General features: G+C 69.0%; 40 protein-coding genes, 4 tRNA genes and 1 pseudogene. 26 read left to right on the forward strand and 19 right to left on the reverse strand.

From position 1 onward, the window contains the following. Positions 1-275: 275 nt before the first annotated feature. Positions 276-926, reverse strand: coding sequence for a hypothetical protein (locus ACTIEF_RS04390; protein WP_439470984.1), 651 nt, complete (start codon positions 924-926; stop codon positions 276-278). A 355-nt stretch (positions 927-1,281) separates the two neighbouring features. Here ACTIEF_RS04390 and rplM point away from each other — a divergent pair, with 355 nt between their 5' ends. The 3 genes from rplM to argC all read left to right on the forward strand — a co-directional run bounded on the left by rplM (position 1,282) and on the right by argC (position 3,421). Beyond that, positions 1,282-1,755 carry a 50S ribosomal protein L13 gene (gene rplM, locus ACTIEF_RS04395; protein ID WP_331047482.1) on the forward strand — a complete coding sequence of 158 codons (474 nt, stop codon included), beginning with the start codon at positions 1,282-1,284 and terminating at the stop codon, positions 1,753-1,755. Between the two features lie 2 nt (positions 1,756-1,757). Next, on the forward strand, positions 1,758-2,246 hold the full coding sequence (rpsI, locus tag ACTIEF_RS04400) for a 30S ribosomal protein S9 (protein ID WP_439470985.1): 489 nt from the start codon (positions 1,758-1,760) through the stop codon (positions 2,244-2,246). 242 nt (positions 2,247-2,488) lie between these two features. Next, on the forward strand, positions 2,489-3,421 hold the full coding sequence (argC, locus tag ACTIEF_RS04405; RefSeq protein ID WP_439470986.1) for an N-acetyl-gamma-glutamyl-phosphate reductase: 933 nt from the start codon (positions 2,489-2,491) through the stop codon (positions 3,419-3,421). A gap of 202 nt (positions 3,422-3,623) precedes the next feature. On the opposite strand, the gene ACTIEF_RS04410 is transcribed toward argC, so the two are convergent. Together ACTIEF_RS04410 and phaC are read right to left on the reverse strand one after the other, a co-directional pair. Continuing rightward, on the reverse strand, positions 3,624-3,998 hold the full coding sequence (locus ACTIEF_RS04410) for a hypothetical protein (protein WP_439470987.1): 375 nt from the start codon (positions 3,996-3,998) through the stop codon (positions 3,624-3,626). Then, positions 3,995-5,986: a class I poly(R)-hydroxyalkanoic acid synthase gene (gene phaC / locus ACTIEF_RS04415; RefSeq protein WP_439470988.1), complete on the reverse strand. Its 1,992-nt coding sequence runs from the start codon at positions 5,984-5,986 to the stop codon at positions 3,995-3,997. Before phaC ends, ACTIEF_RS04410 begins: the two co-directional genes overlap by 4 nt. 89 nt (positions 5,987-6,075) lie before the next feature. Here phaC and ACTIEF_RS04420 point away from each other — a divergent pair, with 89 nt between their 5' ends. From ACTIEF_RS04420 to ACTIEF_RS04455, 8 genes are all read left to right on the forward strand, one after another. Next, positions 6,076-6,516, forward strand: a complete 441-nt coding sequence (locus ACTIEF_RS04420; RefSeq protein WP_439470989.1) for a hypothetical protein — start codon at positions 6,076-6,078, stop codon at positions 6,514-6,516. 59 nt (positions 6,517-6,575) lie between these two features. Next, on the forward strand, positions 6,576-7,535 hold the full coding sequence (gene glpX / locus ACTIEF_RS04425) for a class II fructose-bisphosphatase (RefSeq protein WP_439470990.1): 960 nt from the start codon (positions 6,576-6,578) through the stop codon (positions 7,533-7,535). Further along, positions 7,535-9,337, forward strand: coding sequence for a single-stranded-DNA-specific exonuclease RecJ (gene recJ, locus ACTIEF_RS04430; protein WP_439470991.1), 1,803 nt, complete (start codon positions 7,535-7,537; stop codon positions 9,335-9,337). Before glpX ends, recJ begins: the two co-directional genes overlap by 1 nt. 109 nt (positions 9,338-9,446) lie before the next feature. Beyond that, positions 9,447-9,521 (forward strand) — tRNA-Glu (locus ACTIEF_RS04435). 182 nt (positions 9,522-9,703) lie between these two features. After that, positions 9,704-9,778, forward strand: a tRNA-Glu gene (locus ACTIEF_RS04440). 198 nt (positions 9,779-9,976) lie between these two features. Further along, positions 9,977-10,537: a cold-shock protein gene (locus tag ACTIEF_RS04445; protein WP_439470992.1), complete on the forward strand. Its 561-nt coding sequence runs from the start codon at positions 9,977-9,979 to the stop codon at positions 10,535-10,537. Between the two features lie 25 nt (positions 10,538-10,562). Continuing rightward, the gene (locus ACTIEF_RS04450; protein ID WP_439470993.1) at positions 10,563-11,054 is read left to right on the forward strand and encodes a DUF192 domain-containing protein; all 492 of its coding nucleotides are present in this window, start codon (positions 10,563-10,565) and stop codon (positions 11,052-11,054) included. Between the two features lie 60 nt (positions 11,055-11,114). Then, positions 11,115-11,191, forward strand: a tRNA-Pro gene (locus ACTIEF_RS04455). Positions 11,192-11,203: 12 nt separating this feature from the next. Here ACTIEF_RS04455 and ACTIEF_RS04460 read toward each other — a convergent pair. Next, positions 11,204-11,491 (reverse strand): hypothetical protein, encoded by a 288-nt coding sequence (locus ACTIEF_RS04460; protein ID WP_439470994.1) that lies wholly within the window; start codon positions 11,489-11,491, stop codon positions 11,204-11,206. Between the two features lie 185 nt (positions 11,492-11,676). On the opposite strand from ACTIEF_RS04460, the gene ACTIEF_RS04465 reads away from it, so the two are divergent. Continuing rightward, positions 11,677-11,985 (forward strand): ETC complex I subunit, encoded by a 309-nt coding sequence (locus ACTIEF_RS04465; protein WP_439470995.1) that lies wholly within the window; start codon positions 11,677-11,679, stop codon positions 11,983-11,985. Between the two features lie 171 nt (positions 11,986-12,156). Further along, a tRNA-Arg gene (locus tag ACTIEF_RS04470) sits at positions 12,157-12,233 on the forward strand. Between the two features lie 178 nt (positions 12,234-12,411). Here the strand turns inward: ACTIEF_RS04470 and ACTIEF_RS04475 are convergent. The 3 genes and pseudogenes from ACTIEF_RS04475 to ACTIEF_RS04485 all read right to left on the reverse strand — a co-directional run. Continuing rightward, positions 12,412-12,759, reverse strand: a pseudogene (locus tag ACTIEF_RS04475) (GNAT family N-acetyltransferase); the annotation flags it as partial. Positions 12,760-12,868: 109 nt separating this feature from the next. Then, positions 12,869-13,315 (reverse strand): hypothetical protein, encoded by a 447-nt coding sequence (locus tag ACTIEF_RS04480; RefSeq protein ID WP_439470996.1) that lies wholly within the window; start codon positions 13,313-13,315, stop codon positions 12,869-12,871. A gap of 73 nt (positions 13,316-13,388) precedes the next feature. Then, positions 13,389-14,501, reverse strand: a complete 1,113-nt coding sequence (locus ACTIEF_RS04485) for a serine hydrolase domain-containing protein (protein WP_439470997.1) — start codon at positions 14,499-14,501, stop codon at positions 13,389-13,391. Between the two features lie 201 nt (positions 14,502-14,702). On the opposite strand from ACTIEF_RS04485, the gene ACTIEF_RS04490 reads away from it, so the two are divergent. Together ACTIEF_RS04490 and ACTIEF_RS04495 are read left to right on the forward strand one after the other, a co-directional pair. Further along, complete coding sequence (locus ACTIEF_RS04490) at positions 14,703-15,158, forward strand: hypothetical protein (protein ID WP_439470998.1); 456 nt, start codon at positions 14,703-14,705, stop codon at positions 15,156-15,158. Positions 15,159-15,182: 24 nt separating this feature from the next. Then, positions 15,183-17,027, forward strand: a complete 1,845-nt coding sequence (locus ACTIEF_RS04495) for a hypothetical protein (protein ID WP_439470999.1) — start codon at positions 15,183-15,185, stop codon at positions 17,025-17,027. Positions 17,028-17,085: 58 nt separating this feature from the next. Here ACTIEF_RS04495 and ACTIEF_RS04500 read toward each other — a convergent pair whose 3' ends face one another. Further along, positions 17,086-17,265: a hypothetical protein gene (locus tag ACTIEF_RS04500; protein ID WP_439471000.1), complete on the reverse strand. Its 180-nt coding sequence runs from the start codon at positions 17,263-17,265 to the stop codon at positions 17,086-17,088. Between the two features lie 108 nt (positions 17,266-17,373). Between ACTIEF_RS04500 and ACTIEF_RS04505 the strand changes: the two genes are divergently transcribed. Then, positions 17,374-17,826: a hypothetical protein gene (locus ACTIEF_RS04505; protein WP_439471001.1), complete on the forward strand. Its 453-nt coding sequence runs from the start codon at positions 17,374-17,376 to the stop codon at positions 17,824-17,826. Here ACTIEF_RS04505 and metC read toward each other — a convergent pair. Continuing rightward, positions 17,823-19,004, reverse strand: a complete 1,182-nt coding sequence (gene metC, locus ACTIEF_RS04510) for a cystathionine beta-lyase (RefSeq protein WP_439471002.1) — start codon at positions 19,002-19,004, stop codon at positions 17,823-17,825. The two genes, ACTIEF_RS04505 and metC, sit on opposite strands and share 4 nt — an antisense overlap. Before the next feature lie 103 nt (positions 19,005-19,107). On the opposite strand from metC, the gene ACTIEF_RS04515 reads away from it, so the two are divergent. Together ACTIEF_RS04515 and ACTIEF_RS04520 are read left to right on the forward strand one after the other, a co-directional pair. Further along, positions 19,108-20,211 (forward strand): amino acid ABC transporter substrate-binding protein, encoded by a 1,104-nt coding sequence (locus ACTIEF_RS04515; protein ID WP_439471003.1) that lies wholly within the window; start codon positions 19,108-19,110, stop codon positions 20,209-20,211. Positions 20,212-20,241: 30 nt separating this feature from the next. Next, positions 20,242-21,555 (forward strand): dicarboxylate/amino acid:cation symporter, encoded by a 1,314-nt coding sequence (locus tag ACTIEF_RS04520; RefSeq protein WP_439471004.1) that lies wholly within the window; start codon positions 20,242-20,244, stop codon positions 21,553-21,555. Here the strand turns inward: ACTIEF_RS04520 and sseA are convergent. From sseA to ACTIEF_RS04535, 3 genes are all read right to left on the reverse strand, one after another. Beyond that, the gene (sseA, locus tag ACTIEF_RS04525) at positions 21,552-22,409 is read right to left on the reverse strand and encodes a 3-mercaptopyruvate sulfurtransferase (RefSeq protein ID WP_439471005.1); all 858 of its coding nucleotides are present in this window, start codon (positions 22,407-22,409) and stop codon (positions 21,552-21,554) included. The two genes, ACTIEF_RS04520 and sseA, sit on opposite strands and share 4 nt — an antisense overlap. A 21-nt stretch (positions 22,410-22,430) precedes the next feature. Next, entirely contained in the window at positions 22,431-23,651 is a 1,221-nt protein-coding gene (locus ACTIEF_RS04530) for a class I SAM-dependent methyltransferase (protein WP_439471006.1), read from the reverse strand. A 157-nt stretch (positions 23,652-23,808) separates the two neighbouring features. Continuing rightward, complete coding sequence (locus ACTIEF_RS04535; RefSeq protein WP_439471007.1) at positions 23,809-25,269, reverse strand: cryptochrome/photolyase family protein; 1,461 nt, start codon at positions 25,267-25,269, stop codon at positions 23,809-23,811. A gap of 111 nt (positions 25,270-25,380) precedes the next feature. Here ACTIEF_RS04535 and kdsA point away from each other — a divergent pair, with 111 nt between their 5' ends. Genes kdsA through ACTIEF_RS04555 form a run of 4 tightly spaced genes read left to right on the forward strand, consistent with a single transcriptional unit; the run spans position 25,381 to position 29,818 of the window. Then, positions 25,381-26,241: a 3-deoxy-8-phosphooctulonate synthase gene (gene kdsA, locus ACTIEF_RS04540; RefSeq protein WP_439471008.1), complete on the forward strand. Its 861-nt coding sequence runs from the start codon at positions 25,381-25,383 to the stop codon at positions 26,239-26,241. A gap of 18 nt (positions 26,242-26,259) precedes the next feature. Then, positions 26,260-27,714: a D-glycero-beta-D-manno-heptose 1-phosphate adenylyltransferase gene (gene rfaE2 / locus ACTIEF_RS04545; RefSeq protein WP_439471009.1), complete on the forward strand. Its 1,455-nt coding sequence runs from the start codon at positions 26,260-26,262 to the stop codon at positions 27,712-27,714. Beyond that, positions 27,714-28,715, forward strand: a complete 1,002-nt coding sequence (gene rfaD, locus ACTIEF_RS04550; RefSeq protein WP_439471010.1) for an ADP-glyceromanno-heptose 6-epimerase — start codon at positions 27,714-27,716, stop codon at positions 28,713-28,715. The genes rfaE2 and rfaD overlap by 1 nt, the downstream gene beginning before the upstream one ends. Further along, the gene (locus ACTIEF_RS04555) at positions 28,712-29,818 is read left to right on the forward strand and encodes a DUF3089 domain-containing protein (protein WP_439471011.1); all 1,107 of its coding nucleotides are present in this window, start codon (positions 28,712-28,714) and stop codon (positions 29,816-29,818) included. The genes rfaD and ACTIEF_RS04555 overlap by 4 nt, the downstream gene beginning before the upstream one ends. Here the strand turns inward: ACTIEF_RS04555 and recG are convergent. Both recG and ACTIEF_RS04565 read right to left on the reverse strand, forming a co-directional pair. Continuing rightward, positions 29,815-31,914 carry an ATP-dependent DNA helicase RecG gene (gene recG, locus ACTIEF_RS04560; protein ID WP_439471012.1) on the reverse strand — a complete coding sequence of 700 codons (2,100 nt, stop codon included), beginning with the start codon at positions 31,912-31,914 and terminating at the stop codon, positions 29,815-29,817. The two genes, ACTIEF_RS04555 and recG, sit on opposite strands and share 4 nt — an antisense overlap. A gap of 28 nt (positions 31,915-31,942) precedes the next feature. Continuing rightward, positions 31,943-32,800, reverse strand: coding sequence for a DUF6065 family protein (locus ACTIEF_RS04565; protein ID WP_439471013.1), 858 nt, complete (start codon positions 32,798-32,800; stop codon positions 31,943-31,945). A 150-nt stretch (positions 32,801-32,950) separates the two neighbouring features. On the opposite strand from ACTIEF_RS04565, the gene ACTIEF_RS04570 reads away from it, so the two are divergent. After that, positions 32,951-33,268 (forward strand): succinate dehydrogenase assembly factor 2, encoded by a 318-nt coding sequence (locus tag ACTIEF_RS04570; protein WP_439471014.1) that lies wholly within the window; start codon positions 32,951-32,953, stop codon positions 33,266-33,268. 8 nt (positions 33,269-33,276) lie between these two features. Next, positions 33,277-36,717, forward strand: coding sequence for a transcription-repair coupling factor (mfd, locus tag ACTIEF_RS04575; RefSeq protein WP_439471015.1), 3,441 nt, complete (start codon positions 33,277-33,279; stop codon positions 36,715-36,717). On the opposite strand, the gene ACTIEF_RS04580 is transcribed toward mfd, so the two are convergent. From ACTIEF_RS04580 to ACTIEF_RS04590, 3 genes are read right to left on the reverse strand one after another with little or no spacing between them, the layout of a single operon-like run. Beyond that, positions 36,714-37,472 (reverse strand): SRPBCC family protein, encoded by a 759-nt coding sequence (locus ACTIEF_RS04580; RefSeq protein WP_439471016.1) that lies wholly within the window; start codon positions 37,470-37,472, stop codon positions 36,714-36,716. The genes mfd and ACTIEF_RS04580 overlap by 4 nt on opposite strands. Before the next feature lie 5 nt (positions 37,473-37,477). Further along, positions 37,478-38,071, reverse strand: a complete 594-nt coding sequence (locus tag ACTIEF_RS04585) for an ArsR/SmtB family transcription factor (protein ID WP_439471017.1) — start codon at positions 38,069-38,071, stop codon at positions 37,478-37,480. Positions 38,072-38,107: 36 nt separating this feature from the next. Beyond that, on the reverse strand, positions 38,108-39,424 hold the full coding sequence (locus ACTIEF_RS04590) for a diguanylate cyclase domain-containing protein (RefSeq protein WP_439471021.1): 1,317 nt from the start codon (positions 39,422-39,424) through the stop codon (positions 38,108-38,110). 221 nt (positions 39,425-39,645) lie between these two features. On the opposite strand from ACTIEF_RS04590, the gene ACTIEF_RS04595 reads away from it, so the two are divergent. Beyond that, on the forward strand, positions 39,646-40,563 hold the full coding sequence (locus tag ACTIEF_RS04595; RefSeq protein WP_439471022.1) for a YihY/virulence factor BrkB family protein: 918 nt from the start codon (positions 39,646-39,648) through the stop codon (positions 40,561-40,563). On the opposite strand, the gene ACTIEF_RS04600 is transcribed toward ACTIEF_RS04595, so the two are convergent. Then, positions 40,526-40,759, reverse strand: coding sequence for a sulfurtransferase TusA family protein (locus ACTIEF_RS04600; RefSeq protein WP_439471018.1), 234 nt, complete (start codon positions 40,757-40,759; stop codon positions 40,526-40,528). The genes ACTIEF_RS04595 and ACTIEF_RS04600 overlap by 38 nt on opposite strands. After that, complete coding sequence (locus ACTIEF_RS04605) at positions 40,756-41,247, reverse strand: CinA family protein (RefSeq protein WP_439471019.1); 492 nt, start codon at positions 41,245-41,247, stop codon at positions 40,756-40,758. The genes ACTIEF_RS04600 and ACTIEF_RS04605 overlap by 4 nt, the downstream gene beginning before the upstream one ends. Before the next feature lie 75 nt (positions 41,248-41,322). On the opposite strand from ACTIEF_RS04605, the gene ACTIEF_RS04610 reads away from it, so the two are divergent. After that, positions 41,323-43,617 carry a fused MFS/spermidine synthase gene (locus ACTIEF_RS04610; RefSeq protein WP_439471020.1) on the forward strand — a complete coding sequence of 765 codons (2,295 nt, stop codon included), beginning with the start codon at positions 41,323-41,325 and terminating at the stop codon, positions 43,615-43,617. The last annotated feature ends 51 nt before the right edge of the window (positions 43,618-43,668 follow it).

Raw genomic sequence — 43,668 nt, forward strand, 5'->3', positions numbered from 1 at the left:
AGTAGGCAGTAGGCAGTAGGCAGTAGGCAGTAGGCAGTAGGCAGTAGGCAGTAGGGTGCCTCCTCGTTGCCGGCGTCATCCCGGGGGCGCTCGTAGAGCGAACCCCGGGACCTAGCGGCGCGCGACAGCGCGACCCTGTCGGGAGCGCCGGTGCGTGAGTATCGGGCGGCAGTGTTTCGCCGCAGTCGCGGCGCCGCTGGGTCCCGGATCGCGCGCCCGCTGCGCGAGCGCTTGTCCGGTATGACGATAGCGTTTGGAGTGGGTTTGGGAGCCCCTCACGGCGCCCCCGCGAGGGCCGCGCCGCCGGGGAGGCCGGGGAGAACCGGCGGTGAGGGCATCGCGCCGGGAGACGGTGCGAATACACCGTCTATGCCGTCTATCCCGTCTATCGGCTCGCCGCGTTTCCAGCGGGCGAGGGCGGCTTCGTAGTCTTCGCGGGCGGCCATGACGACGGCGTCGCCGAAGTCGCGGACCTCGCGGCGGGCGGCCTGGCTGCGCTCGCGTTCGGCCTGCTGCTGGCGGCGTCGGACCTCGGCGGCCTCGGACTCGATGGCCTTGTAGACCCGGCGCCAGCGCAGGGCCTCCATGGCCTTGCCGTGCAGGACCGCCCGCATCATCCGCTGGAAGGCGACCAGCGAGAGCTCGCCCAGCGGGATCTGGTCGAGGTCGCCGTCGAACTGCTCCTCCAGCGCCAGCCCCTCGTCGTCGAGGTCCAGCCCGTTGGGCCGGGACCAGGGCCGGTCCGTGCGCCGCCAGCCTTCCTCGGCCGCGCGCTTGCGCAGGGTGCTGAGCCCGACGCCGTGACGGCGGCAGCAGGCGGGGGCGGACCAGCCGGCGAGATAGTCGTCGCGGACCTGCGCCCAGACTTCGTCCGGGGCGGTGTGGAGGCCGGCGTCGGCGCGGTCCGTGGGGGCGGCGGTCGTCATCGAAGGGTCTCGCGCTGGGTGCGAGGTGCAGTATGGAACGCCGGTACGTCAAAATTGGTCGTATGGAGAGGGGGTGGGGTGTGGGGGATGGGGTGTGAAGACGTGGAGTGGATGTCAGTGGGCGGGTGGCTCGGGACACCCTACACCCTATCCCCCACACCCTCCTGCGCTGAAAACGGTGAGGTATTTTAATACCGTTTCATTTTTATCGTTATTTTACAGTGCTATAACCCGAAATGGCCGCGCAGATCGGCATTGACCGGCGATCCGCCTTCCTCTATCAGCGCGCCTTCCGTTCAGCCGGTTCGTTGGTTGAGCACCCGTTTCGCCCGTCTCCCAAGGACTCCTCGTTATGCTGAAGAGCACCACGGCTTCGCTGAAGCCGGCCGAGGTCGAGAAGAAGTGGATCCACATCGACGCCGAAGGCGTCGTGGTGGGCCGTCTCGCGACCTTCATCGCCAACCGTCTGCGCGGCAAACACCGCGGTGACTACACCCCGCACGTCGATTGCGGCGACTATGTCGTCGTGACCAACGTCGACAAGGTCGTTTTCACCGGCAAGAAGAACACCGACAAGGTCTACTACCGTCACACCGGTCACCCGGGCGGCGTCAAGGAAACCACCCCGGAGAAGGTTCTGGGCGGTCGTTTCCCCGAGCGCGTCCTGGAGAAGGCCGTTGAGCGCATGCTGCCGAAGGAGTCGCCGCTGGCTCGCAAGCAGATGACGCACCTGCGCCTGTTCTCGGGCTCGGAGCACTCGCACCAGGCCCAGTCGCCCGAAACCATCGACTTCGCCTCGAAGTCGGCCAAGAACACCCGGAGCGTCTGAGCATGACCGACGTCACCACCGAAAACACCGGCTTCGACGCCCTGAAGGGCCTCGGAACCGTCGCCGCTGAAGACGCGGCTCCGGCCGTCCAGAAGCTGGACGCGCAAGGCCGCGCCTACTCGACCGGCAAGCGCAAGAACGCCATCGCTCGCGTGTGGGTGAAGCCGGGCACCGGCAAGTTCACCATCAACGGCAAGGACCAGGAGCAGTATTTCGCTCGTCCGGTTCTGCGCATGATGATCGCCCAGCCTCTGGTCGTCACCGAGCGTGAAACCCAGTTCGACGTGATCTGCACCGTTGAAGGTTCGGGCCTGTCGGGCCAGGCCGGCGCGATCCGCCACGGCCTGTCGCACGCCCTGACGCACTACGAGCCGGAACTGCGCAAGGTTCTGAAGCCGCACGGCTTCCTGACCCGCGACAGCCGCGTCGTCGAGCGCAAGAAGTACGGCCGCGCCAAGGCTCGCCGTTCGTTCCAGTTCTCGAAGCGCTAAGCCGTTTCATTACGGGTTGGATCAGGGGCGCTTCGGGAAACCGGGCGCCCTTTTTCTTTGTCTGTCTTCCTTCTCCCCTTGCGGGAGAAGGTGGCGGCCGAAGGCCGACGGATGAGGGGTCGCTCCGGCCTGTCGGATGTCGTGTCTGAAAGTCGCCAGATTGTCGGGTCAGTGCGACCCCTCATCCGACCCGCTGCGCGGGCCACCTTCTCCCGCAAGGGGAGAAGGACCAGGAGATGCGAATGACCCACACCATCTTCATCGACGGCGAAGCCGGAACGACCGGGCTCGAGATCCGCGAGCGGCTGGAGGCGCGGTCCGATCTGGAGCTGCTGCTGCTGGGCGACCGGCGGCGCGACGTCGAGGCGCGGCGTGAGGCGCTGAACTCGGCTGATGCGGTGATCCTGTGCCTGCCGGACGACGCGGCCATCGAGGCCGTCGGCATGATCGAGAACCCCGCCGTGCGGGTGATCGACGCCTCGACCGCCTTCCGGGTCGATCCCGACTGGACCTATGGCTTTGCCGAGATGGCGCCGGGTCAGAGGCAAGCCATCGCGGGCTCGACGCGGGTATCGAACCCCGGCTGCTATCCGACCGGCTTCATCGGTCTGGTCCGACCGCTGGTCAGCGCGGGCATCGTCCCGGCGGGCTGGCCGGTGACGGTCAATGCGGTCAGCGGCTACTCGGGCGGCGGCAAGGCGATGATCGCCGAGTTCGAGAGCGGCGAGGCGGACGCCTATCGCGCCTATGGGCTGACGCTGAAGCACAAGCATGTGCCGGAGATGACCCTGCACACCGGGCTGGAGCGCAAGGTGCTGTTCGCGCCCGCCGTGGGGTCGTACCGGCAGGGGATGCTGGTCGAGGTTCCGCTGCACCTGTCGGCCCTGCCGGGCTCGCCGTCGGTCGAGGTGGTGCATGGCGCGCTGGTCGAGGCCTATGCGGGCCAGCGGTTCGTCGAGGTGGCGTCGCTGGAGGAGACCGAGGCGATGACCGGGATCGACCCGGAGGGCCTGAACGGCACCAACCGGCTGAAGCTGCATGTGTTCGGCGATCGCGGGGGCGAGCAGGTGCGTCTGGTCGCCCTGCTGGACAACCTCGGCAAGGGCGCGTCCGGGGCGGCGGTGCAGAACCTGAACCTGATGCTGGGTCTGGCGGAAGACAGCGGTCTTCAGTGATCCTTCTCCCGATGGGAGAAGACCATCCCGGGCGGAGCCCGGTCGGATGAGGGTCGATTGCGTCCGTCGGCTTTAGCCGCCGCTCCCGTCAGCGACGCGGCTCATCGCCGAATGCCGGGAGACGACCCTCACCCTTGAGTGCAAGGACGACGCCTGCGGCGCCGTGCGCTCAAGCCCTCTCCCATCGGGAGAGGGTGTCGCGTTATGCGCGCGCCTTGATCGCCGACTCGACCGTCACGCCGAACCAGACGGCGGCGATCAGGACCAGGAGTCCGTAGTCCTTGCCGGGCCAGAAGACCGGCAGGGCGGCGGCGACTATGACCAGCATGGGGAAGAGGCCGGCCCAGAGGGCCGTGCCGGGGCTGTCCGGATGGATCATCGGCGGGCGCGCGGGCGCCTTCATCATCCGCTGGGCGATCGGGTTGAGCAGGACGAAGCCTCCGGCGCAGATCACCGCCAGCAGGACATTGCGCAGGGTCGTGCCGGGCGCGCCGAACAGGCTGGCGGTCATGACGACGAGGGCGAGGGCGAAGGCGGTGGAGACGGCCAGCAGCAGATTGGGTTCGAAACGCTTCAAGACTTCACTTTCACATAGCTGCCGGGGGCCGGTTCGACGGGTTTGAGCGGGCCCCTGGAGGGATCACGGGCGGGGACCTGCGGGCCGGACCTGTCGTGCAGCCAGGCCGCCCAGTGGTTCCACCAGCTGCCGGGATGCTCCTCGGCATCCGCCTGCCACTCGCCGAGGGTGGCGGGCAGGGCGGGGTTGATCCAGTGCTGGTACTTGTTCGCTGAGGGCGGATTGACCACGCCGGCGATATGGCCCGAACCGGCGAGCGTCAGGGTCACGTCGGCGTTCGAGAAGGCGCGGGCCGAGCGGTAGACCGAGTTCATCGGCGCGATGTGGTCCTCGCGGCTGGCCTGGAAATAGAGCGGCATGGTCACCTTCGACAGGTCGACGGTCAGGCCGCCGATCTGGAAATCCCCGCCGGTCAGGGCGTTGCGGCCGTACATGGAGCGCAGATAGTCCATGTGCAGGGCCTTGGGCATGCGGGTCTGGTCGGCGTTCCAGAACAGCAGGTCGAAGGCGGGCGGCGCCTTGCCCATCAGATAGTTGGACACGAAGAACGACCAGATCAGGTCGTTGGCGCGGAGCGCATTGAAGGTCTCGGCCATGGCGGCGCCGGGCAGGACGCCCCCGGCGGCGTCCATCTGCTGCTCGATCTCGGCCAGCCAGTGATCGTCGGTGAACAGCAGCAGGTCGCCCGCTTCGGCGAAGTCATGCTGGGCGGCGAAAAAGGTGTTGGCCGAGACGCGGTCGTCGCCCTTCTCGGCCATATGGGCCAGGGCCGCGCCCATCAGGGTGCCGCCGATGCAGTAGCCGACCGTGTTGACGTGCTTCGAACCGGTCTGTTCCAGCACCTTTTCGACGGCGCGATAGACGCCCTTTTCGAGATAGTCGTCGAAGCCGTAGCCGGCTTTGTCGGTGTCCGGATTGACCCAGGAACAGACGAAGACGGTGAACCCCTGGGCCGAAAGCCAGCGGATCATCGAGTTCTCGGGCTGGAGGTCCAGGATGTAGAATTTGTTGATCCACGGCGGGAAGATCAGCAGCGGAACGGCGTGCTGGGTCTCGGTGGCGGCGTCATACTGGAGCAGTTCGAACAGCTCGTCGCGCCAGACCACCTGGCCGGGGGCGGTGGCGACGTTCACCCCGACCTCGAACCGGCCGTAGTCGGCCTGGCTGATCTTCAGCTTGCCGTGGCCGCGCTCCATGTCGGCGGCGAAATTCTGCATGCCGCGCACGAGAGACTCGCCGTTCGATTCGGCCAGGGCCTTCAGCGCGACCGGGTTGGAGGCGAGGAAGTTGGACGGCGAGAAGGCGTCGGTCAGCAGTTTGGTGAAGAACTCGGCCCGGCGCTTGGTGCGCGGATCGACGTCGTCAACCGATGAGACCAGCCCGTTCATCCAGTCGGCGGTGACCAGATAGGACTGGCGCATGATGTCGAACATGGGGTTCTCGGACCAGGCCGGGTCCTTGAATCGCTTGTCCTTGGACGGCGCGGCCGGGACGTCCTCGCCCGCCGCGCGGCGGGCGGTGGAGGCCCACAGGTCCATGTAGCGGTTGAACAGGTCGGCCTGGGCGCTGAACAGCCGATCAGGGCGCGAGGCCAGACTGGACATGACCGAGGTCATGGCCGGACCCACGTTGAAGGGATCCGGCGACAGGGCGGCGGGGCGGTCCGCCTGGCTGAGCGCGGCCTCGGCGATGGCCGTCTGGGCGGTCATGGCGGCCTTGGCCAGGTTCAGCGACAGGGTCTCGAGCATCTCGCGCTGCCCGGCGCCGAAGGCGGAGGCGGCGGCTTCGGCCTGGGGCTCGGGCTCGGGCTCCGGCTGCGGGGCCGGTTCGGGCGCGGGCGCGGCTTCGGGAGCCGGTTCGGCGGCTTTCGCCTTCTTCGCGCGGGGGCGCGGGGGCTTGGCGGAGGTGGGACGACCCGCGCGGCGCGGGGCCTTGGCCGGCTCCGGGACGGGAGCCTCGGTCGGCGGGACGGTGGGACGTCGGGCCATGCTGGGGGTCCTGCTGCGCGTCATTATTGGACGCAAGGACTCGCGCCGCCCTTCCGCCTGTCACGATCATGGCGTAGACCGCCTCTGAAATGAACGCGCTGAACCGGAAAAATGCTGCGCTGTGCGTCGTCCTGGCGGGGGCGGGCCTGCTTTCGGCCTGTGGCGGGGCGTTCAGCTCGCGCACGGACGCCGCTTCGCCGGTCGCGCCGCAGGTGCAGGCCCTGGTCGACGCGAATCGCGAATACCCCCGCTGGGAGGAGTTTCCGCGCGCCACGCCGGCCCCCGAGCCCGCCCAAGTGGCCCTGCAGGTGAACACGCTGAGGGTCCGCGCGGGCGCGCTGGAAGGCGAGGCGTCGCGCATCGACTGGCAGACGACCGAGGACGCCGAGGCCTTCGCCGCCGCCGTGCGCGCCCGAATCGCCGCCACCCCCGTGGACCCGGCGTCCGCCGAGACCCAGGCCGAGATCGAGGCCCGCCTGCGGGCCGCGCGCGAACGGGGCCGCGCCCCGCCGCCGGTCGACCGCCGCTAACCCCTTTCACAATCGCCCGGGCGACAGAATCCGGGGATGATCGCTGACGGAGAACGCCCATGGCCGGATCGGCCCCCTACGCCTCAACCCTCGCCGCCGACGCCGCGCGCGTCACCGAGCTGGCCGCCATCGCCAGCTACGCCCAGATCGGCCGCGGCGATGAGAAGAAGGCCGACCAACTGGCCGTCGACGCCATGCGCACCGCGCTGAACAGCCTCGACATCGACGGCAAGATCGTCATCGGCGAGGGCGAGCGCGACGAGGCCCCGATGCTGTACATCGGCGAGAAGGTCGGCACCGGCAAAGGCCCGGCCATCGATATCGCCCTGGACCCGCTGGAAGGGACCACCCTGACGGCCAAGGCCATGGCCAACGCCCTGTGCGTGCTGTCGATGTCGCCGGGCGGCGGCATGCTGCACGCGCCGGACACCTATATGGACAAGATCGCGGTCGGCCCGGGCTATCCCGTCGGCACCGTCGACCTGGACAACAGCCCGCAGGACAACGTCCGCAACCTCGCGAAAGCCAAGGGCGTCCCGACCAGCGAGATCACCGTCTGCGTCATGGACCGTCCGCGCCACGCCGAGCTGATCGCGGCCCTGCGCGAGGTCGGCGCCAAGGTGGTGCTGATCACCGACGGCGACGTGGCGGGCGTGATCCACACCGCCGAGCCGGAAACCGGCATCGACATGTATCTGGGCTCGGGCGGCGCGCCGGAAGGCGTGCTGGCGGCCTCGGCGCTGAAGTGCGTCGGCGGCTTCTTCCAGGGCCGTCTGATCTTCCGCAATGACGACGAGCGCGAGCGCGCCCGCCGCACCGGCGTGACCGACTTCGACCGCAAATACGACCTGCACGAACTGGTCTCGAAGGACGCCATCTTCGCCGCCACCGGCGTGACCAAGGGCGCCATGCTGGACGGCGTGTCGTTCCGCGACGGCTTTGTCACCACCCATACGCTGGTGATGGATTCCTCGACCCGCACCGTGCAGCGCATCCGCACGACGCGCCCGGTCGCCTGATGGCGGACGGCGGGAGCGCATCTGCCTTTCTGGGCGTCTCCCGCTCGCTGTCGGGCCGGGTCTGGCGGCAGAGGCCCGCCGAGGCCGGCGTCACCCGCGCCCATATGCAGACCCTGGGTCTGGACGAGCCGCTGGCGCGCGCGCTGGCGGCCCGTGGCGTGCGCGCCGATCAGGGGCAGGACTTCCTGGCCCCGACGCTGAAGGCCCTGTTCCCCGATCCGTCCAGCTTCACCGACATGGACGCGGCGGCGACGGCGATCATCGACGCCCTGCAGGCCGGATCCTCAGTCCATGTGTTCGCCGACTACGACGTGGACGGCGCCTCGAGCGCGGCCCTGCTGGTGCGCTGGTTCCGGGCCATGGGGGCGGAGCTGCCCATCTATGTCCCCGACCGGATCACCGAAGGCTATGGCCCCAGCGCGAAAGCCTTCGACACCCTGAAGGCCTCGGGCGCCGATCTGGTCGTCACCGTGGACTGCGGCGCGGCGGCCAATGAGGCCGTGGCCCACGCCGCCGCCATCGGGCTGAAGGTCGTGGTCATCGACCACCACATGATGCGCGAGGAGCCGCCCCGGTGTCTGGCGGTGGTCAATCCGAACCGGCCGGGCTGCAACTCGGGGCAGGGCAATCTGGCCGCCGCGGGGGTGGTGTTCGTGCTGCTGGCCGCCCTGAACCGCGAGGCGCGGGGCAGGGGGCTGTTTGAAGGGCGGGAGCAGCCGGACATCCGCCAGTGGCTGGATCTGGCCGCCATGGGCGCCATCTGCGACGTGACCGGCCTGACCGGCTTCAACCGCGCCCTGACCAGCCTCGGGCTGGGGGTGATGTCGAGCTGGAGCAATCCGGGGCTGAAGGCCCTGCTGGCCGCCGCCGGGGCCGAGGAAGGCCCGGCCAAGGTCAATCACGCGGGCTTCATCCTGGGGCCGCGCATCAATGCGGGCGGGCGGATCGGCAAGTCCGACCTGGGCGCGCGCCTGCTGTCCACCGACGATCCGGCCGAGGCCCGGTCGATCGCGCAGGAGCTGGACGCCCTGAACGTCGCGCGCCGCGAGGTGGAGAAGCAGGTCACCGATCAGGCCATCCGCCGTGTCGAATCCACCGGCGCCCATGACGACGGCTCGGCCGTGGTGGTGGTCGAGGGCGAGGACTGGCACCCCGGCGTGGTCGGCATCGTGGCCGGACGCCTGCGCGAACGCTGGCGCAAGCCGGTGATCGTGATCGGCGTGGATGCGGTGAACGGCATCGGCAAGGGCTCGGGCCGGTCGCAGCCGGGCATGAACCTGGGCAAGGCGGTGCAGGCGGCGTGGGAGCAGGGCGTACTGATCGCCGGGGGCGGCCACGCCATGGCGGCGGGCCTGACGGTCAAGGCGGACCGGCTCGGCGAGTTGCGCGACTTCCTGAACGACCGTCTGGCGGGCGAGCAGGCGGCGGCGGAGGCGCTGGATGCGGTCGAGATCGACGCCCTGATCGAGCCGCGCGCGGCCACCCGGGCCCTGTTCGAACAGTTCGACGCCCTGGCGCCCTTCGGCCCGGCGAATCCCGAGCCCCTGTTCGCCATGGAGCATGTGCAGGTGCGCGAGCCGGTGGCCATGAACGGCGGCCATGTGCGCTGTCGCCTCGTGGGGCCGGACGGCGCCGCGGTGAAGGCCATCGCCTGGCGCTGCGCCGACCTGCCGACCGGTCAGGCCCTGCTGTCGGGCAGCGGCGGGCTGAGCGTGGCGGGCCGTCTGAAGGCGGACGACTGGAACGGCCGTCGCGGCGTGCAATTCGAGATCGAGGACGTCGCCGATCCGCGCATGGCCTGATCAAGCGGGGCCTGACGAAAGCGGGGCCGTAACGGCGATCTGAACTTTTGTCGAAAAAGGCGTTGCAGCCTGCGGAGGCGTTGGCTATATCGCCGCTTCCCCGCGCCGCGGTCCCTTCGTCTATCGGTTAGGACGTCAGGTTTTCAACCTGAAAAGAGGGGTTCGATTCCCCTAGGGACTGCCACGCGGGGTTAGCCTTCCTTGAAGGCCTGATCCGTCTCCGGATCATTCCCTCCCTGACATTTCGAACCACGCACCCGCGCTTCGCGGCGTTCCGCGTTCGCGTGGAGGTCATCTTCGTCGGGCGTGAGATTGGGGATTGGCCTGCGGGATCGGCTCGGCTATATCGCCGCTTCCCCGCGCTGCGGTCCCTTCGTCTATCGGTTAGGACGTCAGGTTTTCAACCTGAAAAGAGGGGTTCGATTCCCCTAGGGACTGCCACGCGGGGCTTCCCACACATCGCTGAGATGACCGGCCCGAGCGGGGCTGTTCCTTGCCGTACGCGACCGTACGCCGGGGAAGCGGTTGAACGCGGGTCGTTGTACAACCACGAAAAATGGGTGTTTTTCGCTTTTCAGGTGTTCGAAGAACCGTGTTAAATAAGCCGTGCCCGTACTGATCCCGGGCAGGGGGAAAGTTGTGTCTGACTACGAGGGTGGGGAAACCGCGACCGCTGTGCGGATCGCTGGTCGGGTCAAATGGTTCGATCCGGGCAAGGGATACGGCTTCATCGTACCCGACGATCCCGGCATGACGGACCTCAAGGACGTGCTTCTGCACATCTCCAGCTTGCGCGACAGCGGGCATGAGACGGCGGCGGAAGGCGCGCCGATCTCGTGTGACTGCGTACGTCGCCCCAAGGGCTGGCAGGTGATCGAGATTGTCGATCTGGGCGAGGGCGACCCGGCCCTGGCGGCCCAGACGCCGCGCCGCCCGGCGCCGGACGGCCTGCGCGCCGCGGCGGCGAATCTGGCGCCCGTGTCCGGCGGTCCGCTGGAGCCGGCGGTGGTCAAATGGTTCAACCGCACCAAGGGCTACGGATTCGTGGTGCGCGACGGGCAGGCAGGCGATATCTTCGTGCATGTCGAAACGCTTCGGCGCTGCGGGCTGGACGATCTCCTGCCCGGAGAGCCGGTTTCGGTGCGGTTCGCCGATGGCCCCAAGGGGCTGGTGGTCGCTGAAATCAGGATGGGCGGATAAGGCATCCGCCCGCGTGGAAGGGCGAATGCGTATGATTCATCGTCGTGGAATACTGGGTCACGGGATTTTGGCGGCCGTCGCGGGCGCCCTGTTGCTGTCCGGCTGCGCCCTGGCGACGCCCAAGGGGCCGAACGGCGAGGCGCTGGAGCCGCTGACCATCACCACCGCGTCCGGCGACCACAAATTCATGGTCGAGATCGCCGACGACGACGCCGAGCGCCAGCGCGGCCTGATGGAGCGCCCGCCGCTGGCCGACGACCGCGGCATGCTGTTCCAGTTCCCGGACGTGGCCGAGCGCGGCTTCTGGATGCACAACACGCCCAGCCCGCTGGACATCATCTACATCGACCCGCGCGGGCGCATCGTCTCGATCGTCAAGAACGCGGCCCCGAACAATGACACGGTCCTGCCGTCCAACGGCCCGGCCATGGGCGTGCTGGAACTGCGCGCGGGCCGGTCGGACGAGATCGGCGCCAGGCCGGGCGACAAGGTCAGCCATCCGTTCTTCGCCGAATAGGCGGAATAAAAGACCTCAGGCGCGTTGCGGCGGGACGACGAGTGTGTCAAATCCCGCCGCCGGAGTGTAGCGCAGCCTGGTAGCGCATCTGGTTTGGGACCAGAGGGTCGGAGGTTCGAATCCTCTCACTCCGACCATCAGCCTTGGGCCTAGAACACGCCCACCGCCGCGTCGGCCCAGATCAGCAGGACAGCGCCGATCAGCACCGCGCCCAGCACTAGCCGGCCGGTCAGGTCGCGCACCTTCCAGGCCGCCAGCTCGAACGCCGCGCCCGCGCCGACCAGCAGCAGGGCGGCGAAGGCGAAGTCCTCCGGCCCCCAGTCGACCTCGGTCGTGAACTGCATCGCCACGAGCGGCAGCACCAGCAGCGCCGCGATGGCGCCCCACAGTACCACCCGCCACAGCGGGACCTTGGGTCCGTCTTCCGTCTTCGTCATGCCCGTCATCCCGGCCTCGTCCTTCAGAGTGAGACCTTCTCATGCCCAGGCCCGCGCCGCGAGGCATGTGGAGAATCGAAGGATTTTCCGCGCAGGCGGCGTCGGGAGGCCCGCCAACCTTGATCCTGATGCCGAAGACTTCTAGAGCCGGGGAGCCGGTTTCGACCGGACGAATGAGGATTTCGATGGCCATCGCCCGCATCTACCGCCCCGCCAAGACCGCCATGCAGTCCGGCAAGGCCAAGTCGAGAGACTGGCGGCTGGAGTTCGAGCCGGCCTCGGCCCGCACCATCGACCCGCTGATGGGCTGGACCTCCTCGTCGGACATGAACGGCCAGGTCCGCCTGTCCTTCGATTCGAAGGAAGAGGCCGTCGCCTACGCCGAACGCCACGGCATCGCCTTCCGCCTGCACGAGCCGCAGGAGCCGCCGGTGATCATCAAGGCCTACGCCGACAATTTCGCCACCTACCGCAAGCAGTCGTGGACGCACTGACTGCGCAGCAGTCAGTGCTTCTTTGAGTGGCCTACCGCCTGTCGGCTACTTGAGGCCATTCTTGTTGGCCTACCGCGCTTCGCGCTACCTGAGGCCGGTTTAGTGTTTCGTGCCCGCGGCTTCTGTCGGCATGGTGCGATCTGGGGCGCGACCCGCGCCTCTGCCCCTCGGGCGCCCTTAGCTCAGCTGGATAGAGCACCCGCCTTCTAAGCGGACGGTCGCAGGTTCGAATCCTGCAGGGCGCGCCAAGGGTTTCCGCTGAGACTGTCCGTGATGGGGAAAGCCGTCCTGACGGCGGCGGAGCAGCTTTCGACGCGCGCTGGAATGCGCCGCTTCTGAAAGCCGACCTTTGACGGTTCGAAGCCGGCGCGAAGATAGAAGGCCCAGCGTTTCCGGTTTCTTCGACCCGGTCATCAGCATGAGCTTGTGGCAGCCTGAGTTCCAGGCGGCTTCGGACGCCGCGTCCAGAAGCTGTCTCCCGAAGCCCCGTTGTCTGTGGTCCGCGTGGGTGACGACATTCTCCAGCAAACCGTACGGGCGGCCTCCGCGCGTGAGATTTGGGACGACGACAAGGGCGCACGATGACACCAGCAGCCCATTGGTCTCGCCCAGAAAGATCGCGCTGCCCGGGTATGAGATAAATCTCTCGAACGTCTCGACGGCCTCCTCAGGGGTCGGCTTTTCGTCTCCCGGAATGAGATGCTGGTACAGGTCCAGCAACATCGGAATGTCTTCCCAAGACGCGGGCCTGATGCTCAATGTCGAAGACGCCATGCCGCGATCATCGATCACCGTTCGACTGTCCGCAATGGGGCGGACGTGGAAGTGCGCTGCACGCGCCTGGTCATCTTGGGAGCGGACCTTCAGAGGTCCGTGACGGCGGTTAGCGGACGTCGGGCTCTCGCTCCGGGCGACGATCAAACACGACTAGGTCCGGCCCTGTGCTCTGAGCATTTCGCCAGACCCAGAAGCTGATCCTTGAGGGACGATCCGGTTCATTCAGATAGGACTTCATCCAGTCCTGATGGTGTTCGACACGAACAGACCCGCCGTCTTCGGCGAGCAGACGGCCGCCCAATAGGACGTAAGTCCCCTGTTTGTCCGTCTCGATGACATAGGTGGTGCTTGCGTTGCCGGCAGACAGTTTCCCGTCGCGCATGGTGATCATCCCGCCGTCGGAACTCACCCAGGTCCCGTTCACGATATCCTGCGGAGGCCGGGGCTGCGGCGGCGCAGTCAGGATGGAGAACAGGGCGAAAAGTCCAACCGTCGCCGCGATGACTGCGAGCCCGGTTTCCAATGGTTTCGGTAGTCGCATGAAGGACGCCATGACTTCACATTGAGGGCGACGGCTCAGGTCCGCACGGGGGGGTAGCGGGCCTTTAACAGGCGTGGTCCGGAACTCAGGGTCTCGCGGCGGCGGCTTCCTGGCGGGCGTCGCGGCGAACGCGCTCCGCGATGGCGTTGGCCCGTTCGTTGAGCACGCCCTGGACGCCCTCGTCGATGTTGGGGGTGACGAGGAACACGCCGACGCCCTCGCGAGGATAGAGGGAGATCCAGGACGACGTGTTGAAGGTGCCGCCGCCATGATAGAGTTGGCCCTCGGTCTCGGGCCTGAAGGTGTTCCAGAGATAGGCGCGCCCGAACTGATCCTGCTGGAACAGCGGCGTCGTGGCCTGAACGGCGGCCGCATCCGGGTCGGCCAGATAGAGGGTCAGATAGCGCCCCATGTCCGATGCGGACGCCAGCAGCCCGCCGGCGCCGTCGCAGCCCGTCGCGGCTAGTTCGCTCACCGCCAGGCGATCCGGGTCGCCCGCGCCGGCGCCGCAGCGAATGTCCGGGGCGCCGATGCGCGAGAGGATGCGCTGGCGCACCAGATCGGGAAAAGGCGCGCCATGGACGCGCTCGAGCACCAGACCGATGAGGCGGCCTCCGGCGTTGCTGTAGAGGTAGGCGTCGCCCGGATCGGACCGCAGCTCGACCCTCGCCAGGCGCGCCATGAAGTCCTGATCGTCGTGGGCCGCAAGACACGTCCGGCGTGCGTCGGGCGCGTCCTGGTCCTCGCAGGCCAGCAGGGTCGGCAGGCCCGACATATGCGTCGCCAGATGACGCAGGGTGACGGCCTTGCCGTTGCGCGCGAGCCGCGACGCGTCGACGTCCGGGAGATATCGCGAGACGGGGGCGTCGAGGTCGACCCTGTTCTCACGCACCGCCTGGGCCAGCAACAGGCCGGTGAAGGTCTTCGTCAGGGAGCCGATCTCGTACAGCGTCCGGTCATCCGCGGCGTCGCCCGACGGCAGCCGGCCATAGTGGAAGGTGTGGACGCGCCCCGCCTGGACCACGGCGACGGACACGGCCTGAATCCGGGGATCGGCCATGAGCGTGGCCACCTCGGGCGCGACGGCCTGCTGGATCATCGCGTCCCCCGGCGCCGGCTCGGCGGAGCAGGCGGCGAGGGGCGCGCAGGCCAGGATCGCGGTCGCCGTCGCCGCGACGAGAAGGGGGCGAAGCTGCATGCCGGCTCCTTTTTAAAAGGCCCGGCACCGGATCACATCGCATTCCGGCCAGCCAGTGAAGCTTCGGTAATGCCACGGCTTTGGGGCGCCCGGCGGACGTCCACGAGTGGAATTGATCGGTTGACGCCACTTTGAGGGGATGCTCTCGTAGCGCGAGAAGTTCGCGTGGGGCGTGTTTTGTCAGTCGGTGGTTCTGTACGCGTGGTCGCCCTTTGTGGCGCGATGGGGCTGGCGCTCTGGCCGGCCGTGGGGGTCTCGCAGACCACTGTCAGCCCGCAGGATCGGCTTGAGGCCGCGCGGGAACGGTCGATCCGGGCTTTCGACGAGGCGGATGCGGATCGGGACGGTCGCCTGAACCGCGACGAGTGGCGCGCCAAGGCCTGGGCGACCTACGCCCCCTTCGACGCCGACCAGAATGTTCAGATCAGCTGGGCCGAGTTCGCCGACATGATGTGCGGCGGCATCGACGCGTCCAGCCCGCATCGGGGGTGGTGCGAGAACAGCGCGCGCGGCGAGTTCCGCCGACTGGCGCGCTCGGGCGTGATCCGTCCGCAAGCGATCTGGCCGGGGGCCGACAGGGACTTCCGGCGCAATGACCTCGACCGGGACGGCTTCGTCACCCGGGAGGAGCGACAGCGGGCGTCCGCTGTCAGGTAACGGCTATCGATCAAGGGGGAACAGATGCCGACTCAAATCGAGCTTGTCGACGACGGTAATCCGCCGCCGGGCACGTGGGACTATTACGGCGGCGGGTATACGATCGGGGAGGCGATCAACTACACGCAGGTCAACAGCGCCAGTCAGGTCAACAGCGTTCAGCAGAACCTCTATTACGCCACGCTGGCCAATCTGACGGGGCAGGATTCCTTCTTCAATCTGGACTGGATCCCGACCTACGGCCGCTACAACGGCAATGGGGCGAATGACGCCTGGATCCGCTGGCAGGCGTGGAATTACGTCAACGGGGATGGCCGGACCCTGGTCCGCGGACCGGAAGACGCCGCCTACATCCGCGCGGCGATGGCGGAGTACATCCGCCAGCATCCGAACGATGACCCCTATGGACTGAAGCCGGTCGATCAGACGGACTGGAACGGCTTCAACCACGACCTGAGCTCGTTCGGCGGCGCGGTGACCCACATCATCGGCAACATCACCTACGCCGTAGGCAATCTGGTGCAGACGCTGCTGACCGGAAACCTGTACGCGCTGGCCTCGGTGCCCTTCATCGGGGCGATCGCCAGCGTCTATCACACGGCGGTGGGGATCGGCGGAGCGATCGGCGCGGTGGGCGGCGGTCTGGCTTCGGCGGGATCGAGCCTGTTCGGCGGCTTCTCGGGCGCCATCAGCAATATGATGAGCGGGAATTTCTCGGGCGCGCTGAACAGCATCGTCTCGGGCATTTCGAACGCCTTCAGCGCGCTGGGCAACGCCCTTGAAAACGCGTTCAAGGCCCTGTTCCCCGTGGTCATCGATCTGGACGGCGACGGCGTCGAACTGCTGTCGGTCGCACACAGCGATCTGCAGATCGACGCCGGTTTCGGGGATCTGCGCTACACCGGCTGGGTGGGCGCGGACGACGGCCTGCTGGCCTTCGACGCGAACGGCAACGGGACGGTGGACGGTTACGCCGAGTTCGGCCTGACCAACTTCAGCCCGACGGCGGGCAGCGACCTGGAAGCGCTGGCGGTCTTCGACAGCAACGGCGACGGCGTGCTGGACGCCCAGGACGAGCTGTTCGCGTCCTTCCTGATCTGGCGCGACCTGAATGGCGACGGCCTTTGCCAGGACGGCGAGGCCATGACGCTGGCCGAACTGGGGGTGATCTCGATCAACCTGGCCCTGAACGGCGCCGCCTCGACCAACGCCGGCAACTTCATCGCCAACACCACCACGGTGGTGATGGCCGACGGCACGGTGCGCGACGCGGCCGATGTGGCCTTCGCCTCGAGCGGAGCCTCGGATCAGGCCCGCATGATCGAGGTCAATGTCAGCAGCCATGTCCTCGCCGAGGGGCTGGAGCTGGTGACGGTCTCCAACGGCGCCGGCGATGTGGTGCTGGACGTCGAAGACCTCGACGCAAACACCGACCTGCTGGTGGTCGGCGCGGCCCAGGAAGGTGGTCGGATCACGGTCCACGGGGATGTCGCGACGACTTTCCTCGGCGGTCTGGGCGACGACACATTCGTGGGCGGCGACGCCGGATCGACCTTCATGGGCGGTGGCGGCGACAACCTGTTCATCGGCGGAGAGGGCGACGACACCTACATGATCGACAGCGGCAACAGCGGCTTCGACACCATCGCCAATACCGATGGGGCCGATACCTTCGTGCTGAACGGCTCGTTCGCGTTCGAGGTGGTGGACGGCGATCTGTTCATCCGCTCGACGGAGTCGGACTACGGCGTCCGGGTCATCGACTGGGCGACGACGGGGGCGAACGACACCCTGCTGCTGAACGGAGAGACGGTGGATGTCAGCAGCCTGCTGGCTCCCACGGATCCCGACTGGATGCTGGCGGCCTGATCTTCCCCCGGGCGCCGTCATTGGCCCCCGTCGCATCGCGGCGGGGGCTTTTGATTTTTCAGTACAGCAGCCGCTCCCCCGTCGACTCGACCGCATAGGGCGGGGCGTCGAGGCGGTCGGTGGCGGTGCGGGTTTCGTAGATGCTGAGGAACAGCAGGCCCGTGATCATGACAGCCCAGAGGCTGGACCAGCCGGTCATGATCCAGTTGCGGCGTTCGGACGGTGCGGGGCGCGGCATGAAGTCTCCTTCCGGGCATGCTCCCGGTGTCATCCGTCCGGTTGAGAACGACGACGGCGGCGAAGGGTTCACGCGCAACCCGGACGTCGCGTCGCCGTTGAGCGGCGGATGGCCCGGGCGCTCAAGACCTTCTGCTATTCCGACGGCTTCCATGTCTGGACGGTCGCGGCCTCGTCGCGAACGAAGGCGCTGGCGGCGTTCGGGCTGAAGCGGGACCTGTTCAAGGACGGGTCGGCCAAGGAGATCGACGAGGGGCCCGACCGCGCCGCGGCCCTGAAGGCGCCCGGCGAACTGATCGAACGCGGCCTGTCGGTGGATGTCGGCAAGGTCGCCCGGACCTCGGCGCCGAAGGAAACGGCCGCCAGTCGGAGGGCGAAGGCGCGGGTGGAGGCGCTGGAGGCCGAACTGGCCGCGCTGGACACGACGCAGGCCGGGGAGACGGCGGCGCTCGAGGCGAAGCGGGCGGCGCTGGAGGCCGAGGCGGAGGCGCTGGTGAAGCGTCAGGCCACGGCGCGGGAGGCGGTGAAGGCGAAGCTGAAGGCGGCGCGAGCGAAGGTCTAGGCCGCCGCGCCCCATGCCGCCAGCCCGACCTGCAGATCGGCAATCAGGTCGATGGGGTCTTCCAGGCCGATGTGCAGGCGCAGGAGTTCGCCGGCGAGTTTGGGCGGGCTGCCGCGCAGGGCCAGTTGCGCGGTCTCGTGGGTGATCAGGCTTTCGAAGCCGCCCCAGGAGTAGCCGAGGCCGAACAGGCTGAGGGCCGACATCAGGGCGTGGGCGCGGGCGGTGTCGCCGCCCTTCATCACCAGCCCGAACAGGGAGGCGGCGCCGGTGTAGTCGCGGCTCCACAGGGCGTGGGCGCGTGAGCCGGGCAGGGCGGGCCAGATCACATCGGCGACCTCGGGTCGGGACAGGAGCCAGTCGGCGACGCGGCGGGCCGAGCGGGCCTGTTCGGCATAGCGCAGGGGCAGGGTGCGAAGGCCGCGCAGGGCCAGCCAGGCATCGTCGGAGGTGACGCGCCAGCCGTAGTCCTCGATCGTCTCGAAGATCGGCCTGCCGACCCGGTCGTCCGCGACGGCGATGGAGCCCATCAGCAGGTCGGAATGGCCGCCGGCGTATTTGGTCAGGGCCTGAACGCTGACGTCGACGCCGTGGGCCAGAGGCTTGAAGGCCAGCCCCGCGCCCCAGGTGTTGTCCATGATCGTCAGGACGCCGCGTTCGCGACAGGCGGCGGCGAGGGCGGGGACGTCCTGCATCTCGAAGGTCAGGGAGCCGGGCGACTCGATCAGCAGGACCTTGGTGCGGTCGGTGAGGGTCGCGAGGATGGCGTCGGTCCCGGCGTCGGCGGGATGGAAGGCGGCAGCGATGCCGCGCGGCTTCAGATGGCGATGCAGGAAGCGGCGGGTGGGGCCGTAGAGGGCGTCGGTGGTGACGACCTGATCGCCGGGCTGGAGCAGGGCGGTCAGGGGCACGGTGACGGCGGCGAGGCCCGAGGGGACGAGCCAGATGTCGGAGGCGCCCTCCAGCTCGGCCAGCGCCTCGCGCAGGGCGCGGCCCGCCGACAGGTCCTCGATGCCGTAGGTCGGGCCGGTGGAGCCGTCGCGCATGGCGCCGGGCGAATCGTTGAGCAGGGTCGAGGCCCGCTCGACCGGCGGGGAGACGGGGCGACGTCCGGAACCGGGGACCGGAGTGCGGCGCGTGGCCCCCGCGATCAGGCGCGTACGGTCGGAACGGTCGGTCATCGGCGGCTCGCGGGGTTGCGGTTCAGGGTTCAAAGGCCTCTAAAAGGGCCGGGGCGCAAGTCTGGCGGAAACACTGACGAGGCGCGGAATGCGGACAGGCAGGGTGAGGGTTCTGGGTGCGGCGTTGGCCGCGACTCTGGCGGCGGTGATGACGCTGGCCGTGGCCGCCTGCGGTCCCCGGGGGCAGGAAAAGACGGCGACCGAGGACGCCGCCGACCACGCGCCGACCGCGGCCCCTGACTTCAACAGCCTGACCCTGCAGGCGATCAAGCGGCGCGGCCGCCTGAACTGCGGCGTGCACGAGGGGCTGGTCGGCTTCGCCTATACGGACAACCGGGGCCAGTGGCGGGGCTTTGACGCCGACTTCTGCCGCGCGCTGGCGGCGGCGACGCTGGGCGACGCCAATGCGGTGCGCTTCGTGCCCCTGACCACCAGCCAGCGGTTCGACGCCCTGCGCAGCGGGCGGGTTGACGTGCTGTGGCGCACGACGTCCTGGACCCTGTCGCGCGAGGCGCAGGAAGGCGTGCGGTTCGCCGGCATCAACTATTACGACGGGCAGGGCTTCCTGGTGCGCCGGGCGCTGAACCTGGCCAGCGCGGCCGAGCTGACCGGCGCGCGGATCTGCGTGCAGCGGGCCTCGACCAGCGAGCTGAACGTGGCCGACTGGTTCCGGGCGCGAGGCATCGCCTACACCCCGGTGGTGACGGCCAATGAGGAGCAGGCGCGCGAGGCCTATGCGCGCGAGGACTGCGACGCCTTCAGCGCTGACATCTCGGCCCTGGCCGCCGCCCGCACCCTGCTGACGAACCCCGAGCAGCACGCCATCCTGCCCGACGTGATCTCCAAGGAGCCGCTGGGGCCGGCGGTGAAGCGGGGCGACGAGGCCTGGACCTCGGTGGTGCGCTGGACCCTGAACGGCCTGATCCTCGCCGAGGAGCTGGGCGTCACCCGCCAGAATGTGAAGGCCATGGCCGACGACTCGACCGATCCGCGCGTTCGCCGCCTGCTGGGCGCCGAGGGCGAGTTTGGGCCGATGCTCGGCCTGTCCAAGACCTGGATGAAGGACGCGCTGGAAGCCGAGGGGAATTATGGGGAAATCTTCGCCCGTAACGTCGGTTCGGATTCTCCGCTCGACCTGGCCCGCGGGCTTAACGCACAATGGGACCAACGGCCCGCCGGCTTGATCTACGGCCTGCCGATCCGATAACGACGCGGCTGGAAAGCCGGGGGACCAATAATGGAAAAGACCAAAAAGGGCGGGATCGCCCTGCATTGGCTGATGCTTCTCGGCTTCGCCATCGGCCTGGGCGCCGGTCTGTGGGTGAACTTCACCCTCCAGCCGTCGGCGGACTGGTTCCCCATCGTGATCGCCGGGACGATCGGCCAGATCTTCCTGAAGCTGCTCTTCATGATGGTCATCCCCCTGCTGTTCTCGGCCCTGGTGGTCGGGGTGGCCGAGATGGGCGACCTGAACTCGCTGGGCCGGGCAGGCCTGAAGACGCTGGCGCTGACGATCATCGTGTCGGGCATCGCCGTGGTCATCGGCCTGGGCATGGTGAACTTCTTCCGCCCCGGCGACGGCGTGCCGACCGAGGTGGCGCAGTCGCTGCTGGCGCAGGGCGCCCAAGGCGCGACCGAGATCGTCGAGAAGGCCCAGGGCGGCGTTCGCTTCGATGACTTCTTCCTGGACCTGATCCCGTCCAACGTCGTGACCGCGGCGGCGGAGAACCAGATCCTGCCGGTGATGATCTTCGCCCTGTTCTTCGGGATCGGGCTGGTCATGGCCAAGTCGCCCCAGACCGACGGCCTGCAGCGCACCATCGAGGGGCTGCTGGAAGTCACGATGAAGCTGATCAACCTCTTCATCAAACTGGCCCCGCTGGCCATCGCCTGCCTGATGTTCAAGCTGGCCGCCGTGTTCGGCTGGGACCTGCTGGTGCGTCTGGCCGCCTTCGTCGGCGTGGCCGTGGGCGCCATGGCCGTGCATATGTTCGTGGTCTATCCGCTCGTCGTGTGGATCGGCGGCGGCATCAACCCGATCACCTTCTTCCGCGGCGTGCGGGAGCCGATGGTGATGGCCTTCTCGACCGCCTCGTCCAACGCCTCGCTGCCGGTCGCCCTGCGCGCCGCCGACGAGGAACTGGGCCTGCCGCGCAAGATCGCCCGGTTCGTGCTGACCGTCGGCGCCACCGCCAACCAGAACGGCACCGCCCTGTTCGAGGGCGTGACCGTGCTGTTCCTGGCCCAGTTCTTCGGCGTGGAGCTGTCGCTGACCCAGCAGATCGTGGTCATGCTGGTTTGTATCCTGGGCGGCGTCGGCACCGCGGGCGTGCCCGCCGGCTCGCTGCCGGTGGTCGCGATGATCCTGGCCATGGTCAATGTGCCGGTCGAGGGCATCGGCCTGATCCTGGGCGTCGACCGCTTCCTGGACATGTGCCGGACCACGCTGAACGTCACCGGCGACCTGGTGCTGGCCACCGTGGTCTCGCGCGGCGAGAGCGACGACGCCGTCCCGGACGACGCGCGCGAGCCCTCGACGCTGGGGGCTTAAGCTCCCGCCACGACTTCACCGCCCTTGGCCGAGCCCCATTCCGCCCAGCTGCCGTCATAGAGGCGCGAGGGGCGGCCGAGCTCGGCGAGGGCCAGGGTCAGGATGGCGGCGGTGACGCCCGAGCCGCAGCTGGTGATCACCGGGCGGTCGATCTTCACCCCGGCCTCGGTGAAGGCCGCCTGCAGGGCCGCGCCGCGCTTCATGGTGCCGTCGGGATTGAGCATGGCGCCGTAGGGCAGGTTGATCGCGCCCGGCATATGGCCCGCGCGCAGGCCCTGACGCGGCTCGGGGGCGTCGCCCTTGAAGCGGGCCGGGCCGCGGGCGTCCACGACCTGGGCGGCGCCGCCGGTCAGGGCGGCCTGCACATCGGCCTGAGCGGCGACGGCGGCGGCGCCCGCCGGACGCGGATTGAAGACGGCGAAGGCGGGGGCGGCGGGAAGGCCGCTTTCCAGCGGCAGGCCCCGAGCCTTCCAGGCCGGCAGGCCGCCGTCCAGCACGCGCACGTCGGTCGCGCCCATGACCCGCAGCATCCACCAGACCCGCGCCGCCGAGAACAGGCCGGCGGTGTCGTAGACGACGATGGGATCGCCCTGCGACAGGCCGAGCAGGCCCGCCGAGGCGGCGAAGGCGGCGGGCGTCGGCAGCATGTGAGGCAGGGGGCTGTCCTGATCCGACACCGCCTCCAAATCGGCGAAGACCGCCCCCGGGATATGGCCCGCCGCGAAGTCCGCGCGAGCGTCGCGACCGTCCAGATGCCAGCTGGCGTCGAGGATGCGCAGTCCCGGCTTGCCCAGCCGGGCGGCCAGGTCGGCGGCGGAGATCAGCGGCGAGACGGGCTTGCTGGAGAACGGCATGGGGTCAGGATGCCTGCGGGCTCAGGGCTTCGCCAGCGCAAGTTGCACAACGTCGGTGCGCCGCGACCGGAACCCGGCCTCGCAATAGGCCAGATAGAAGCGCCACAGGCGGCGGAACCGCTCGTCGAAGCCGGCCATGCGGCTGATTTCGGGCCAGGCGGACTGGAAGCGCTCGTCCCAGAGCTTGAGGGTGTCGGCGTAGTCCAGGCCGAAGCGCTCGATGGCCCGCCAGCCCAGCCCGGCCCGGTCGATGACCGGCTTCAGGCGCGCTTCGGACGGCAGCATGCCGCCGGGGAAGACGTATTTCTGGATGAAGTCGGTGCGCCGGTTGTACTCGGCGAACAGGGCGTCCTCGATGGTGATGATCTGCAGCCCGGCCATGCCGCCGGGGGCGAGGACCTCGTGGATCTTGCCGAAATAGGCGGGCCAGTATTCCTGGCCGACGGCCTCGAACATTTCGATGGAGGCGACGCGGTCGAACTGGCCGCGCACATCGCGATAGTCGATCAACTGGATATCGGCCCGCTCGGACAGGCCGGCGTTGAACAGGCGCTGCCTGGCGAAGTCGTACTGCTGCTGCGAGATGGTGATGCCGGTGACCCTGGCCCCGACCTCCGTCGCCGCGAACTCGGCGAAGCCGCCCCAGCCGCAGCCGATCTCCAGCACGCTGTGGCCGGGCTTGAGGTCCATGATCCGGGCCAGCGAGGCGTATTTTTCGCGCTGGGCGGCCTCCAGCGGGGTGTCGGGCGTGGCGAAGCGCGCCGACGAATAGGTCATCGAGGGATCCAGCCACTGGCCGTAGAAGGCGTTGCCCAGATCGTAGTGGGCGTGGATGTTCTTCTTCGATCCCGAGCGGCTGTTGCGGTTCAGGCGGTGCGAGACCCAGTTGACGGCGGTCATCAGGGGATTGCCGTCGAACAGGCGCCGGATGTGGTCGTAGTTCTGGGCCAGAACCTCCAGCAGGGGCGCCAGATGCGGCGTCTCCCACTCGCCGGCCATATAGCCCTCGGCGAAGCCGATATCGCCGTTGGCCAGCACCCGGCGGGCGAAGCCGTAGTCGCGGATATCGAGGATGGCGGAGGGGCCGGGCTCGGTCCCTTCCAGCACATGGACCGCGCCGCCGGGCAGTCGCAGGGACAGGCGGCCGTAGGTCCATTTGTCAGCGAGCAGGTGAAGCAGGAGCGCCGCGCCGCGTGGGGTGCGGGCCTGATCCGCCTGTCGCTCGGTAGTCACCGACGTCATCCCTTGAGGGTGGGTATGGGCCTCCCGGGCGTCAATGGCTCGACGATTCGAAAGCGCGGCGTTTTCGGTCATGACGTCCCCTGTGTTCCGAGTCTTCTACGCGCCGGAAGCTGTCCCGGATCAGAGGCTTGGGTCCGCCGTCGTGTATGTCCGAGGCTCAGTGCCCCCTGTCATCGTAGCGGGACACGGTGACCATGCGCAGGGCCTCGAGAGCGCGGTCGCGCGCCTCCGAATGATCGACGATCGGATGGGGATAGTCGTGGCCGAGGCGCAGGCCGACCCCGCGCAGGATTTCCGGCGGTGCGGTCCACGGGGCATGGAGCCATTTGTCGGGCAGGGCCGCGATCTCGGGGACCCAGCGGCGGACGTATTGTCCCTTGGCATCGAACTTCGTCCCTTGGGTGACCGGATTGAACACCCTGAAATACGGTGAAGCATCGGCTCCGGATCCCGCGACCCACTGCCAATTCTGCACATTGCTGGCCAGATCGGCGTCGACGAGGGTGTCGCGGAACCACGCCTCGCCCCGCCGCCAGTCGATCAGCAGGTCCTTCACGAGGAAGGAGGCGACGATCATGCGGACGCGATTGTGCATCCAGCCGGTCGTCCACAGCTGGCGCATTCCGGCGTCGACGATGGGGTAGCCGGTCAGGCCTCGCTGCCAGGCCTGAAGCCCCGCCTCGTCATCGCGCCAGGGCATCTGGTCGTACTCGGGCCGGAAGGCGGTGTCGGTGATCTGCGGGAAGTGGTGCAGCAGGTGGGCCGAGAAGTCGCGCCAGCCCAGTTCGGCGACGAATTTCTCTGCCTCGGCCTGCGGGACCTTGCCTGCGTCCGCCACGGCGCGGACCCGTTCGATGGCGCGCCAAGGATGGATTTCGCCAAAATGCAGGTGGGGGGACAGGCGGCTGCAGCCCGTCGCGGCGGGGAAGTCGCGATCCCGGCTGTAGGCCTTCAGCCCGTCGGCGATGAAGCGCGACAGGGCCTCGGACGCCCCGGCCTCGCCCGGCGTCCAGTCGAAGCCGGTGGACCAGTCGGGCCTTGTGGGATGGAGGCTCCAGTCGTCCAGCGCCTCGCTGGCCAGACCATTCGGCGTCTCGATGGCGCGAGGGCCGGTCGTGTGCGGCGGCGGCTCGGCGATGTTCAGCAGGGCCTTCATGAAGGGGGTGAAGACCTTGTAGGGCTGGCCCGCGCCGTTCAGCACCGCGCCCGGGCGGCACATCAGTGAGCCGTTCCAGCCGCGCACCTCGATATCTTCGGCCTTCAGCGCATGGGCGATGTCGGCGTCGCGGGCGAACAGTTCGGGTTCGAAGCGGCGGTTCATGAAGACGGCGGTGGCGCCGGTCTGGTCGATCAAGCGGCGCAGCTCGGTTTCCGAATCACCGGAGCGCAGGATCAGGCGCGAGCCCCGCGCCTCAAGGCTGTCTTCCAGCGCGCGCAGCGACTTGTCGAGCCACCAAAGGGAGGCGCCGCCCGCCCGGTCCTGAACCGGCCCTCCGTCGTGTATGTAGACCGGAATGACCGGCGCGCCGGTCTCCGCCGCGTGGTTGAGGGCCGGATTGTCGGACAGGCGCAGGTCCCGCCGGAACCACAGAATGACGGGGGCGGGTCTGGTGGTCATGCGGTCGGGCTCCGTGGTAGCTTGCGATCCTCAACGTCCGACGCCACCTGATCGCCGCATAGGTGCGGCAAGGGCCGCGCGTCGCCAAGTCGCTTTACGCAGGAATCCGCCGTGTCCCAGCCCAACGCCGTCATCGACATCAAGGGCGTCGCCCGTCCCGTCAGCATCGGCGGTGGCCAGAAGATCGCCTTCATCGCGGGCCCCTGCCAGTTGGAAAGCCGTGAGCACGCGCTGGAGATGGCGCATGCGCTGAAGGAGATCGGCGAGCGTCTGGACGTCGGCATCATCTACAAGACCAGCTTCGACAAGGCGAACCGCACCAGCGCCAACGCCGCGCGCGGCTTCGGTCTTGAGGGCTCGCTGCCGATCTTCGCCGAAATCCGCGAGAGCGTGGGCCTGCCGGTCCTGACCGACGTGCACACCGAGGAGCACTGCCGCATCGCCGGCGAGGTGGTCGATGTGCTGCAGATCCCGGCTTTCCTGAGCCGCCAGACGGACCTGCTGCTGGCCGCCGCCGCGACGGGCAAGGCGATCAACATCAAGAAGGGCCAGTTCCTGGCCCCGTGGGACATGAAGAACGTCATCGCCAAGGTCACCGGCGCGGGCAATCCGAACGTCATGGCCTGCGAGCGCGGCGCCAGCTTCGGCTACAACACCCTGGTCAGCGACATGCGCGCCCTGCCGATCCTGCGCGAGATCGGCTGTCCGGTCGTGTTCGACGCCACCCACTCGGTGCAGCAGCCTGGCGGACAGGGCACGTCGTCGGGCGGCCAGCGCGAGTTCGTGCCGGTGCTGGCCCGCGCCGCCGTGGCCGTGGGCGTGGACGCCGTCTTCATGGAAACCCACCAGGACCCGGATCACGCCCCGTCGGACGGCCCGAACATGGTGCCGCTGAGCCAGTTCGAGGCCCTGGCCGCCGACCTTCTGGCCTATGACGCCCTGTCGAAGGCGCGGATGGCGAAGGTCGCCTGAATCCGGTAGTCGGTCCGGATGGCTGAACGCACGCTCGATCTGGGACAACTGCAGGCGCTTCTGGAGCGCGTGCGCGGGCTGAAGGTCGCCTGTGTCGGCGACCTGATGCTGGACCGCTATGTCTATGGCGAGGTCAGCCGCATCTCGCCCGAAGCGCCGATCCCGGTGCTCAAGGCGAAGCGGACCGTGGCCATGGCCGGGGCTGTCGGCAACGTCGCGCGCAACGTAGGCTCGCTGGGCGGCGTCGCCCGGCTGGGCGCGGCCGTGGGACATGACACCGCCGGTTTCGAACTGCTGGCCCTGATCAAGCAGGACGAGGGCGTGGACAGCTTCGTCGAGGTCAGCGCCGCGGCGCCGACCATCGTGAAGACCCGCTATGTCTCGGCCGGGCAGCAACTGCTGCGGCTGGACGACGAGGAGCCGGGCGACCGGACCCTGCCGGCCAACGGCGTGTTCGACGCCGCCGCCAGCATCCTGATTTCCGACTACGCCAAGGGCAGCGTCACGGCCGCCCTGCTGGACGACGCCCTGAAGGCGGCGAAGGCCTTGGGCGCGCCGGTGATCGTGGATCCCAAGGGCTCGGACTTCGCCAAATACGGCGCGGTCGATGTGATCAAGCCGAACGCCAGCGAACTGGCCGGCGCCACCGGCCTGCCGGTCGATACGGACGCCGAGGTCGAGGCGGCGCTGACGGCGCTGCTGGCCGCGACCACGGCCAAGGCCATCATCGTCACCCGCGCGGGCAAGGGCATGAGCCTGATGCGGCGCGGCGGCGAGGCCAAGCATTTCCCCGGCCGGGCGCGCGAGGTGTTCGACGTTTCGGGCGCCGGCGACACCGGTCTCGCGGCGCTGGGTCTGGCGCTGGGCGCGGGCGCCTCACTGGAGACGGCGGTCGAATTCGCCATCCTCGCCTCGGGCGTGGTGGTCGGAAAGGCGGGGACCGCCGTGGTCTCGCCCGCCGAACTGATCGACGCGGAGATGAGCCAGCACGCCTCGGGCGCCCACGCCAAGGTGATGCCGTTGGAGGAGCTGGCGCATGTGGTCGAGGGCTGGAAACGGCAGGGGCTGAAGGTCGGCTTCACCAACGGCTGTTTCGACATCCTGCACCGCGGCCACGTGGCCTATCTGGCGCAGGCCCGTTCGTGGTGTGACCGGCTGGTGGTGGCGCTGAACACCGACGCCTCGGTGCGCCGGCTGAAGGGCGAGGGCCGGCCGATCAATGATCTGGACAGCCGCGCCGTGGTCATCGGCGGCCTCCAGTCGGTGGACCGGGTGACCAGCTTCGACGACCCGACCCCGCTGGCCCTGATCGAGCGGCTCCGGCCCGATGTGCTGATCAAGGGCGCGGACTACACCCGCGAGGGCGTGGTCGGCGGCGACCTGGTGGAAAGCTGGGGCGGCGAGGTGAAACTGGCGACGTTCGAGGACGGCTTCTCCACGACGCGCACCATCGAGAAGATGAAGGACAGCTGATGGCCCGGCGGATGATCGTGGTGACCGGCGGCGCGGGCTTCATCGGCTCGAACATCGTCGCGCGCCTGTGCGCCGAGGACCGGCGGGACATCGTGGTCTGCGACCGCATGGAAGAGGCGGCGCTGGGCAAGTGGAAGAACCTGGCCAAGCACGGCATCGCCGACTTCTGGTCGCCGGAAGAGCTGTTCGAAAAGCTGGAGCGCCACGCCGACCGGGTCGAGGCCATCGTACACATGGGCGCCATCTCCTCGACAACCGAGGCCGACGCCGACCTGATCATGCGCACGAACTTCAGCCTGTCGCGCGACCTGTGGGACTGGTGCGTGCTGCGCGACGCGCGGCTGATCTACGCCTCCTCGGCAGCCACCTACGGCGACGGCGAGAGCGGGTTCGAGGATCGCGACGATATTGAGTGGCTGTCGGGGCTTCGGCCCCTGAACGCCTACGGCTACTCGAAATATCTGTTTGATCAGTATGCGGTGAAACAGGCCGATCTGGGCAATGCTCCCAGCCAGTGGGCGGGGCTGAAATTCTTCAACGTCTATGGGCCGAACGAGTACCACAAGGGCGGGATGAAGTCGGTCGTGGCCCAGATCTGGCCCAAGGTGCAGGCGGGCGAGCCGGTCACCCTGTTCCGGTCGCACAATCCGAACTACGCCGATGGCGGCCAGATGCGCGACTTCGTCTTCGTCGAGGACGTGGTCGACATCATCGACTGGCTGCTGGAGACGCCGTCGGTGTCGGGCGTGTTCAACGCCGGTTCGGGGCAGGCGCGGTCCTTCCTCGATCTGGCCCACGCCACCTTCGCGGCGGCGGGCAAGGCGCCCCAGGTCGAGTATGTCGACACCCCGCTGTCGATCCGGGACAAGTACCAGTACTTCACCGAGGCCCGGATGGAGCGGGTTCGCGCCGCCGGCTACAGCGGCCAGTCGACGCCGCTGGAAGAGGGGGTCCGCCGCTATGTGCAGGACTTCCTGATGAAGCCGGACGCCTACCGGTGATCCCGGGCGGGCTGACATGGCGCCGGTGCGCGGGCTTTGTCGCCATCGGCTTCCTCATTCTCGTGGCCATCGCCCTGGTGGTCTTCCGGGGCGATATCCTGAAGGAGGGGCTGGACCCCAAGGTCCCGTTCCAGACCTATACGCCGCCGCCCGCTCCCGACTACCGGACGCCCTCGGCCTGGGCGCTGCGGGGGGCGCGGGGACCGGAAGCCGGTCCGGCGGCGGTCTTCTTCGTCCACTCCACCACCTATGACGGCGGTCGCGACTGGAATGGTCCGATCGGCGAGCGGCGCGGCGAGCGCTGGCTGAAAGAGGTCGTCCTGCCCAACTACGCCGGGCCGTTCGCGCGGGCCGGGGTGGTCAGCGCGCCGCGCTATCGGCAGGGCAGCCTCTACACCCGCCTGACCCTGCGCGAGGATGCGCGCGAGGCCCGGGCCTTCGCCTACGGCGACGTGGCCACGGCCTTCGAGGTCTGGCTGACCCGCAATCCGACCGGGCCGCTGGTGCTGGCCGGGGCCGAGCAGGGGGGGGAGTTGCTGGAGCGGCTGGTGCGAGAGCGGGTGGCGACGGACGCGGCGCTGCGCTCGCGCGTCGTGGCCGTCTATCTGATGGATGTGGTGGCGGCCGCGGACAGCCTGTCGCCCGCCATGCCCGCCTGCAGCCGTCGCGAGCAGATGGGCTGCATCGTCGGCTGGTCGCCGGTGAGTGAGGGCAATGACGGGGCGGCGCGGCGGCGGCTAAATCGGGCGCTGGTCTGGGACGGGCGCGGACGTCTGGTGACCCTGGACGGTCGTCCGGCCCTGTGCGTGAACCCGGTGACGGGCTCGACCGATACGGCGCCGGTCGCGGCCCGGGGCCAGCGCGGCGCCACCAACGCGACGGGACTGGAGTGGGGCGCGCGTCCGGCCCTGATCGCGCGGGAAGTCTCGACCCAATGCCGCGACGGCCTGCTGCGCCACTCCGACCCCAAGCTGGAGTCGTTCCGCACGACCGGCAGCTGGGTGGATCGCCGAAAGGCGCGTCCGTATAATCTGTTCTACGGAGATATTGAGGCAGACGTTCAGGCGCGACTGGCGCTCTGGACCGCGACTCATCCAGCCTAATCGAGGCCTGACCGGTCGTTGCGCCAGTCGAACAGGGCTTCCAGCACCTTCACCGCCTCGCCGCGCGGCGATAGCAGGTCCGGGTCGCGGCCCAGCATGATCCGGGCGTCGTCCGAGGCGGCCAGCATCAGCGAACGGTGGCGCACCGGGTCGGCGAAGCGATAGGCGGGGAAGCCGCTCTGCTTCAGCCCCAGCGGGTCGCCGCCGCCGCGCAGCCGGAAGTCCTCCTCAGCGATCTCGAAGCCGTCCTCGGTGCGGCGCAGGGTCTCCAGCCGGGTCCTGGCAGTCTCCCCCAAAGTCGCCCCCTGGCCGTCATCGCCGCCGCCGTACAGCAGCAGGCAGGTCGAGGCCTTGGCCCCTCGCCCGACGCGCCCGCGCAGCTGGTGCAACTGGGCCAGGCCGAAGCGGTCGGCGTGTTCAATGACCATGATGGAGGCGTTGGGAACGTCCACGCCCACCTCGACCACGGTGGTGGCGACCAGGAGGGGCGTGCGGCCGTCGGCGAAGTCGGCCATGACCGCCTCGCGCTCGGCGCCCGGCATCTGGCCGTGGGCCAGTCCGACCTCGACCTGCAGGATGCGGCGCAGGTCGGCGGCCCGCGCTTCGGCCGCGGCCAGGTCGCTGGCCTCGCTTTCGGCCACCAGAGGACAGATCCAGTAGGCCTGCGCGCCCTCGTCCAGCGCGGCCTTCAGCCGTTTGGCCACTTCGCCGATGCGGGCCAGCGGCAGGACGGCGGTCGTCACAGGCGTGCGGCCCGGCGGCTTCTCGGTCAGGCGCGAGACGTCCAGTTCGCCGTACTGGGTCAGCTCCAGCGTGCGCGGGATCGGCGTGGCCGACATGGTCAGCAGGTGGACGCCGCCGGTGCGCGGGTCGCCCTTGGCCTGCAGCCGGGCGCGCTCATTGACGCCGAACCGGTGCTGCTCGTCGATCACCGCCAGCCCGAGCCGGTCGAAACGCACCGCATCCTGGAACAGGGCGTGGGTGCCGATGGCGACCTTGGCCTCGCCGGACGCCAGGGCCATGAGCTTCGGTCGCCGCTCGGCCTGGCTGTCGCGACCGGTCAGCAGGACGGTGGGCACGCCCGCCGCCTCCAGCATGGGGGCCAGCCGCTGATAGTGCTGGCGGGCGAGGATCTCGGTCGGGGCCATCAGGGCCGCCTGGAAGCCGGAGGCCGCCGCGTCGGCCAGCGCCAGCGCCGCCACCGCCGTCTTGCCCGAGCCGACGTCGCCCTGGAGCAGTCGCCCCATCTGTTCGCCCGAGGCGAGGTCGTGGCGGATCTCCTCGACGGCCCTTTGTTGGGCTCCGGTCAGGGTGAAGGGCAGGGCGGCCAGAAGCCGTTCCGAGGTCTCGCCGGGGCGGATGACCGGGGCGGGGGTGATCTGCCGGGCGCGGCGACGGCGGGCCAGCGCCAGTTGGTGGGCGAACAACTCGTCATAGGCCAGCCGCTCGCGGGCCGGGGCGTCCGGCTCCAGATCGCGCTCGCCGGTCGGGGCATGCAGGGCGGTGATGGCCGCATGCCAGCCGGTCCATTTGCGCTTGGCCAGCCAGGCCGGGTCCTGCCATTCGGCCAGTTCCGGCGCATGAGCCACCGCCTGCAGCGCCAGCTTGCGGATGTTGCGCGAGGCCAGCCCCTGCGTCGCCGGATAGACCGGCTCGACCATGGCGATGTCATCGGCCTCGGTCGGCTTGAAGACGTCCGGGTGAACGATCTGGACCTCATTGTTGAACCGCTCGACCTTGCCGGAGACCAGTCGGGTCTCGCCGCGCGGCAGCAGGCGGTCGATGTGCTGGCCCGAGCCGCCGAACCAGATCAGGTGGACGAAGCCGGTCTGGTCGGTCGCCCGCACCTTGATCGGCACGCCCGGCTTGCCGGGCAGGATCAGCCGGTCGATCGTGACCTCGAAGATGCCGACCTGGCCCTCGACGGCGTCGACGGCGGTCATCGGGCGGCGCACGACCACCCCGGACGGGGACAGGAACAGCAGGTCGCGGACCAGCGGGCCGGCCACCTTCTGGACCAGCGGCAGCACCTTGGGGCCCACGCCCTTCAGGGTGGAGACCTCGGCGAACAGGGGGAAGAGAATCTGGGGCCGCATGAAGGGGCCAGCCTATCGCGGGTCGCCCCTATCCGTCACGCTTGCGCGGGTCGGCGTGGTTGACCGGGCAGACGCGGCGCGAGCCGGTCTGGCGGAACTCGGACAGGCGCAGCTTGGTCTCGTGGTCGTCCGGCCCGGCGTGCCCCTGCGGATGCAGGCCGCGATAGTAGAGCTTCTGCCACTGGTCCGCCGGGGCCGACGGCTGGGTGCGGCGAGCCCATTCCTGAAACTCCGCGCGCGAGACGGCCCAGGCGTCATAGGTGGCCAGCAACTCCGGCTGATCCTCCATGGGGCGCAGCTCGGGCTTCAGCCCGGCCACGGCGCCGCGCGGGGTGGGGAAGAAGAAGCAGAAGGGCTCGTTCTCCTCGAACCGGATCCAGACGTCCGGGCGGGTGAAGCGCCAGTTCATGGTGAAGGTGTAGGGCGACCAGTCGGTCTCGATCACGCCGCTGAGCGGGGCGATGCCGTCCTTGGCGGCGTTGGGCGGGCCGCCGACCCACAGGTTCCAGCCCTCGGACGTCCTCATGATGCCGTCGACGTGGAAGGTCAGGACGCCGTTTCCAAACTCCGACACCGGGGCCTTCTTCGGATCGGTCCCGGGATCGAGCACGATCTCGATGGATCCGGCGCCCTGACCGCCGTGCCAGCGCGCCTTGAAGCCGCAGGGGCTGAGCACGTCCCAGCCGTGGGCGTTGGCGATCGCCAGCGGCAGGCAGCGGTAGGCGAAGCTCTCGGGCGTGTCGGTCATCCACTGGCGCTTGGCCGAGGCGGGCGCGATGCGCGGGGTCCAGCCCTGGCGCACATAGCAGACCAGTTCGGTCTCGGCGGCGCGCACGGACGCCCCCTTGGGCCGCGCCGGCGCCGATCCCTTGAGCCGCTTCGCCATCCCGGTTTCCCCTCCGTCGCCGCGTCCGGCTTAGGCGGCGGGCCGCAAGCTTTTATGACGGTGGGCGGAGGGGCTCGCGCGACTGGAAAAATCGGTCCCGAGGGCCTATCTCCAGCCCGACCCTACATGACTGACCGGGCAAGGATTCTTGTGGCCGATACGAACGCGCGTCTGAACGAAACCCGGGAACAACGGCTGGGCCGGATCGCTTTCCGTGCCTGGCGGCGCGGCTTCCGGGAGGCCGATCTGGTGCTGGGGCCGTTCTCGGATCAGGTCGGACCGACGCTGAGCGACGCCGAACTGGACCTGTTCGAGGCCCTGCTGATGGAAGACAACGATCATCTGCTCTACGCCTGGATCATCGAGACCGCGCCGACGCCTGAACAGTATCAGGGCTCGCTGATGGACAAGATCCGCGCCTTCATGGCTGAGCATGTCGCCGCCGAGGTGGCCAAGGGCGCCGGCTGATGGATGCGATGACCCCCAAACGCGGCGATCAGGAGCTGGGCGGAGCGCCCGAGGGCCTGGACGCCCTGACCGTGGCCGAACGCCTGCGCGCCGCGGGCGGCCTTGGCCTGTTCGTGGCCCGCGACTATGCCCGCATGGGCGAGTTCACCCAGGCCTTCCGCTTCTTCGCCGGCGACATCGAGGTGGTGGAGTTTCCGGCCTGGGACTGCCTGCCCTACGACCGGCTCAGCCCGACCGCCTCGGTCTCGGCCGAGCGGATGGCGGCCCTGACGACCCTGGCCCGCCGCGAGATTGGCGACAGCCGCCCGATGCTGGTGGTCACCACGGTGGGCGGCGCGACCCAGCGCACGCCGCCGCGCGAGATCACCTGCGGCGCCGGGTTCGAGGCTGTCGTCGGCCTTGATCTCGATACGACGGCGCTGGAGCGGTATTTCGCCGCCAACGGCTATCTGCGCGCCTCGACCGTGGCCGAGCGGGGCGAGTTCGCAGTGCGCGGCGGGGTGGTCGATGTCTTCCCGCCGGGCTTCGAGGAGCCGGTGCGACTGGACATGTTCGGCTCCGAGCTGGAATCGATCCGGACCTTCGATCCGCTGACCCAGCGGTCGACCGGCCAGATGCGCAACGTGTCGTTGGCCCCGGTGTCCGAGGCCCTGCTGTCGCCCGAGGCCATCTCGCGCTTCCGCACCGGCTATCTGAACCTGTTCGGCGCCGGCGGGGACGATCCGCTGTACGCCGCCGTCAGCGAGGGCGCGCGGCGTCAGGGCATGGAGCACTGGCTGCCGCTGCTCTACGACCGGCTCGAGACCCTGTTCGACTATCTGCCGGACGATGCGCCGGTCTTCCTGGACAATCAGGTCGAGGCCGCCCGCGCCGAGCGCTGGACCCTGACGGCGGACGCCTATGAGGCGCGTCGTGATGCATCTCAGACCAAGGGCGGGGCCGCCAATCGCGCCCTGCCGCCCGAACGGCTCTATCTGCCGCAGGGCGACTGGAACAGCGCGCTTGCCGGTCGCGCCGTGCGTCGCCTGACACCCTTCGCCTCGGGCGGAGAGGACGCGGGCGGGCGGCTGGGCCGCACCTTCGCCGCTGAGCGGTCGCAGGACAGCGTCAATCTGTTCGAGGCGGTGGCCCGGCACGCCCAGACGCTGAAGGACGGCGGCAAGCGGGTGCTGTTCGCCTCGTGGAGCGAGGGCTCGTCCGAGCGTCTGGCCTCCATGCTGTCCGACCACGGACTGGAGCATGTGGTCGCGGTGCGCGACTGGGCCGATGTGCAGAAGGCGCCCGAGGGGCTTTATCTGCGCGGCGTCCTGCCGGTCGAGCACGGGTTCGAAACCGACAGCCTGGCCGTCATCTCCGAGACCGACATCCTCGGCGACCGTCTGGCGCGCCCGAAGAAGAAGCGCCGGGCGTCGAACTTCCTGGCGGAGGCCTCGGCCCTGACGACCGGCGATCTCGTCGTCCACCTCGATCACGGCATCGGCCGCTATGAGGGGCTGAAGACGCTCGATATCCAGGACGCGCCGCACGACTGTCTGGAGCTGATGTACGCGGGGGAGAGCAAGCTCTACCTGCCGGTCGAGAACATCGACCTGCTGACCCGCTACGGCACCGACGGCGACGGGGTGCAGCTGGATCGGCTGGGCGGCGCGGGCTGGCAGGCCCGCAAGGCCAAGGCCAAGCAGCGCCTGCGCGACATGGCCGAGGGCCTGATCGCCCTGGCCGCCAAGCGCGCCCTGCGCGTCTCGGACGCCATCACCCCGCCGCAGGGCCTGTTCGACGAGTTCTGCGCCCGCTTCCCCTATGAGGAGACGGACGACCAACTGAACGCCATCGGCGACGTGCTGGAGGATCTGGGCAAGGGCACGCCGATGGATCGCCTGATCTGCGGCGACGTCGGCTTCGGCAAGACCGAGGTGGCCCTGCGCGCCGCCTTCGTGGTGGCCATGAGTGGTCAGCAAGTGGCGGTGGTCTGTCCGACGACCCTGCTGGCCCGCCAGCATTTCAAGACCTTCTCCGAGCGTTTCGCCGGCTGGCCGATCACCGTGCGCCACCTGTCGCGCATGGTCACGACCAAGGATGCCGCGGAGACGCGCGCGGGGCTGAAGGACGGAACGTTCGAGATCGTGGTCGGCACCCATGCGGTGCTGAGCGAGCAGGTCGGGTTCAAGGACCTGGGCCTGGTGATCGTCGACGAGGAGCAGCATTTCGGGGTCAAGCACAAGGAGAAGCTCAAGTCGCTTCGCGCCGATGTGCACCTGCTGACCCTGACCGCCACCCCGATCCCGCGCACCCTGCAGATGGCCCTGTCGGGCATCCGCGAGATGTCGATCATCGCCACCCCGCCGGTCGACCGTCTGGCGGTGCGGACCTATGTCACCCCGTCCGATCCGGTGCTGATCCGCGAGGCCCTGCTGCGCGAGAAATATCGCGGGGGTCAGGCCTATTACGTCGTGCCGCGTCTGAACGACCTGCCGGACATCGAGAAATTCCTCCGCGAGCAGGTGCCCGAGATCAAGTTCGTGGTCGGCCACGGCCAGATGTCGGCGACCCAGTTGGAGGAGGTGATGAGCGCCTTCTACGACGGGGCCTATGACCTGCTGCTGTCGACCACGATTGTTGAGTCCGGACTTGATGTTCCGACGGCCAACACCTTGATTGTGCATAGGGCGGACATGTTCGGCCTGGCCCAGTTGCACCAGATCCGGGGCCGCATCGGCCGGGCCAAGGCGCGCGCCTTCGCCTACCTGACCACGGACCCGAAGAAGCCGCTGTCCCTGTCGTCGGAACGCCGTCTGCAGGTGCTCCAGTCGCTGGATAATCTGGGCGCCGGCTTCCAGCTGGCCAGCCACGATCTGGACCAGCGCGGCGGCGGCAATCTGCTGGGCGACGAGCAGTCGGGCCACATCCGCGAGGTGGGAGTCGAACTGTACCAGCAGATGCTGGAAGACGCCGTCGCCTCCCTGCGTGAAGCGGGCGAGGAGGTGGTCGATCGCGGCTGGTCGCCGGCCATCAATGTCGGCGCGGCGGTCTTGATTCCTGAGGATTATGTCCCGGACCTCAACGTGCGTCTGAGCCTGTATCGCCGTCTGTCCGACGCCGAGAACACCGAGGGCCGGGAGGCCCTGGCCGCCGAATTGATCGACCGCTTCGGCCCGCTGCCGGATGAAGCGAAGCAGTTGCTGCGCATCGTCGGCATCAAGGCGAACTGCAAGATCGCCCACGTCGAACGCATCGATGTGGGGCCCAAGGGCGCGGTGCTGACCTTGAGGAATGGGACTTTCCCGAACCCGATGGGTCTGGTCGGCCTGATCCAGAAGAACCACGCCTTCTGGAAGATCCGGCCGGATCAGAAGATCGTCGTGAAGGGCGACTGGGACACGCCGGAGGACCGCCTGAAGGTCGCCGAACGCATCACCGCCGATCTGGCGCGGGTGGCGGGAGCGGCTTAACCGCAGCCTTCTTCCATCCCCTCCGGCGGGCGGCTCCTGAAATGGTCCGTCCACCAGCCGGTCCAGCGGTTCTGAAGCGCGCTGAAGGCGGCGTCGTCGAGGCCATAGGTGGTCAGGGTCAGGCTGGTCCAGCCCCTGGTCCATTTGGCGTTCGGGCCGCGATTGTGAGCAATCAGCAGGCCGTCACCCCATTCGCTGACGGTCAGTCCGCCCTGATGGCGGCCCAGATGCCAGGCGGTTCCGCTCAGGGAATCCGGCCCGACGACGCCCGCCCAAGGCTCGCCCGGGGCGGGGACGTCGTCCATGCCGACGCCCGCGAGACCGTTGAGGGCGTGGTCGCCCAGCGGCTCGCCGGACAGGTAGATGGTGCGGCGCGGCTGGCCGACGTGGCGGGCCAGCAGGAAGGCCAGTTGCTGGGTGAAGGCGATCCAGCCCTCGGTCATATCTTCATAGACGGCGTTCCAGTCGTCCTCGCTGACCGGGGCGCTGCGGACCACGCGGATCACGGTCTGGTCGCCCTGGGCGATGACCTCATATCGGTCGGGCATACCGCCGAAATTCAACACCTTGTTGGCGTCATCTGGCACGGCGTGGTCGAAGAAGATCCAGTCGACCTCGGCGCCCAGACTGTCGGTGTCCCAACCGAACCACTGCATCAACTGGTCCCGGTCCCGCAGGGCGGCCCACACCTGATCGGCGGGGGCGGGGACGGTCACCTCAACGAGAACGCGGTCTTCCATGGGCTGATCGGTCATGACGCTCAGTTCCTTGTGGGGGCGGGTTTGACCACGGCCGGATGGGCCGCGGCGGTCAGGCGGTAGCGACGGCCTTCAGGTGCAGAATAGCGGCGGGCAAGTTCGGCCACGGCCTCGGCGACGTCGCGCGAGAAGGCGTCGAAATCGGCGGGGCGGGCGAAGGTCAGGTCGGCCTCGACCGTCAGGGTCAGCAGGCGCGCGCCTTCGGCGTCGGCCGCCTCACGCATCCGGGCCACGTCGCGGACCATGGCCGAGGCGGTGTTGATCAGGTGGCCGGCGGCGTGGCGGTCCTGCGCATCGACGGCGTCGGGATCGGCGGGGGCGAGCAGGGCGGGGTCCAGCACATAGCGTTCGGCGGCGACGAACAGCCGCTCGGTGAAGCCGCGCTTCTTCCGCTCGCCCGCCAGCCGGATCAGGCCCGCGTCCTCCAGCGCCTTGAGATGGTAGCCGATCTTCTGGCGCGGCATCTCCAGCTGCTCGGCCAGACCGGCGGCGGAGGCGGGTTCGATCAGGGCGGACAGGATGCGCCGGCGGATCGGCGCCAGCGCCAGATGCGCCGTGTCCAGGTCGTCGAGCAGGGAGGAGGGCCGGGTCGTCATGACCCGAACCTGCATTAGACAAATAAAGTTGTCAAATTAGCGGGTGGCGGCGCCGACGTCCGCCGAGGCGCGCTCCAGCACCAGAGCGGGGGATTCGCCGGGCATGACCTCGGCCACGCCGACCTCGAACTCGACCACGAAGGGCGGACGGTCCGGACCGGCGTCGAAGGCGGTGCAACTGATGACGGCGGCGATGCGGTCGGCGGCGATCCGGCTGGCGGGGCCGCGCGTGGCGGGCAGGGCCAGGGCGAAGACATCGGCGGACAGGCGGGCGGCGGTGTCCTCGGTGCGGATCAGGCGCGAGACCATGGCGCCGATCTGGGGCAGGGCGCGGTCCAGCCAGCCGCCTTCGCGGGCGCTGACCACGGCCTCGGTCTCGGACACGCGCAGGACGGCGACGGACAGGGGGCGGCGACGCATCCGCGCGCCCTCGGCCACCCGGGCCAGATGGCTGGCGAACAGTTCGCGGGTGAACAGGCCGGTGGCGGGATCGGTCAGGCCCGAGCCGCGCGCGCTCTCCAGCGCCCGGCGGATGGCGACATGGCGGCGGTGCGCCCTGGCCAGCGCCACGATGCGCTCGGCGGTCTCTTCCTCGGGCGTATCGGCGGCGGCGACGTCGGCGAAGCCGCGGTTGTACAGCTCGGCCAGATTGATCTCGCCGGAGCCGCGCAGATAGAGGATGACGGGCACGTGATAGAGGCGGGTGTTCCGCTTCATGCCCGAGGCGATGGACAGGGCCGGGGCGTGGTCCTCGGCGCCCCAGAGCACCGCGGCGTCGAACGGGCGCTCATGCAGATAGTCGAAGGCGGTGTAGGGCGTCGGCGCGGCCACGACCTCGCAGCCGTGCGCGGTCAGGGCGTTGGACAGGGCCAGGAAATGCCGGTCCGGCTTGCCCGCCGCCAGCACCCGCAGCGGATTGGTCTCGACCTCGGCGGCGGTCAGCGGCTCGCCCCGCGCGGCGAAGGTGGCCTCGCGCAGGCTGACCTCTTCCTCGGCGATGGCGGTGCGGACCAGGTTCTCCAGCCGGAGCGCGGCCTGGGCGGCGTGCGGCGGCACGGACATGGCGATGTCGGCCAGCCCGGCCTCCCAGTCCGCCGCGCCGGGGCCGACGGCCAGGACGGGCAGGCGGCGCGGGGTGACGGTCTGGCGCATGGCGCGCACGCCTTCCTGGGCGTCCGGCAGGGAGGCGTCCAGAATCACGGCTTCGAGCGGCCAGTCGATCAGCACCTGCACGGCGCCGGCCAGCGAACGGGCGGTCACGGTGCGCCAGCCCAGGGCGTCCAGCCCCTGGCACAGCGGCCCGATCAGGTCGTCGTCAGGCGCGACGACCAGAATGCGCGGATCAGAAGCCAACGGATGGGCACTCCGTGTCGCCTCCAGCCCCGGGGCGATCTCATTGGCGGCGACCATAGCGATGACACCGGTCCGGAAGCAACGGGCGGCGTTGAGGATTTTCCGGGGCGTCCGTAAGCCGGTTCCCCTGTGGCCGAATTGCGGTAAACGTGGTCCCTTGGGCGGCGACGAGTACGGGCTTGCAGGCTAAAACTGAAACGAACGCGGCGGTCCGCTGGGCCATGCCGAAGCTGTGGGGCCGACTGGCCGTTCGAGCCTTCACCCGCAGCTGGGGCCGCGACGTCATGCTCTACACGGGCGGGGTGTCCTTCTTCGCCTTGCTGGCCGTCTTCCCCGCCATCGCCATCCTGATCGGCTTCTACAAGGTCGTCCTGTCCATCGGGCAGGTCAGCGAGCAGGCGGCGGCCCTGGCCGACGTCATGCCCCACGCGGCCCGCGCCATCTTCGAGCAGGAGATCGAGCGGCTGGCCAACGCCTCGGCCCGGACCGTCTCGGCCCAGAGCTTCTTCGCCCTCGTCATCGGCGGATACGCCGCCCACCGCGGCTTCAAGGCCCTGCTGGCCGGGCTGAACCTGATCCACGACGAGACCGAGCCGCACGGCTTCTTCAAGTTCAACCTGCTGGCCTTCTTTGTGGCCCTGTTCGCCTTCGCCCTGTTCACCGTGGTGTCCGGCGCCGTGGTGACCTCGCGCCTGCTGGAGCACACCGGGCCCGTCGGCTCGACGACCGGCGGCGGCGTGTCGCTGGACGGCCTGTGGCCCGCGCTGGGCCTCGCGATCGGCCTGACCATGCTCTATCGCTACGCCATGTCGCACCGGACGCCGGTGGCCTGGGTCCCGTCCATCGCCGGCGGCATCGTGGCCACGGTGATGTCGACCATCTCGTCCTGGCTGTGCGCCATCTATGTCGAGCAGATCGCGCCGCTGGGCGCGACCTACGGCTCGGTCGGCGCCGTGGTGGTGCTGCTGATCTGGCTGTCGTGGAACGTCAACGCCATCTTCTACGGCGGCGCCTTCACCACCGAGATGGAGATCGCCGCGCGCGAGATCGACGGTCCGGATCAGGCCGACGACGCCGAGGGCGAAGCCGCCAAGACCGTGGTCAGCCTGTCGGAGCGGCGGGCGTCTCGACCGCGATAGTCAGGACGCCGTCGGCCTCCTCGATCGACACCACCGTCCCGCCGAGGTCCTGCATCAGGAAGGGCACGTCGATGCGCGCCATCGGATCGGTGGCCAGGAGGGTCAGGCGCTGGCCCGGCCCGGCGGCGTGGAAGGCCTTCTGAAGTTTCAGACTGGGGGTCGGGCAGCGATGGCCGCGTGCATCGACGACGGTCATGCGTTGATCCGGTCCAGCAGCAGGCCCAGCGCCACCCGCACGCTCTCCAGCCGCACCGCCTCGCGCCCGATGTCGCCGAAGCGCTTCTCGACATGGATGACGCCCGACGGTCCGGCTGCGGCGAAGTGAACCAGGCCGACCGGCTTTTCGTCCGAGCCGCCGCCGGGGCCCGCGATGCCGGTGATGGCCACGGAGACGGCCGCGCGGGAGTGCGCCACCGCGCCTTGCGCCATCGCCCGGGCCACCGGCTCGGACACCGCCCCGTGGGCCGCGATCAGGTCAGCGGGCACGCCCACCAGATCCGTCTTGGCCTCATTGCTGTAGGTGACGAAGCCCCGGTCCACGACCGCCGATGATCCGGCGATTTCGGTCAGGGCGCCCGCCACCAGCCCGCCGGTGCAGCTCTCGGCCGTGGCCGCCATCAGCCCCCTGGCCGTCGCCTGCGTAATGATCTGTTTAGCGAGGGTCTGGATATCGTCCGGGAACATCGGGGCTTTCCGAAGGGGCGGCGAGTCGGTCTAGGCTGACCGCGCGTCATACGGACGCCAGCATACGGGGCGGGCATGAGCGAGACCACCATGGATACGGCCACGCCCCCCGCGGATCGCCTGACGCCCATCCTGTTCGCGGTCGCCATCTTCACCTCGGCCTCTCTGGTCTTCGTGGTCCAACCGATGGTGACCAAGCTGGTCCTGCCCATGCTGGGCGGCTCGCCATCGGTGTGGAACACCGCCATGGTCTTCTTCCAGGCGGCGCTGCTGGCCGGCTACGGCTACGCCCACGGCGTGCAGCGGATCGGCTCCATCAAGGTGCAGGTCGGGGTCCATCTGGCGCTGCTGGCGCTGGCGGCCCTGTTCCTGCCGCTGCACATCAACGGCTGGCTGGGCGAGCCCAACCCCTCGGCGCCGATCTGGTGGCTGCTGGCCACCCTGACCCTGTCGGTCGGCGCGCCCTTCGCCATCCTGTCCGCCACCGCGCCCCTGCTGCAGGCCTGGTACGCCCGGGTGCGCGCCGGTCATGCGGACGGCCAGAACCCCTATGTCCTCTATGCCGCCTCCAACCTCGGCAGCTTCCTGGCCCTGCTGTCCTATCCGATCCTGATCGAGCCGCTAAGCACCCTGTCGGGCCAGCGCTGGAGCTGGACCGGCGGCTACGGCGTCTTCGTGCTGCTGATCGTGGCACTGGCCTTCGTGGTGTGGAGCCGTCGCCTCGACCGGACCGCCGAGCCCGCGCCGCTGGTGAAGAGCGCGCCGATTCCGTGGCTGCAGAAGGGGATGCTGGTCCTGCTGGCCGCCGCCCCGTCCAGCCTGATGCTGGGGGTGACGTCCCACCTGTCGACCGACGTGGCCTCGGCGCCCTTCCTGTGGGTCATCCCGCTGGCGCTGTACCTGTTCACCTTCGTCATCGCCTTCCAGAACCGGCCGTGGATTCCGCTGCCGATCACCCTGGTCATCCAGGCGGCGCTGGGCGCGGTCTGCGTGCTGCTGGTGGCCTTCCGCTCGGCCAACTGGGGCATGGCCTTCGGGGTCAACATCCTGGCCTTCTTCTTCACGACCCTGATGTGCCACCAACTGCTGGCGGCGCGTCGCCCCGCGCCGGACCGGCTGACCGAGTTCTATCTGCTGATGTCGCTGGGCGGCGTGGTCGGGGGCGCCTTCACGGCCCTGCTGGCGCCGGTGATCTTCAACATGGTCTGGGAGTATCCGCTGGTTCTCGTGCTGGTCGGCCTGTTGCGGCCGTGGGGCAAGGCGCGCTTCACTGGTCAGCATCTGGGCGCGCTGGTCGCCGCCGCCGCCGTGGCCCTGGCCCCGGTGCTGCTGTCCCTGTGGCTGGACGCGAACGACGAGGCGCGGGGCGCCTTCTACCGCATCTTCCCGCTGGGCATGGGCCAACTGGCCATGATCATGCTGATCCCGGCGGCCATCTGCGCCTTCCTCGTGCGCGACCGGGCGCCGGTCTACACCGTCATTCTGGTGATGATCGCCCTGTCGTCCCAGTGGATCGCGCGCGGCTATGACTGGACCTATTCGGAGCGCAGCTTCTTCGGCGTTATGCGGGTCGCCAATGTGAGGGACCCGCGGATGGGCGGGGACGTCCATGTGCTGATGCACGGCACCACCCTGCACGGGGCGCAGGCGCAGGGCGGGCAGAACGTCTGCGCACCGACGCTCTATTACAACGTCGCCACCCCCATCGGTCAGTCGGCCCTGATGGTGCAGCAGCGCGGCCCGGCGCGGATCGGCGTGGTGGGGCAGGGCTCCGGCGCCATGGCGGCCTACAAGCGCGCCGCCGACCGGATGACCTTCTTCGAGATCGATCCGATGGTCGACCGGCTGTCGCGCGATCCGAAATGGTTCAGCTACATCTCCGACTGCGCCGACGGGCCGATCGACACGGTGCTGGGCGATGCGCGCCTGACACTGAACCACCAGCCGGCGCACAGCTATGACCTGCTGATCATCGACGCCTTCTCATCGGACGCGGTGCCGACCCACCTGCTGACCGCCGAGGCGATCCAGGGCTATCTGCGCCTGCTGAAGCCGAACGGAGTGGTGCTGCTGCACCTGTCGAACCGCAATCTCGAGATCACCCTGCCGGCCATCGCGGCGGCGCAGCAACTGGGCGTGCCCAGCCTGCATCAGCTCTATTACGAGACGGGGGAGTCGCCCGACATGGCCGAGGCCTCGACGGAGGCCCTGATCCTGTCGCCGACGCGCGAGGGGCTGGCGGACTTCGGACGGGATCCGCGCTGGAAAACGGTCAAACAGACCTCGGTGCGCCCGTGGACGGATGACTACGTCAATCTGTTCGGCGCGATGTGGCGCAGCCGCTTCCCGCCGCCGGAACGGCCGTTCTAGGTCCAATCGACATTCAGGGGATTCACTTGCGGCCTGATGCGTGATTCATGG

Source organism: Brevundimonas sp. (assembly GCF_051858995.1).
GTDB lineage: Bacteria > Pseudomonadota > Alphaproteobacteria > Caulobacterales > Caulobacteraceae > Brevundimonas.

What these genes read in the sequence shown, in the direction of transcription:
- recG (WP_439471012.1), bottom strand. Translation starts at nt 31,914, where the DNA reads ATGCGGCCCCAGATTCTCTTCCCCCTGTTCGCCGAGGTCTCCACCCTG.
- ACTIEF_RS04505 (WP_439471001.1), top strand. Translation starts at nt 17,374, where the DNA reads ATGGCCCGGGCGCTCAAGACCTTCTGCTATTCCGACGGCTTCCATGTC.
- argC (WP_439470986.1), top strand. Translation starts at nt 2,489, where the DNA reads ATGACCCACACCATCTTCATCGACGGCGAAGCCGGAACGACCGGGCTC.
- ACTIEF_RS04535 (WP_439471007.1), bottom strand. Translation starts at nt 25,269, where the DNA reads ATGACCACCAGACCCGCCCCCGTCATTCTGTGGTTCCGGCGGGACCTG.
- ACTIEF_RS04605 (WP_439471019.1), bottom strand. Translation starts at nt 41,247, where the DNA reads ATGTTCCCGGACGATATCCAGACCCTCGCTAAACAGATCATTACGCAG.
- ACTIEF_RS04595 (WP_439471022.1), top strand. Translation starts at nt 39,646, where the DNA reads ATGCCGAAGCTGTGGGGCCGACTGGCCGTTCGAGCCTTCACCCGCAGC.
- ACTIEF_RS04600 (WP_439471018.1), bottom strand. Translation starts at nt 40,759, where the DNA reads ATGACCGTCGTCGATGCACGCGGCCATCGCTGCCCGACCCCCAGTCTG.
- sseA (WP_439471005.1), bottom strand. Translation starts at nt 22,409, where the DNA reads ATGCCGTTCTCCAGCAAGCCCGTCTCGCCGCTGATCTCCGCCGCCGAC.
- ACTIEF_RS04480 (WP_439470996.1), bottom strand. Translation starts at nt 13,315, where the DNA reads ATGGCGTCCTTCATGCGACTACCGAAACCATTGGAAACCGGGCTCGCA.
- recJ (WP_439470991.1), top strand. Translation starts at nt 7,535, where the DNA reads ATGGCGGACGGCGGGAGCGCATCTGCCTTTCTGGGCGTCTCCCGCTCG.
- ACTIEF_RS04485 (WP_439470997.1), bottom strand. Translation starts at nt 14,501, where the DNA reads ATGCAGCTTCGCCCCCTTCTCGTCGCGGCGACGGCGACCGCGATCCTG.
- phaC (WP_439470988.1), bottom strand. Translation starts at nt 5,986, where the DNA reads ATGGCCCGACGTCCCACCGTCCCGCCGACCGAGGCTCCCGTCCCGGAG.
- ACTIEF_RS04565 (WP_439471013.1), bottom strand. Translation starts at nt 32,800, where the DNA reads ATGGCGAAGCGGCTCAAGGGATCGGCGCCGGCGCGGCCCAAGGGGGCG.
- ACTIEF_RS04460 (WP_439470994.1), bottom strand. Translation starts at nt 11,491, where the DNA reads ATGACGAAGACGGAAGACGGACCCAAGGTCCCGCTGTGGCGGGTGGTA.
- glpX (WP_439470990.1), top strand. Translation starts at nt 6,576, where the DNA reads ATGGCCGGATCGGCCCCCTACGCCTCAACCCTCGCCGCCGACGCCGCG.
- ACTIEF_RS04500 (WP_439471000.1), bottom strand. Translation starts at nt 17,265, where the DNA reads ATGCCGCGCCCCGCACCGTCCGAACGCCGCAACTGGATCATGACCGGC.
- metC (WP_439471002.1), bottom strand. Translation starts at nt 19,004, where the DNA reads ATGACCGACCGTTCCGACCGTACGCGCCTGATCGCGGGGGCCACGCGC.
- ACTIEF_RS04610 (WP_439471020.1), top strand. Translation starts at nt 41,323, where the DNA reads ATGAGCGAGACCACCATGGATACGGCCACGCCCCCCGCGGATCGCCTG.
- ACTIEF_RS04390 (WP_439470984.1), bottom strand. Translation starts at nt 926, where the DNA reads ATGACGACCGCCGCCCCCACGGACCGCGCCGACGCCGGCCTCCACACC.
- ACTIEF_RS04450 (WP_439470993.1), top strand. Translation starts at nt 10,563, where the DNA reads ATGCGTATGATTCATCGTCGTGGAATACTGGGTCACGGGATTTTGGCG.
- ACTIEF_RS04580 (WP_439471016.1), bottom strand. Translation starts at nt 37,472, where the DNA reads ATGACCGATCAGCCCATGGAAGACCGCGTTCTCGTTGAGGTGACCGTC.
- ACTIEF_RS04520 (WP_439471004.1), top strand. Translation starts at nt 20,242, where the DNA reads ATGGAAAAGACCAAAAAGGGCGGGATCGCCCTGCATTGGCTGATGCTT.
- mfd (WP_439471015.1), top strand. Translation starts at nt 33,277, where the DNA reads ATGACCCCCAAACGCGGCGATCAGGAGCTGGGCGGAGCGCCCGAGGGC.
- rpsI (WP_439470985.1), top strand. Translation starts at nt 1,758, where the DNA reads ATGACCGACGTCACCACCGAAAACACCGGCTTCGACGCCCTGAAGGGC.
- rfaD (WP_439471010.1), top strand. Translation starts at nt 27,714, where the DNA reads ATGGCCCGGCGGATGATCGTGGTGACCGGCGGCGCGGGCTTCATCGGC.
- ACTIEF_RS04530 (WP_439471006.1), bottom strand. Translation starts at nt 23,651, where the DNA reads ATGACGTCGGTGACTACCGAGCGACAGGCGGATCAGGCCCGCACCCCA.
- ACTIEF_RS04420 (WP_439470989.1), top strand. Translation starts at nt 6,076, where the DNA reads ATGAACGCGCTGAACCGGAAAAATGCTGCGCTGTGCGTCGTCCTGGCG.
- ACTIEF_RS04585 (WP_439471017.1), bottom strand. Translation starts at nt 38,071, where the DNA reads ATGACGACCCGGCCCTCCTCCCTGCTCGACGACCTGGACACGGCGCAT.
- rfaE2 (WP_439471009.1), top strand. Translation starts at nt 26,260, where the DNA reads ATGGCTGAACGCACGCTCGATCTGGGACAACTGCAGGCGCTTCTGGAG.
- ACTIEF_RS04465 (WP_439470995.1), top strand. Translation starts at nt 11,677, where the DNA reads ATGGCCATCGCCCGCATCTACCGCCCCGCCAAGACCGCCATGCAGTCC.
- ACTIEF_RS04495 (WP_439470999.1), top strand. Translation starts at nt 15,183, where the DNA reads ATGCCGACTCAAATCGAGCTTGTCGACGACGGTAATCCGCCGCCGGGC.